Genomic DNA, 57,671 nt, shown 5'->3' with positions numbered 1-57,671 from the left:
CGGATTGGTCAGGCGTTCCTGGCCGATGCTGGAGCCGGCGCCATGGCCGCAGATGAAGCCGACATCGTCGCCGAGCGGCAGCAGCTTTTCCTTGATCGAGCTGATCAGCGTGGCATGGCTGCCGCCGGGCAGGTCGGTGCGCCCGACCGAGCCGTTGAACAGGACGTCGCCGACATGGGCGAAGCGCAGTTGCTTGTTGAAGAACACGACGCTGCCCGGTGAATGGCCGGGGCAATGCAGGATGTCGAAGGTGAGTTCACCGATCGAGACCTGATCACCTTCATCGAGCCAGCGGTCGGGCCCGAAATTGCGCACCCCGGTCATGCCGAAGCGCTCGCCGCTCGAGACGACGTTGTCGAGCAGGTATTTGTCGGCGATATGCGGGCCTTCGATCTTGACCTGCAGCGCATCGCGCAGGTCGGCGGCGCCGCCGACATGGTCGATATGGCCATGCGTCAGCCAGATCTTTTCGACTGACACGCCGGTCTGCTTGATCGCTTCCAGAATCTTGGGAACATCCCCGCCGGGGTCGATCACGACGGCCTTCTTGGAAGGCTCATGCCAGATGATGGTGCAGTTCTGCTCGAACAGCGTCACCGGCACGATCATCGCGCCGGCCTTCGCCTGGGTGTCGGTTTTGTCATCCATGGCAGGCACCATATTCTACCTTGAAAAGGGGTCAACACGGACGGGAACCGGTATGGGGTCCGTTTGAGCCTGTGGTAGGGTTTGCACGGAAGGAATATTTAGTGACCAAAGACGGAAATCGCATCGGCGCAGACCGTGATTTCGGCCGGGATGCGCAGGTCATGAACCAAGCCTCCAAATTGCCGCTCGGCGGGGCCCGAACGACGGCGCGGGCGTTTTTCGTCAGCGATCGCCTCAATACATCGGGCCTCGAGCGCGGCGACGTGCTGGCAACGACGCCGCTGGCATTCCGCGTCAATGAAAACGGTGTCGCGGTCCTGTTTCGCTATGGCGTGGTGGTCCTGATCGGGCTGAATGCGCTGGAAGAGGAGGAATTCCTTCGCGGCCTGGATCACCGCATGACCGGGAAGTTTGGGCGGCGCGACGAGGAAATCGCAATCATCGAGCTCTCCCCGGAAAAGGAGGACCAGATTCCACCCGGCGGGCCGATCTGCCTGCAAAGCCTGTCGCCTGACCGGTTGATCCTGATTTGCGAGGCGCTGGCGAAGAGCGTCGTCCTGGCCCGGCATGAACGCGAGGTTGCCAGTGTCTTTGATACGACCGAACCGGTCGCGCGGGAGCTGGCGCAGAGCGGGCGCATGCGCGGCAGCCGTCGCTCGATCCTGAAAAACATCGGCGGCGCGCTTCTGGTCCGGCACCGTGTGTCCGGGCCGGTCGAAGTGGAAGAGAAACCCGACGTGCTCTGGGACAAGCCGCATCTGGAGCGGCTGTATGCCCGGCTGGAGGACGAGTACGAACTCAAAGAGCGCGCGGAATCGCTGAACAGCAAGCTCGCCGTGATCGCCGAGAGCGCGCAGGTGTTGACCGATATCATCGACACGCGGCGCTCGCTGCGGCTCGAAGTGATTATCGTGCTCCTGATCCTGTTCGAGGTTCTGGTGACGATCTACCAGCTCGCCATGGGCCGGCACCCCTGATCTCTGTCGTCCCGGCCAAGCGAAGCGCGAGCCGGGACCCATACGCCGCGGCCCATCCATGAGGCGCAGGAGTTAGACGTCTTTCTAACCAACAAGCATTTGTGGCTATGGGTCCCCGCTTTCGCGGGGACGACTCGCGGAGAAAGCGCTTGCCTCACCGCTTGATCTGCGCCTTGACGGAGACGTCGAGCGCCTCGTTGACGCTTTCGGCGTCGCCTTGGCGCCGCGGGCTTTCACCTCCAGAAGGTGGGCGTAGAGATCCTGGATGTCGGTGGTGAGTTCGATCTTCCTGGTCACCTAGTCGTCGCCGATGTCGCGATAGGCGACGGGGCCCATGCGGATGTCGGCGTCGGGATCGGAATCGACGATCGCGGTTGCGATCGACCAGATCCTGCGCTTGGCGCCTTCGATGAGGCCGCCCATCGAGCCCGTGGTGTCGAGCACGAACGCGACTTCGACGGCGGGTTTTGCGATGGCGGATGAAAAGCCGGCAGAGAGGGGAAGGGTGGCGAGAGCGAAGGCAAAAGCAGGGGCAGCGATGCGGTGCATCGTGAATCTCCTCCAGTGTTCTGTCCCTCGGAACCAAGGTTCCCTTTGGCTTCGCGGTGCGCCGAAGTTCAAAACAAGGCGGGCCATTGACAAATTTGCCGCCGGCTCGGCGAGGGACGTCTGTTGGACGGTCCGAAATCGGCTATTGTTCGAGCGCCATGGAATCGCCCGCCCGCCAGATCAGCCTCGTACCCCCAGCGGACCGCCGCCAGTCGGAGACGGCGCTGGCGATCGCGCGCGGTACGGCGCGGCTGTTACGATCGCTGGGGTTTTCCTGCGTCAGCGAACTGCCGCTGCCGTCGGGCCGGCGTGCCGATCTGGTGGCGTTGAATGAGCGCGGCGAAATCTGGATCGTCGAGATCAAGTCATCCGTGGAGGATCTGCGTGCCGACCAGAAATGGCAGGATTACCGGATGCATTGCGACCGGCTGTTTTTTGCCTTCACGCAGGATCTTCCTTGCGAGATCTTCCCTCAGGATACTGGCCTGATCATCGCCGACGCCTATGGCGCCCATCTGCATTGCGAAGCGCCCGAGCATCGCCTGCCGGCGGCTACGCGCAAATCGATGACGGTGCGTTTTGCCATGGCCGCCGCCCTGCGCATCAACCGCCTGGTCGATCCGCAAGGGCACGGGGAGTTTTGAGAGACGGTGCCCGTAGGGTGGGCAAAGCGAAGCGTGCCCACCATTTGTCCGCGACCGTTGTCTTGAATGGTGGGCACGCGGAGCCTGTCATCGGGCGCGCATTCGCGCGACCCGGTGGCTTTGCCCACCCTACGATTTTGACTGCTCCGCACACGATCAGCGTGTGTCCAGCACGTCATCCCTAACGTTTGGCCCGGTCCTCCCAGTCCTCCCACTCGACATCATGGACTTCCAGGTAGCCGGAAACGGCTGCGCCGACGGTTGGGAAAAAGCAATTCTCGCCAAGCTGCGCCAACAGTCCGAATTTCTTCAGCCTGTCCTTTACGGGATCCTTGAGTTCGGCAAAACAAAGCTCGATACCTTGTGCGTGCAACGTCTCGTCCAATACGGCAAGCGTATCGCCGGCGGTGACGTCAACGCTGGTGACCGGCTCCGCCGCAACGACCAGCCAGCTTACAGGCGTCGGGGATTTCGCAACCGCGGCCAAAGCGCGCTCCTTGAAAAATTCAGCATTGGCGAAGAACAGAGGCGCATCCCATCGGAACAGAACCAGCCCGGGGATCTGGCGTGCATCCGTATATCTCGTGATGTCGTGATAGCCTTTGACGCCGTCGGCGCGCCCCAATACGGCGGAGTGCGGGCGCCAAGCGTCCCATAGAAATTCGGCAATGGCGATAGCGATTGCCAGACCTATTCCCGGAATCACTCCGAGCGCGACGACGCCGGCAAAGCAGACGATCGATAGCCAGAACTCCCACCGCTGAATGCGATAGATCCGTTTGAGGTCGGTAACCTCAATCAAGCTGATCGCCGCGGCGATGACGACAGCGGCGAGCGCAGCATTGGGCAAATACTGAAGGAGGTTTGGTGCCGCCAGCAGAAGAAAAGCGATGGCAAGCGCACCAACGATGCAGGTCAGTTGAGTATGGGCGCCGGCGGCTTCCGCAACAGGCGTACGCGAACTGCTGCTGCTGATCGGAAAACCTTGAAAAAGACCGGTTGCCAGATTGGCGGCGCCGAGCGCCACCATCTCCTGGTTGGGATCGACATGAACGCCCAGTCGTGCGGCATAGGCCCGCGAAAGCACGCTGGTATCTGCAAAAGATACCATGGCGATCGCGCATCCGCCGATCAGCACCGGGACTATATCGGCGGGGCCGATCCAGGGAACGGCGAAACCCGGCAGACCCTGCGCAAGGGGACCCAGAACGGCCACGCTGTAACGCGTCGTAAGGTCCAGCGCAGCGACAGCGGCGGTTGCCCCGACGACTGCAATCAGAATGCCCGGCAGCCGCTTGTATTTCTGGAGCAGCAGGATAACCGTCAACGTGCCGAGCCCGATCCCGAAGGCCACCCAGTTGGTTTTCCCTTCAAGGATTGCCCCGGTGATCGCCCACAAGCTCCGCAAAGATCCTTCGCTCTCGATCGAGAAGCCGAACAGCTTTGGTAGCTGGCTGATCAATGCGGTCAATGCAATTCCGTTCATGTAGCCGTAGCGTATCGGTTTGGAGAGCAGCTCGGTCACAAAGCCCAGGCGCGCGATGCCTGCCAGAATGAGTACCGCCCCGGAAACGATTGCCATCATGCCGGCCAAGGCTGCCGCGCGGACGGGATCGCCGCCCGACAACGGAACGACAACGCCAAGGATGATAGCTACAAGAGCTGAGTCCGGTCCCAGCACGAGGATGCGGCTCGGGCCGAACAATGCGTAGGCAAAGAGTGGAATGATGGTCGCGTACAGACCGTAGATGCCGGGCAAGCCCGACGCCTCCGCGTAGGCAATGCCAACCGGGACCAGCATGGCCGACAGCGCAAGCCCGGCGAGGATATCGTGCCTGAGCCACCCCGCTTCATATCGAAGGAAGGTACCCAGACCTGGCAGCCAGCGCATCCAATGCTTCATTGCCGGTCACTCCCAAGCCCGGCCGAGATTCAAACACTCGTCATGCCCGGACTTGATCCGGGCATCCATCGATCTTCGCAAGAAAGGTCGTTGGAGATGGATTGCCGGGTCAAGCCCGGCAATGACCGGGTGCTACCGCGGCGCGCGCTTGGCCAGAATGCGCTGCAGGGTGCGGCGGTGCATGTTCAGCCGCCGTGCGGTTTCGGAGACGTTGCGGTTGCACATTTCGTAGATGCGCTGGATGTGTTCCCAGCGCACGCGATCCGCCGACATCGGATTGGATGGCAGCTCGGATTTCTCGGTGCCGCTGGCGAGCAGCGCGGCGACCACATCGTCGGCGTCGGCAGGTTTCGAGAGATAGTCCACCGCGCCCATCTTCACCGCCGTGACGGCGGTGGCGATGTTGCCGTAGCCGGTCAGCACGATGGTGCGTGCCTCGGGGCGCTTGCGCTTCAGCGCCGACACCACGTCGAGCCCGTTACCGTCGCCGAGCCGCAGGTCCACCACGGCGAAGGCCGGCGCGGCCTTGTTGATCTGCGCCAACCCGTCGGACACGGTGTCGCACGACGTTACCGCGAAGCCGCGGGTTTCCATCGCGCGCGACAGGCGCTCCAGAAACGGCTTGTCGTCCTCGACGATCAGCAGCGAGCGGTCGGCGAGATCGTTCAGTTCGGCGATGGCGTTCAAGTCGACTATCCCCCGGTTGCGGATACACAAGGATATGGCGTGGCAATTTTGCGCTGCCAAGGCCCCCAAGGCTGATCGGTTCCCTTTCCCCAAGGCCCTGGGACGGTTCTAATCCGCTGGCCCGGCAGCACTTTCCTCGGTTTCGAAACGGACGCGGGGCCAGGCGATCTGCACCACGGCGCCGTGATCGGGAAAGGTCCGGTTGGAAAAGGAAACCCGGGCGCCGGTACGCTCCAGCAGCGTGCGGGCAATGAACACGCCTAGGCCGAGGCCGGCACGTTCGCGATGGGCCTCATCGGCGCTGCGGCGCCTTGATAAATAGGGCTCGCCGATCCGTTTCAGCATATCGGGCGCAATGCCTGGTCCATCATCCGAGATGATGATTTCGACCGTATCCGCGTTCCACCATGCGTTCACCTCGACGGTCGTCCGCGCGAAATCGACGGCATTCTCCAGGATGTTGCCGACGCCATAGAGAATTGCCGGGTTCCGAGCGCCGACCGGTTCCCGCGTAGCTGCGACAGCAAGCCGCACCCTGATCGCGACGCCAAAATCGCGATGCGGCGCGACCGCCTCCTCGATCAGCGTCGACAACGGCATGCGGTCGAACGGCGCACCGGACGAAGAAAGCTGGGTGATCTTGGCCAGAATGTCGCGGCAGCGCTGCGCCTGCTCGCGCAGGGTCTTCAGATCGGAGGCCAAGGGGTCGTTGTCGTCGATGGTCTTTTCCAGCTCCCGTGAAATCAGGAAGATTGTCGACAGCGGCGTGCCGAGTTCATGCGCAGCGGCCGCCGCAAGTCCGTCGAGCTGGGTCAGATGCTGCTCGCGCGTCAGCACCAGTTCCGTCGCGGCCAGCGCATCGGAAAGCTTCCGCGCCTCCTCGGTCGCCTGGAACGCATAGAGGCTGGTGACGCCGATCGCGAGCACGATCGAGAGCCAGACGCCGAACAGATAGATCGGCGGGAGCACCAGCGGGTCTTCGCTGTCCCAGGGCAGAGGCAGATGGAAGAACACCAGCGCCGAGGCGCAGGCGACCGCGAGCAGGCCGAGTCCGACCGTCATCCGGATCGGCAGCACCGTCGCCGAGATCAGGACCGGGCCGAGGAACAGAAATGAAAACGGATTCTGCAGGCCCCCGGTCAGGAACAGCAGCGCGGCCAGTTCGACGATGTTGAGCGCGAGTAGCGCCGCCGCATAGACCGGTTCCAGCCGCTGCATCGGATTGAAGGCAACCTGCAGCGCGAGATTCAGCAGTGCCGAAACGCCGACAATTGCGACGCAGGCAATGACGGGAAAGTCGAATTCCAGCCCATGCGCCACGATGAAGATCGCGGTGAGTTGGCCGAGCGCCGCCAGCCAGCGCAGCCGAAGGATCGTGTCGAGACGGACAAAGCGGTGTGGAAGGCGGAAATCGGAGGCTGCAACGTCTGACATATCCGGAGTTTAGCCGCGCGGGCGGATGATCACAAATTCGCGCGGTCATTCGGTCCAGTATGGGGGCCTGCATGGTTCGAGACGCCGCTTTCGCGGCTCCTCACCATGAGGGGATAGTTTCGTCCCTCATGGTGAGGAGCGCGGCAGAGCCGCGCGTCTCGAACCATGCAGGCCCGCCCGCCGCCAAGCCGTGCAAAGCCTTGCGCTGTCCGCCGTGATGGCCCAATGAACAGGTCGAAATGGTCAGTAGCGACGCCACGCCAGCGCAATCGCCTGCGGCCGGGCCGAAAAGCTCCGCCGCGATCGAGGTTGCGCATCTGATCAAGCTCTACAAGACCACCCGCGCGGTGGATGACATCTCGTTTCGGATCGCGCGCGGCAGCATTACCGGACTGCTCGGCGGCAATGGCGCCGGCAAAACCACGACCATCGCGATGATCATGGGGCTGGTGCTGCCGACGTCGGGGCGCATCCAGGTTCTCGGTCATGCCATGCCGGACGAGAGCGCCGAGGTGCTCGGCCGGATGAATTTCGAGAGCCCTTATGTCGACATGCCGATGCGGCTCACGGTCCGGCAGAACCTCACCATCTTCGGCCGGCTCTATGCGGTGGAGAATCTCGCCGACCGCATCGAGCAGCTCGCATCCGACCTCGATCTGAAGGATTTTCTCGATCGCGCCAATGGCAAGCTCTCGGCCGGGCAGAAGACCCGCGTCGCGCTGGCGAAGGCGCTGATCAACCAGCCGGAGCTGCTGTTGCTGGACGAGCCGACGGCTTCGCTCGATCCTGATACCGCCGACTGGGTGCGGCAGCATTTGCAGGACTACCGCAGGACCCATCACGCCACCATCCTGCTGGCGTCGCACAACATGCTGGAAGTGGAGCGGCTGTGCGACCGCGTCATCATCATGAAGCGCGGCCGCATCGAGGATGACGACAGCCCCGACCAGATCATGGCGCGCTACAACCGCACCACGCTGGAAGAGGTGTTCCTCGACGTCGCGCGCGGCCGGGTGGCGGAGGGGGCGTCATGAGCGAGATCGCCGCCCATCACGCTATTTCCTGGCATCGCATCCAGGCGATGGTGCTGCGCTACTGGTATCTGCTGATGTCGTCCTGGCCGCGCCTGTTGGAGCTGATCTACTGGCCGGCGCTGCAGATCATCACCTGGGGCTTTCTGCAGAACTACATTTCGCAGAACGACAATTTCTTTGCGCGCGCCGGCGGCACGCTGATCGGCGCGGTGATCCTGTGGGACATCCTGTTTCGCGGCCAGCTCGGCTTCTCGATCTCGTTTCTCGAGGAGATGTGGGCGCGCAACCTCGGCAACCTGATGATGAGCCCGCTGAAGCCGATCGAATTCCTGATCTCGCTGATGATCATGAGCCTGATCCGGCTGGCGATCGGCGTCATTCCAATGACGCTGCTGGCGCTGTTCTTCTTCGATTTCAATTTCTTCGCGATCGGGCTGCCGCTGATCGCGTTCTTCTGCAACCTGATCTTCACGAGCTGGTCGATCGGCATCTTTGTGTCGGGCCTGGTGCTGCGCAACGGGCTCGGTGCCGAGAGCATCGTCTGGACCTTGATGTTCGGCCTGATGCCGCTTGCCTGCGTCTATTATCCGGTCGCGGTGCTGCCGGACTGGCTGCAATGGCTCGCCTGGACGCTGCCGCCGACCTATGTGTTCGAAGGCATGCGCACGCTGTTGATCGATCACGTGTTCAGGGCCGACCTGATGGTCTGGTCGCTTGGCATCAACGCGGTGCTGTTCGTCGCCTCCTTTGCGATCTTCCTTGCCCTTTTGCGCAGCGCCAAACACCACGGATCTTTGCTCGGTGGTGGCGAATAAGTCACGGTTTCCCGTGGTTTTCCGGGGTCTTTAGACCTTTTGATGCGTGGACATAACTAATCGGTCCATTGACGCATTATTACGCATTCTGCACTATGCTGCGGCGCAAACAGAGGAAATAAAATGCCGATTGGTGAGTTTGGCGGCGCACCGCCGCTGGTGGCCGAAGGCAGTCCGGCACTCACAACGCCGATGTACTGGATGTACGAATTGGGCCACGCGTCGCTCAACCCGGCGCGCGCGGTGACCGATGCCGCCAAGATCCTGTTTCAAAATCCGCTTAATCCCTGGTCGCACACGCAGTTCGGCAAATCGATCGCCGCGGCCTGCGAATTGTTCGAACGCACCACCCGCCGTTACGGCAAGCCCGAATGGGGCCTCGACTTCACCGAGGTCAACGGCATCCGCACGCCGGTCGAGGTCCGCTCGATCTGGGAGAAGCCGTTCTGCCGCTTGCTGCATTTCGATCGCAAACTGACCCGGCCGCTGCGCGCACCCCACCCGCGCGTCTTGATCGTCGCGCCGATGTCCGGCCATTACGCGACGCTGTTGCGCGGCACGGTCGAGGCGTTCCTGCCGACGCATGAAGTCTACATCACCGACTGGTCCGACGCGCGCATGGTTCCTCTCACCGAGGGCCGCTTCGATCTCGATGACTATGTCGATTACGTCATCGAGATGCTGCACGTGCTCGGCGGCAACATGCATGTGATCGCGGTGTGCCAGCCTTCGGTGCCGGTGGTGGCGGCGGTTTCCGTGATGGAAGCCACGCGCGATCCGTTCGTGCCGCTGTCGATGACGCTGATGGGCGGCCCGGTCGATACGAGGCGCAACCCGACCTCGGTGAACAATCTTGCGGCCCAGCGCGGTATCGACTGGTTCCGCAACCACGTCATTACCAAGGTGCCGTTCCCGCATCCCGGCGTGATGCGCGACGTCTATCCGGGTTTTTTGCAGCTCTCGGGCTTCATCACCATGAATCTCGATCGCCACACCGACGCGCACAAGGCCCTGTTCAACAATCTGGTGAAGGGCGACGGCGACATGGTCGACAAGCACCGCGATTTCTACGACGAATATCTCGCGGTGATGGATCTGACGGCCGAGTATTACCTGCAGACCGTCGACGTCGTATTCGTCAAGCACGCGCTGCCCAAGGGCGAGATGACCCATCGCGGCAAGCTGGTCGATCCCTCGCAAATCCGCCGCGTGGCGCTGATGACGGTGGAAGGCGAGAACGACGACATCTCCGGCCTCGGGCAGACCGAAGCGACGCACGCGCTGTGCCCCGCAATTCCCGATCATCGCCGCGTGCATTACGTGCAAAAGGGCGTTGGGCATTACGGTGTGTTCAACGGTTCGCGATTCCGTTCCGAAATCGTGCCGCGCATCTCCGATTTCATGATGTCGGCGGCCAATACCATGATGTCAGAGGCTAATACGAAGATATCAGCGGCAAAGACCAAGCCAACATTGGTTCGTGCAGCCGAATAGTGCCCAGGCGGCACCGATTCCTAGCCGCCGATAAGTTGCTGAGAAGATTCAAACATTCCGGATTCTGGTCGAATCAAGGGGTGAGTTCAGACTCACTCCTTGGGGGTAGTTTTTGACCCTCGGTTCCACCCGAAATTCTGGGTTCCATCCCCATTCCCTAGAGGCTATTTGCCGCCAAGCCCCTGTATATTGGGCAAATGATTTGTTTTTGCGCCGAGCGATTTAGATGCGATTTCCCTGGCGGCGGATATGGCAGAATCCGGGCGAACTCCTGCTCCCCGGACTCCAAGACATGGCTACTCGCGCCCTCCTTTATCGGCGGCCCGCCGAACCCGCGACTCTTTTGGTCAAGCACGGCTCGCAAATCTTTGCGATCAGGTTGCGCCGGCACCGCCGCGCGAGGCGATACACCTTGCGCATTCATCCAACGGATCGCGAAGCCATCCTGACGATGCCGCCGCGCGGCACGATTATGGAAGCCAAGGATTTTGCGCAGCTTCACGGCGGCTGGATCGCCGCCCGTCTCGGCCGTCTGCCGAAGGCCGCGCCCTTTCAGGCCGGCACTGTCATACCGTTGCGCGGTGTGCCGCACCGGATCGTGCATCGCGCAGGCGAGCGCGGCACGGTGTGGACGGAAATCCGCGACAGCGGCGAAAGAATTCTCTGCGTGGCCGGCGACTACGAGCACATGGACCGGCGCGTCCACGACTTCCTCAAGCGCGAAGCGCGCAAGGACCTGCACAAGGCATCGCTCGCCTATGCGGCGTATCTCGGCGTCAGGGTCAGGCGGGTGTCGATCCGCGACCAGTCGAGCCGCTGGGGGTCGTGCACCTCGGCCGGCTCGCTGTCGTATTCCTGGCGATTGATCCTCGCGCCGCCCTATGTGCTGGACTATCTCGCCGCCCATGAGGTTGCCCATCTGGTCGAGATGAACCACTCGCCCAGGTTCTGGCGCGTCGTCGACCGCATCTGCGACCATGTCGAACGCGCCAAGCGCTGGCTCGATACCTATGGCAACGACCTGCATCGCTACGGGGTCGAGGATTAGTCGTTTCCGTCGTCCCTGCGAACGCAGGAACCCATACCGCGTGATCTGTCGAGAAAGCGTCGTTCGCAGACGCTCTGCGTAGCCAACTGTCACCGCAGCTTGCGGAAGCGAAGTTGTCTTCTGTCGCGCCCGTTACGCCGGCCGCGGCGTATGGGTCCCTGCGTTCGCAGGGACGACGACGAACATTTCGGACGAGACCTTACCTTCCAAACAGCCGGTCCACCAGCCAGCCATCCAGTCCCGCCGCCGCTTCCGGGCGAGCCGATGGATTCGGCGGCGGCGCGGACGTTCGCGCCGGCGGTGGCCGGTGCGAACTGCCTGATGGGGCCGGAGCCGGCGGGCTCGGCGCTGCGCTGACCTGCGATGCGGTCTGGAACAGGTTCGACAGAAAACCGCCGCGCTGCGAGTTCGGCAAACCCGCCACTGCCACGCCCTGATGCGCCGTGCGCATGAAGCGGGTCCACACTTCCACCGGCAGGCCGCCGCCGGTTGCCTTCTTGGTCGGTGAATTGTCGTCGTTGCCGAGCCAGACGCCGGTGACGAGGTTGGCCGTGTAGCCGATGAACCAGGCGTCGCGGAAATCCTGGCTGGTGCCGGTCTTGCCAGCGGCCATCCAGCCCGGGATTTCCGCCTTGCGCGCGGTGCCCGAGAGCAGCGTCTCCTGCATCATCGTGTTCATCATCGCGACATGGCGCGGCTCGATCACCTGGCCGAGCTGATCGGGTTGCCGCGCGTACAGCAGCTTGCCTTCATTGGTGCGGATCTTGGTCACGACATGCGGGGAGACGCCGAGCCCGCCATTGGCAAAGGGCGCATAGGCCCCGACCAGTTCGATGACCGACACCTCCGAGGTGCCGAGCGCGATCGAGGGATTGGCCTCCAGCTTCGATGAAATGCCGAGCCGGTGCGCGGTCCGCGCCACATTCTTCGGCCCGACTTCGAGCCCGACCCGCACCGCGACCGTGTTGAGCGACATCGCCAGCGCCTGCGTCAGTGTCACCGCGCCGAAATATTCATGGGTGTAGTTCTCGGGTCGCCATCCCTTGAGATCGAGCGGCGCATCCTGGCGGATCGTTTCCGGCGTCAGGCCGCCCTCGATCGCGGTCAGATAGATGAACGGCTTGAACGCCGAGCCGGGCTGGCGCTTGGCGGTGATCGCGCGGTTATACTGGCTCTCGGCGTAGTTCCGGCCGCCCACCATGGCGCGCACCGCACCGTCAGGCGCCATCGCCACCAGCGCGCCCTGTGTGACGTTGAACTTCACGCTCTTGGCGGCGAGCTCGTCGATGATCGCGGCTTCCGCGACGCTCTGCAGCTTCGGATCGATCGTGGTCTGGACCACGATGCTCTGGTCGATCTGGCCGACGAGGTCGTCGAGCACTTCGCCGATCCAGTCGGCGACGTAATTGACCGTGCCGGCGCCGGCCGGCTTCACATTGTACGAGGGATGTCCGATCGAGGCCTTGGCCTGCGCGTCGCTGATGAACTTGGCCTCCGCCATCGCCGCGAGCACGATCCGGGCGCGCTGCTCGGCGCCTTCCGGATTGCGGTTCGGCGCCAGCCGCGACGGCGACTTGACGAGGCCCGCCAGCATCGCGGCTTCCGCGACCGTGACGTTCCGGGCCGACTTGCCGAAATAGCGCTGGGCCGCGGCCTCGACGCCATAGGCGCCGGAGCCGAAATAGACGCGGTTGAGGTAGAGTTCGAGAATTTCGTTCTTGGAGTGCTTGCGCTCCAGCCACAGCGCGAGCTCCACCTCCTGCAGCTTGCGTGCCATCGTGCGTTCCTGGGTCAGGAACAGGTTTTTCGCGAGCTGCTGCGTCAGCGTCGAGCCGCCCTGCGAGACGCCGCGATGCAGGATGTTGGTGACCGCGGCGCGCGCGATGCCGACGGGGTCGATGCCGTAATGCGAATAGAAGCGGCGGTCTTCTATCGCGATGAACGCCTTCGGCAGATGAGGCGGCAGATCCTTCAGCGCGACATTGGTGCCTGCCATTTCGCCGCGTGTGGCGAGCACGCTGCCGTCGATGCCGACGATCTGGATGGTCGGCGGGCGCTTTGGAACTTCCAGCGACTGGATCGCCGGCAGATGCGCGCCGACCCAGACCACGACGCCGATGATCGCGATCGCCGCCCACAGGCCGAGCACCGCGCCCCAATAGATCAGCCGGCCGAACCTGATCCGGCCGCGCGATTTCGCACGCCGCTTCGCGCCGCCTCTCGCCGGACGCGGCTTGCGCTCGCGCGGCGGCGGCTCGTCGTCGTCCTCTTCGGGTTTGCGCTTCGGCACTGGCTTCTTCGGTTTGTCGTCGTCGCCGTCGGTGGCGGCCGGAATGCGATCTTCGGGAGAGAGGCGCAGGTCGGCGAGCGCGGCCTGAAGGCCGAATAGCGGCTCCTTGCGTGCGCCGCTCTTTTTCCGTCCCCACGCCATGACAAACGCCGTTCACACCCGTCCTGCTGCAGGCTAGCGACGGCTGTTTAAGGGTCGGTTACCGAAAGGTTAACGCGGGATTAGGAGGTGCGGCGGGGGCATATTAGGATGGGTGCAAACCACCGCGTTCCCGGGGGAAAATGACATGGGCCATATCGATCCGACCAAGGAAGTTTTCGCGCAGTTTCGGGCCAATGACCGGCCGGGTCCCATCCACATGCTCAACCTGGTCCGGCTGCGTGCGCAGGCGGCCTATCCCGACGGCCGCAAGGCGACAGGGGCGGAAGCCTACGCGGCCTATGGGCGCGAAAGCGGCCCGGTGTTCGAACGGCTGGGCGGCCGCATCGTCTGGCAGGGCAGGTTCGAACTGATGCTGATCGGACCGCAAGACGAATGCTGGGATCATTGCTTCATCGCCGAATATCCAAGCGTCGCCGCATTCGCCGAGATGATCCGCGATCCCGTCTACCGCGAAGCCGTGAAGCACCGCCAGGCCGCGGTCGAGGATTCCCGCCTGATCCGGCACGCGGTGTTGCCCATCGGCAAGACGTTTGGGGAGATACCGAAGTAAGTGGCGATTTCGTAGGATGGGTGGAGCGAAGCGATACCCATCAATGCCGTTGACGCAGGTTCTTGCGATGATGGGTTTCGCTGCGCTCTACCCATCCTACAAAAAATCGGCGGTCCCGAGGGACCGCCGATCGCTTCTTTCCGCCGATCGTTTCGATTGGGTCGCCGTGACTAGCCCGCCGCGCCCTTGTCCTCGAGGATCGGGCCGAACATCTCCCAACGCTCGCCGTTGAACTTCATCATCTGCAACTGCTTGTTGACGCGGTAATCGTCCGGCGTGGTGTTGACCGAGATACCCGGCAGCAGCAGGTCGAGCTGAACGTTCTTCAGGCTGGTGGCCTGTTTCAACACGTTCTCGCGGGTCAGGTTGTCGCCGCATGCCTTCAGCACATGGATCAGCAATTGCGTGGTCACGTAGCCATAGGCGTTGAAGTTCGAGTCCTTGTCGCCGTCAGGATAGTACTTCGCCATGAACTCGAAATACTTCTTCATGCCGGCGTCGTCCTTCCAGGTCGGATCGAGCGGATCCTTGGCGTAGTTGACGCTGATCACGCCCTTGGAAGCTTCGAGGCCCGCCGGCTTCATCACGGCGCCGACCGAGGTGGCGTTGATGTCAAGGATGTGCACCGGCTTCCAGTTGAGCTCGGCGATCTTCTTGATCGCCTGCGCCGCCGGCTTCGGCGTCGTCGCCGAGAAGAACAGGTCCGCGCCGGCGTCCTTGATCTTGAGGATTTGCGAATCGATGGTCGGGTCGGAGACTTCGTAGGAAGCTTCCGCCACCACCATCTTCGCTGCCTTGTCGCCGAGGCCGGCCTTGATGCCGTTCAGGTAATCCTTTCCGAGATCGTCGTTCTGATAGAGGATTCCGACCTTGGCGTTCGGATATTCCTTCAGGATGTACTGGCCGTAGATGCGCCCCTCGACGAAGTAGTTGGGGTTGAAGCCCATCGTCCACGGAAAATTCTTCGGGTCGGTGAACTTCGATGCGCCGGTCGCGGCGAAGAGCTGCGGCACCTTCTTGGCGTTGAGATATTTCTGCACCGCCGCGTTCGAGGGCGTGCCGAGGAGTTGGAAGGTGAGCAGCACCTCGTCGCTCTCGACCAGCTTGCGCACCTGCTCGACCGCCTTGGGCGGCGAATAGGCGTCGTCATACTGGACCAGATTGATCTTGCGGCCGTTCACGCCGCCCTGATCGTTGATCATCTTGATGTAGGCCGCCTGGGTCTTGCCGATCGTGGCATAGGAGGAGGCCGGTCCGCTGAATGGATTGGTCTGGCCGATCTTGATCTCGGTATCGGTCGCGCCGGTATCGTATTTCTTCTGCGCCGACGCCGTCGAGACCGACAGCGCAAGCGCGAGCGCCGTGCCGGTGACCAGATGGAAAATACCCTTCCGCATATTGATGCATTCCTCATGTGTTTATGATTGAGCCGATGATCTAGCCCTTGGCTGTAATCAACCCAGGCGGACGCCATCGCTGCGCCGATACTGGCGGAAGCCATGTTGCATTGCAAGGCGCGTCGCGTGGCGACGAAGACAGTGGGTTCCATCTGCACAAAGGACGTTCGCCAAACAATAGTGCACGCATGACGCACGACGGCAGGCTCGTAATCTCTTGTCCCGGACGCGGCGCAGCGTGGAACGCTGCGCCGCAGAGCAGGGACCGACACACGACGGCACCGGGTCCCGGCTCTGCGGAGCAGCGCTACGCGCCGCACCGCGTCGGGGACACGCAAGTGCCAAAAGCCTAACCCGCCGGTCCAGTATCCTCGATGATTGGGCCGAACAGTTCCCAGCGCTCGCCGTTGAACTTCATCATCTGCATCTGCTTGTTGATGCGGTAGTCGGTCGGCGAGGTGTTGGTGACCATGCCTGGCAGCGACAGGCTGCCGGTGACGTTCTTCAGATTGGCGGCCTGCTTCATGATGTTTTCGCGCGTGAGATCATCGCCGCATTGCTGCAGGATCTTCACCAGCAATTCCGCGGTCGCATAACCGTAGACGTTGACGGTGTTGAGCTTGTCGCCCTCCGGATAATATTTGTCCATGAAGGCGAAATAGGCCTTCATGCCGGGATCGTCCTTCCACGTCGGATCGAGCGGATCCTTGCCGTAGTTGGTGGAGATGATGTCCTTGGAGATATCGAGGCCTGCGGGCTTGAGCGTGGCGGAGATCGGGCTCGCATTGATGTCGAGGATGTGGACCGGCTTCCAGCCGAGGTCGGCGACCTTCTTGATCGCTTGCGCTGCGAATTTCGGCGTTGAGGCATCGTAGAGCAGGTCGGCGCCGGCGGCCTTCAGCTTGACGACCTGCGAGTCGATGGTCGGGTCGGTCAGCTCATAGGAGGTTTCGGCGACGATCATCGACGCGGCCTTGGAGCCGAGCCCTTCTTTTAGGCCCGTGACGTAGTCGCGGCCGAGATCGTCGTTCTGGTAGAGAATGCCGATCTTGGCGTTCGGATGATTTTTCAGAATGTATTTTGCGTAGATGCGTCCTTCCGACTGGTAGTTGGGATTGTATCCCATCGTCCAGGGGAAGTTCTTGGGATCGGTGAATTTCGACGCGCCGGTGGCGGCGAGGAGCTGCGGGACCTTCTTGGCGTTGAGGTACTTCTGGACGGCGGCGTTCGACGGCGTGCCGATGATCTGGAATGTGAACAGAACCTCGTCGCTCTCGACCAGCTTGCGCACCTGCTCGACGGCTTTCGGCGGCGAGTAGGCGTCGTCATACTGGATCAAATTGAGCTTGCGGCCGTTGATGCCACCCTGCTCGTTGATCATCCTGAAATAGGCGGCCTGCGTCTTGCCGATGCCGGCATAGGCCGACGCCGGTCCCGAGAACGGAACGGTCTGGCCGATCTTGATTTCGGTATCGGTGGCGCCGGTATCGTATTTCTTCTGCGCGTTCGCTGGCGACGTCAGCGCGACCGCAAGCGCCATTCCTGCGATCAGATGAAGAACGCTACTTCTCATATCGCTGCTCCCTCATATTGGCCGATGATCCTGTGCCGGCCATCGGTTGGGATGGCCGGCCGTCATCGTTGGAAGGGAGTGTGGCGGAACGGTTTTGCCAATGCAAGCTGCAGTGTTTTCGCGAAGCATGCCTTCGGTGAAGGTCCTCACGCCGGCCAGAGCAGGATCAAGGCGAGCGCCGCGGGCGCGGCCTGCACGTAGAGGATCCGGCGGCTGACGGTCGCCGCGCCATAGGCGCCTGCCACGATAACGCAGAGCAGAAAGAACACCTTGATCTGGAAGGCGAAGGCCGGATTGGGGTGGAACAGGCCCCAGACCAGGCCTGCAGCCAGGAAGCCGTTATACAGGCCCTGGTTGGCGGCCAGCACCGCCGAATCCCTTGCCTTCTCGATCGGGTTGCGGAAGATCTTCAGGCCCAGCGGCTTGTCCCAGAGAAACATCTCCAGCACGAGAAAAAACACGTGCAGCGCGGCAACCACCGCGACCAAAACGTTGGCGATGAAAATCATGTTGCGGTCCCCCAACCGGCAGCGGAATTCGGGTGGACGCTAGCACGCGGCGGGTGAAAAATACGGGACGCTCGCCGATATTTTTCAGGGAATGACGATGCCAGAGAGCTTCAACCTCGATCGCCTGCCAACGCCAATCGGGACGGCGCTGCTGGTCACCGATGCGGACGGCCTGCTCCGCGCGATGGACTGGGAGGATTATGAGTCGCGCATGCAACAATTGCTGCGATTGCATTATGGCGCGGTCAATCTGAAGAACGGGCGGGGGCCGCGAGAGTTGCGCGCTGCATTGACCGGCTATTTCAGGGGCGACCTCGATCGCCTCGCCGCGATCAGATGGCGCGTCGCCGGCACGCCGTTCCAGCAGAAGGTCTGGAATGCATTGCCGAAGATTCCGGCAGGGACCACGCTGAGCTACAGCGCGTTGGCGGCGAAGTTGAAGATGCCCAAAGCCGTCCGCGCCGTCGGTCATGCCAACGGCTCCAATCCCATCAGCGTGGTCGTGCCCTGTCATCGCCTGATCGGCGCCAGCGGTTCGCTGGTGAAGTACGGCGGCGGACTGGAGCGCAAGCGCTGGTTGCTGCAGCATGAGGGCGTGCAGATTGCGTAAGATGGGTGGAGCGACTTGTCTCGCGTAACTCAACGAGCGTGGTCGGAAGCGAAGCCCAAACCTCGGGCGTATTGCGTCGCGAGAATGCGCAAGCTCGTTCAGCCGTCATTGCGAGCGCGGCGAAGCAATCCATCTATCCCTGTGCTGAGCTATGGATTGCTTCGCCGCGCTCGCAATGACGTGGAGAGAGCGGGGCCCGCATCCTTCGAGACGGCGCTGCGCGCCTCCTCAGGATGAGGTCTGAGACCCTCACGGTGAGGAGCGCGGCAACGCCGCGCGTCTCCGGACGATGCTGCGCATCGCCGGGCGAACCATGAGGCCGCCAGGCCGCTACGCCGCCGGCTGCGCGACGTTGTCTTCAGTGGAAAGCAGATGAAGCAGCGCGCTCTTGATCGCGGCCTGGCGGGTCGGCGCGGTTATCTGGGCGCCGAGCAGGTCGGTAACGTAGAACACGTCGCGGGCGCGTTCGCCGAAGGTCGCGACATGGGCCGAGGCGATGTTGAGGTTGAGCTTCGAGATCGCGGTGGTGAGCTGGTACAAGAGGCCCGGGCGGTCGAGGCCGGAGACCTCGATCACGGTGTAGCGGTCCGACCACTGATTGTTGATGGTGACCTCCGGCTCGACCACGAAAGCGCGCACCTTGCCGCGGTTGGCCGCCTTGCGCGCCACAACTTCGGGCAGCCGCAATTTGCCTTCGAGCACGTGCTCGATCATCTCGCCGATCCTGGTCGCGCGCCGGCCCTCGTCCTCGTCGCGGTCATATTCCCTGGAGATAGAGATGGTGTCGAGCGCGCGGCCGTCGGTGGTGGTGTAGATCTGCGCGTCGACGATATTGGCGCCGGCGGACGCGCAGGCGCCTGCAATGATCGACAGCAGCCAGGGATGGTCGGTCGCAAGGATCGTCAGTTCGGTGACGCCGCGCGCCTCGTCGAAGCCGACATTGATCGCGAGCTGATGCCCGGCCTGTTCGCTGGCGCGGATGAACCGCGCCTGGCGGATTTTCCGCTGCAGATCGACCTTGAGCCAGTAGGCGGGATAATGCCGCCCGATATAGGCATTGAGCTCCTCCTCCGGCCATTCGGTGAAGGCGGCGCGGAATTCGGATTGTGCCACCGCAATGCGCTGCGCGCGGTTCACTTCCGAGAAGCCGCCGGTCAGCACCGGCTCGGTTTCGTAATACAGCGTGCGCAGCAACTGCGCCTTCCAGCCGTTCCACACGCCGGGGCCGACGCCCCGGATGTCGGCGGTGGTCAGGATGGTCAACAGCTTCATCTGCTCGACCGACTGCACCACGGCCGCGAAATTTTCAATCGTCTTGCGGTCCGACAGATCGCGCGACTGCGCCACCGTGGACATCGTCAGATGCTCTTCGATCAGCCATGCCACCAGCTCGGTGTCGGCGGCGTTGAAGCCGAGCCGCGGGCACAGCCGCCGCGCCACCTTGGCGCCGGCGATCGAATGATCCTCGAGCCTGCCCTTGGCGACGTCGTGCAGCAGGGTTGCGATGTAGAGCACCGCGCGATGCTCGGGCTGAATTTTGCGGAACAGGTCGCTCGCGACCGTGAACTCGTCATTGCCGCCGCGCTCGATCTCCTGCAGGTGGCCAATGCAGCGGATCAAATGCTCGTCCACCGTATAGTGGTGGTACATGTTGAACTGCATCATCGACACGATCTTGCCGAAGGCGCGGATGAAGTGACCGAGCACGCCGGCCTCGTTCATGCGCCGCAGCACGATCTCCGCGTTATCAGACGTCAGGATCTCCATGAACAGCCGGTTGGCCTCCGGATTCTCCCGAAGCTGGGTGTTGACCAACTTCAGCGAGCGCGTCACCGTGCGCATCGCATCGGGATGGAAGGCAAGGTTGTTCTTCTGCGCCAGATGGAAGATCCGGATCAGATTGACCGGGTCGTGCTTGAAGACGTCGGGCGCGGCGAGGTTGATGCGGTTGTTGTCAATGATGAAGTCGTCGCTGTCGGGTACCCGCCGCCGCTTCGCGCCCGGCCGCAGCCGCGCCACCATGCGGCTCAGCACCGGCGCGGGCTTGGCCTGCTCCTCTTCCAGCTTGGCGCACAGGATCGCGGTCAGGTCGCCGACGTCCTTGGCGATCAGGAAGTAGTGCTTCATGAAGCGTTCGACATCCTGCATGCCGGGGTGCGAGGTGTAGCCGAGCCTGACCGCGATTTCGCGCTGCATGTCGAACGACAACCGTTCCTCGGCGCGGCCGGAAACGAAATGCAAATTGCAGCGGACCGACCACAGGAAATCGGCGCAGCGGCGGAAGGTGCGATACTCCTGCGCGTCGAACACGCCGCGCTCGACCAGTTCGCCGGTCTCGCGTACGCGGTAGACGTATTTGGCGATCCAGAACAGCGTATGCAGGTCGCGCAGTCCGCCCTTACCATCCTTGACATTGGGCTCGACCAGATAGCGCGATTGCCCGGCGCGGCGGTGCCGCTCCTCACGCTCGGCGAGTTTGGCGGTAACGAAATCGGACGCTGTGCCCTGCACCACGTCCTTATCGAACCGCGCGACCAGTTCGTCATAGAGCGGCCGGTCGCCGGTCAAAAATCGCGTCTCGAGGATCGCGGTGCGGATCGTCATGTCGCCGCGCGCCTGGCGGATACATTCGTCGACCGAGCGCGTGGCGTGGCCGACTTTCAGTCCCATGTCCCACAGGCAATAGAGAATGGCTTCCGCGACCTGCTCGCCCCAGGCGGTCTGCTTGTAGGGCAGGATGAACAGCAGATCGATGTCGGATTCCGGTGCCATCAGGCCGCGGCCGTAACCGCCGGTGGCGACCACAGACATGCGCTCGGCGCCGGAGGGCACGTGCGAGCGATAGAGATGCCGCGTGGCGGCCGAATAGAGAATGCGGATGATTTCGTCCTGCATGAAGCAAAGCCGCTCCGCGCAGCGGCGGCCGTGGCGATCCTTCAGCAGTATGGCCTGCGCGGTCGCGCGCGCCGCGATCATCTCGGCCTTGAGCAGTTGCGCCAGCGCCGAGCGAAACACGTCCTCGCGGCCGGCATGCTTTTCGGCCAGCGCATCGACCGCCGCGGTGATCCGCGCGGTATCGAAACGATCATCTTCCCCCGAGGGGGCCTCAATCACGATGCTGTCCATGGCTACCCGATAACGGACGGCACAAAGGCTGTCACGGAGGATTGTACAGTCAGATCAAAGCTATGCTGCCCCCGACGCGAATGCCAGCCATAAGCTGTTGGAAAAACGTGGATTTCCCATGCGGCGTGTGGATGATCAGGGACCGTGATGACAGCGCGTCGATAGCGCTCTATATCCGGTGCACAAACAAAGTCGGGAGAACAAAATGGACGCCGCCGAACTTCGCGCGATGCAGGCCCCGATCAAGGAACGCTACAAGTCCGATCCCTCGGCCGCGGTCATTACGCTGAAAGCCAAAGGCTCGATCGACAATGAAGGCATCGCCTGCAAGGTCGAGACCGGTCGCGCGCTGGCAGTCGCGGGGCTCCATCCCGCCACCGGCGGCTCCGGTCTGGAGCTCTGCTCCGGCGACATGCTGCTGGAAGCCCTGGTCGCCTGCGCCGGCGTGACGCTGAAGTCGGTGGCCACCGCCGTCGATATTCCGCTCAGAAGCGGCAACGTCATCGCCGAAGGCGACCTGGATTTTCGCGGCACGCTCGGCGTCGACAAGGAAGTCCCGGTCGGGTTCGAGGAGATCCGCCTGCGCTTCGAGGTCGGAACGGACGCGCCGCAGGACAAGCTCGACCTGCTGCTCAAGCTCACCGAACGCTATTGCGTGGTTTATCAGACCATCAGGAACGGCCCGAAAGTTTCGGTGTCGATGAAACGGGTATGAGGCACATTGCCCGCCGTCGTCCCTGCGAACGCAGGGACCCATAACTACCGAAGTTCGTGGGTGCGGGAAGGGCCAATCACGAATCCCCGAAATCGAGAAGCCGCGGCGTATGGGTTCCTGCGTCCGCAGGAACGACGGATAGATGTCCCCCGAACTTGCCTTCATCCTGACGCTCGGCCTGCGCATGGCGATCACCGCCGCATTCGTGGTGACGGCTTCCATCGTCACCGAACGCTCGGGCCCCGTCATCGGTGCGCTGATCGCGACGCTGCCGATCTCGGCGGGGCCGTCCTACGTGTTCCTCGCGCTCGACCATGACGCGGCCTTCATCGCCGAGGGAGCGCTGGCGAGCCTGCCGATCAACGCCGCGACGATCTTCCTCGGGCTGACTTATGTCGTACTGGCGCAGCGCCATGGTGCACTGCTCAGTTGCTTCTCCGCGGTGGCCGTATGGCTCGCGCTCGCCGCCATCATCCGCTCGGTGCAATGGTCGCTAATCGGCGGCCTCATCGTAAACGTCATTGCGTTCGCCATCTGCGTGCCGCTGCTTGCCCGCTACCGCCACGCCAAGATGCCGCCGATCCGGCGCCGCTGGTACGACATTCCGCTGCGGGCATCGCTGGTCGCAACCTTGGTGGCGACGGTGGTCACGACATCTAGCTGGGTCGGCCCCAAGATCAGCGGCATGATCGCGCTGTTCCCGATCGTGTTCACCTCGATGATGCTGATCCTGCACCCGCGCATCGGCGGCCCGCCGACGGCCGCCGTGCTCGCCAACAGCGCCTGGGGCTTGATCGGACTCGGCATCGCGATTGCGGTGCTGCAGGTCGCCGCGCAGCAGTTCGGCTCGGCGATTGGGCTGAGCCTCGCGCTGGCGACATGTGTGGGGTGGAATCTCAGCCTGTGGTGGCTTGGGCGGAGGAAGGCGGCGCGCTGATCGTCATTCCGGGGCGATGCGCCAGCATCGAACCCGGAATCTCGAGATTCCGGGTCTGGTGCTTGCGCACCATCCCGGAATGACGGGATCAAACTTACCCCTTCGGCAGCTTCGCCTTCAGCGCATACAACGCTTCCAGCGCTTCGCGCGGCGACATCTCGTCGGGATGCAGCGCCTTCACGGCTTCCATCAATTGCTCGGCCTCACTCGGCGGTGCGGCTTCGGCGGCGGCGCGGGAGGGGACGGCGAACAGCGGCAGATCGTCGGCCAGCGCCCGCGCGGTCTGGCCGCGGTCCTGCGCCTCCAGCTTCGCCAGCACCGACTTGGCGCGCGTGATCACGGCCGGGGGGAGCCCTGCGAGTTTCGCGACCTGAATGCCGTAGGAGCGGTCGGCGGAGCCCGGCAGCACCTCGTGCAGGAACACGACGTCGCCCTGCCACTCCTTGACGCGCACGGTGGCGTTGAACATCCGTGGCAGTTTGGCCGAAAGCGCGGTCAGCTCGTGATAATGCGTGGCAAACAGCGCGCGGCAGCGATTGGCCTCGTGCAGATGCTCGATCGCGGCCCAGGCGATCGACAGGCCGTCGAAGGTCGCGGTGCCGCGGCCGATTTCATCGAGGATCACCAGCGAGCGCTCGCTGGCCTGGTTTAGGATGACGGCGGTCTCGACCATCTCGACCATGAAGGTGGAGCGGCCGCGCGCGAGATCATCGGCTGCGCCGACGCGCGAGAACAGGCGATCGACGACGCCGATCCGCGCGCGCGACGCCGGCACGTAGGAGCCGATCTGCGCCATCAGCGCGATCAGCGCGTTCTGGCGCAGGAACGTCGACTTACCGGCCATGTTCGGGCCGGTGATCAACCAGATCTGGCCGGCCCCCACCCTACCCTCCCCCGCTTGCGGGGGAGGGTAGGGTGGGGGTACAGGCGAGAGGTCGCAGGCATTGGCAATGAACGGCTGGCCGTCGCGCTTCAGCGCCTGCTCGACCACTGGATGCCGGCCGCCCTCAACGGCGAAGCCGAGCGAGCCGTCGACCTCTGGCCGCACGTAATTGTCGTCTATCGCAAGCTTCGCCAGCGCGGTCGCGACATCGAGCAGCGCGAACGCATGCGCCGCGGCGCGCAGATCGTCGCTGGCGGCGAGCGCCATCGCCGAGAGCCGCTCGAAGATTTCCAGTTCCAGATTGAGCGCGCGGTCGCCGGCATTGGCGATCTTGGCTTCGATCTCGCCGAGCTCGGACGTGGTGAAGCGGACCTGCCCCGCCAGCGTCTGGCGGTGGATGAAGGTTGCATTCAGCGGCGGCGCCATCAGTCTGTCGCCGTGCTGCGCCGTGACCTCGACGAAATAGCCGAGCACGTTGTTGTGCCGGATCTTGAGCGCCTTGATGCCGGTATCCTCCGCGTAGCGCGCCTGCATCGCGGCGACCACGAGGCGGGAGGCGTCGCGCAGGTTCCGGCTCTCGTCGAGCGCGGGCTCATAGCCCTCGCGGATGAAGCCGCCGTCGCGCTTGATCAGCGGCAGTTGCTCAGCGAGTGCGCGTTCGAATTCGCGGGCGAGATCGCGCGAGGGGCGGCGCAGCGCCTCCATCACGGCGATGATTTCAGCCGGTGCGGCTTCGAGCTGCGCGAGGCGCGCCAGCGCCTGGTCTGCCGCGAGAATGCCGTCGCGCAAAGCTGCAAGGTCGCGCGGGCCGCCGCGACCGACCGACAGCCGCGCCAATGCACGCGACATGTCGGGTGCAGCGCGCAGCGTGGTCCTGATATCGTCACGTGCGGCGCTATCGGTAACAAATGTCGCAATCGCATCCAGCCGCCGTGCAATCGCAGCGCTGTCGGTGAGCGGCGCCGCAAGCCGCTGCGCCAATAGCCGCGAGCCGGCGGCGGTCACCGTGCAATCGATCGCATCAAGCAGCGATCCGCGCCGCTCGCCCGCGAGCGTGCGGGTCAATTCGAGGTTGGCGCGGGTGGCGGGATCGATCGCCATCGTCGTGCCGGCGGCTTCGCGCGAGGGCGGCGACAGCGGCGGGCGCTTTCCGACCTGCGTGCGGTCGATATAGGTGACGGCGGCGGCCGCCGCGGTCGCCTCCAGCCGCGACATCGCCGAGAGACCGTCCATGGTCGCGACCGCGAAATAGTCGCAGAGCCGCCGTTCCGCAGTGGCACCGTCGAAGACATCGCGGGTGAGCGGCGTCACCGAGGGCAGTTCGCGCAGCACCGGACCGAGATCAGGATCGCCATAGAGCGCATCGGTAACGATCGCTTCATTCGGGTTGATCCGCGCCAGCGTCGCGGCGAGTTCCGCGGTCGAGCATTCCGTGACCATGAACTCGGACGTGGAGATGTCGATCCAGGCGAGCCCGATGCGATCGCCGCCGGAAGAGGCGCGGGCGCGCGCGATCGCCAGCAAATAATTGTTGGTGCGGGCATCCAGCAGCGTGTCTTCGGTCAGCGTGCCCGGCGTCACCAGGCGCACCACGCCGCGCGCCACCACGCTCTTATTGCCGCGGGCGCGTGCCGCGGCGGGATTCTCGGTCTGCTCGCACACCGCGACGCGATGGCCGGCGTTGATCAGGCGATGCAGATAGTCCTCGGAGCGCTCCACCGGCACGCCGCACATCGGGATATCCATGCCCTGATGCTTGCCGCGCTTGGTCAGCACGATGCCGAGCGTCCTGGAGGCAATTTCGGCGTCCTCGAAGAACAGCTCGTAGAAATCGCCCATCCGGTAAAACAGCAAGAGCCCGGGATGGGCGGCCTTGATCTCGAGATATTGTTCCATCATCGGCGTGACGCGCGAAGGTGCGTCAGTCGCCGGCGTGGCTTCGGGCGGTGCGGGGGCGGGGATGGATTGCTGGATCGTCATTACGGGCGGCAAACTACAAAATTTCGCCGCGCGGTCCTATTCCCATACCCGCGTTGTCAGAGTTTTCCACGCATCACGCCAGCGTTGAGGGCATGACGGACCCTCCGCGAAAGCGCCGCGGGGCGGGCATGCCTCAATTGACCTGCCGCGGGCACGCTCCTAAAACTCGCCATCAATTCTGGGTCAAACGCCTAAAGCACGGCATTCAGGGAGAGATTCTATGCGTGATGTATTCATTTGCGATGCCGTCCGGACCCCGATCGGCCGTTTCGGCGGCTCGCTCGCCAAGGTGCGCGCCGACGATCTGGCGGCGACCCCGATCAAGGCGCTGATGGCGAAACATCCCGATCTCGACTGGTGGCAGGTCGATGAGGTGTTTTTCGGCTGCGCCAACCAGGCCGGCGAGGACAACCGCAATGTCGCGCGGATGGCGCTGTTGCTCGCGGGCATGCCGGAGTCGGTTCCGGGTCAGACCCTCAATCGCCTCTGCGCGTCGGGCCTCGATGCGGTCGGCGCCGCGGGCCGGGCGATCCGCGCCGGCGAGATCGATTTCGCGATTGCCGGCGGCGTCGAATCGATGACCCGTGCGCCGTTCGTGATGGGCAAGGCGCCGGAAGCGTTCGCGCGCTCGGCCGAGATTTACGACACCACCATCGGCTGGCGCTTCATCAATCCCTTGATGAAGGCGCAGTATGGCGTCGACGCGATGCCGGAGACCGGCGAGAACGTCGCCGAGGAATTCCAGGTGTCGCGTGCCGACCAGGATGCGATGGCGATCCGCTCGCAGCAGCGCGCAGGTGCTGCGATCGCTTCCGGTTATTTCGCCGAGGAAATCACGCCGGTGTCGGTGCCGGGCGGCAAGGCCGGGCCTGTGATCGTCGACAAGGACGAGCATCCGCGCCCCGAGACGACGCTGGAGGGTCTTGCGAAACTGAAGCCGATCGTGCGCAATCCCGGCACGGTGACGGCCGGCAATGCGTCCGGCGTCAATGACGGCGCGGCGGCGATGATCCTCGCCTCCGAGCTAGCTGTGAAGAAGCACGGGCTGACGCCGCGGGCGCGCATCCTGGGGTTAGCCTCCGCCGCGGTGCCGCCGCGCATCATGGGCATCGGCCCGGTGCCGGCGACCAGGAAGCTGATGGAGCGGCTCGGCATCAAGATCTCTGACTTTGATTTGATCGAGCTCAATGAAGCCTTCGCCTCGCAGGGCATTGCCTGTTTGCGGCAACTGGGCGTCAAGGACGACGCCGACTTCGTCAACCCGCATGGCGGCGCGATCGCGCTCGGCCATCCGCTCGGCATGAGCGGCACGCGGCTCGCGCTAACGGCGGTGCACGGCATGGAGAAGCGGGGCGGCAAACTTGCTTTGGCAACCATGTGCGTCGGCGTCGGCCAGGGCGTTGCAGTCGCGATCGAAAAGATTAATTAAAACAGCGATTTGGGAGAGCGAAAAACAGTCCTTTCCCGAATTAGTTATGTCATATAATGATCTGCAGCGCGGCCCCGACGCGACGCGAGGGAGGAATTCATCATGACATTGGTCTATCCGGTGCAAAGTCTTGCGGCCCATCCGCCGCGGCTGTCTCCCGCCTACAAGAGCACGGTCAAGCGCTCGCCCTCCAAGCCCTTGATCCCGATGCGGCACACGCTGTCGGAATTGACCGGCCCGGTCTACGGCCACGAGACCGTGCGCGAGAACGATCACGATCTCACGGTTCAGGGCAAGGGCGAGCCGATCGGCGAGCGCATCATCGTGCACGGCCATGTGCTCGATGAAGATGGCCGCGGCGTCCCGAACGCGCTGGTCGAACTGTGGCAGGCCAATTCCTGCGGCCGCTACGTCCATGTCGTCGATCAGCATCCCGCGCCGCTCGATCCGAATTTCACCGGCGCCGGCCGCACGCAATCCGACGCGCAGGGCTATTACCGCTTCATCACCATCAAGCCCGGCGCCTACCCCTGGGGCAATCATCACAACGCCTGGCGGCCGGCCCACATCCACTTCTCGGTGTTCGGCCACTCGTTCGTCTCGCGTTTGGTGACGCAGATGTATTTCCCCGGCGATCCGCTGTTTCCGTTCGATCCGATCTTCAATTCGGTCACCGACGAGAAGGCGCGCAACCGGATGATCTCCGCGTTCGATCTGGAGAACACCAAGCCGGATTGGGCGCTGTGCTATCGCTTCAACATTGTGCTGCGCGGGCAGAGCGCCACGCCGATGGAGAACAGTTAAGTGCAACAGGCCAAACCGGACGGGATCACCCCGTCGCAAACCGTCGGTCCGTATTTCGCTTATGGCCTGACGCCGAACGGCAAGTATGACTGGAACGACGCGTTCAACAACAATTTGGTGACGCCTGACACGTCGGGTGAACGCATTCGCATCGAAGGACAGGTGTTCGACGGCGACGGCGCGGTCGTGCCGGACTGCATGCTGGAGATCTGGCAGGCGGACGCGCAGGGGCGCTTCTCCGACCCGCAGGACAAGCGGGCGCTGACGAATACGTCATTCAAGGGATTCGGCCGCATCGGCACCGATGCGAAGGGCGGTTACGCGTTCGACACCATCAAACCGGGGCAGGTCGCCGATCCCGACGGCAAGCCGCAGGCGCCGCACATCGTGCTTGCCGTGTTCGCGCGCGGCATGCTCCTGCATAACTATTCGCGGATCTATTTCGACGATGAGGCCGCCAACGCCACCGATCCCGTGCTGGCGCTGGTGCCGGCCGATCGTCGCTCGACGTTGATCGCGACGCGGCAGCCGGGCAGCGGCAACGCGGTCTATCGCTTTGATATCCATCTGCAGGGCGACAAAGAAACGGTGTTTTTCGACGTATAGCCGCAATTATTCAGACGAGGCGGCGCGACAGGCAAGACTTCGCACATGATGACGCTTCGCCAGGTCGAGGTGATCCGCGCCGTGATGGTGACCGGCACGATCGGCGGCGCTGCGAGGCTTCTGAACGTGTCGGCGCCCGGCATCAGCCGGCTGGTGAAATACACCGAGAAGTCACTGGGCGTTCGTTTCTTCCAACGGCAGAACGGGCGCTATTTTCCGACGGCGGAAGCCCGCAATATCTTCGAGCAGATCAACGGCGTCTACGAAAAGATGGATGATCTCACCGAGATCATCTCCAAGATCGGCCGCGGCGATCTGTCTGAGCTGCGCATCGGTTCGGTGCCGAGCATCTCGCAGGTCATGGTGCCGCGCGCGATCGAGCGGGTGCGGCGCCGCTATCCCGAACTGCGGATCGACATCAACATTCTCAAGATCGAGGAAGCCGTCGATTATCTGTTGCTCGGCCGGGGCGATTGCGTCGCCATGAGTTACCGGCTCGAGCATCCCGGCCTCGATTTCCTGCCGCTAGCGTCGGGCGAGTTGTTCTGCATCGTTCCGGCCGGGCACGAGCTTGCCGGATGCAAGCAGGTCTCGGCCGCGGAGATCATCCGCTATCCGCTGATCGGGATCGATCCCAACGATCCCTATGGGCGGATCATGGCGGAGATATTTGCCCGCAGCAAACTCGACTACGACATCACCATCCGCGCGCGCTTCGGCACGACCGTGTGTGCGCTGGTCAAGGCCGGTCTCGGCATTGCCGTGATCGACCAGTTCACTGTCGCCCATGGCGGTTATCCCGGCATCGAATTGCTGAAAATTGTCGAGCCGACCAGGTTCGACACCTACATTGCGGTGAAGCGCGGAGCGCCGTTGTCGCTTCACATCGAGCATTTCATCGACTGTCTGCGCTCGGAAATGCGGGCGGTGGGGCCAAGTAAGACAGCGTCGCGAAAGCCCGATTCCAGGCCTCGCAAGAAATAACATGATGTTATCTATCCGGCATAAATGGGTAATTGTGTTAGGTCGGCAAAGGGCTATCGTCGGGCCGGATCGGGACCTGTCCCGAGCACACCGCTGCCGCTAACGCGCATTGCACCTGATGATGAGAACATGAGTTCTGCCGCCCGACCTCCTGCTCCGGCCGACCGCCGCTTTCTCACCGGCCTGATCGGTGCGCCGATCGCGCATTCGGCGTCGCCGGCGATGCATGAGCGGGCCGCCGAAGCGCTCGGCGCGCATTGCCATTACCAGCTCATCGAAGTCGCAGGCGCTGGCCGCGAGGAATTGCGGCGGCTGCTCGACGGCGTGCGCCGACTGGGCTTTGCGGGCGTCAACGTCACCTTTCCGTATAAGGAAGCGGTGGTTTCCCTGCTCGATGAATTGTCGCCTGGGGCGCGTGCGATCGGCGCGGTCAACACCGTCGTGGTCAGGGATGGTCGGCTGATCGGATACAACACCGACACGACAGGGTTTGCCCGGGCGATCGCTGAGCTTATCCGAGATCCCGCGCAGAGCCGCGTCGCCGTGATCGGTGCAGGCGGCGTCGGCAAGGCGATCGCCTTCGCACTGGTGCAGACCGGCGTGGGCAAGATCAGGATCTTCGACACGGACCGTGCCAAGGCCGACCAACTCGCCGCACAGCTCAAGAGCCAGGGCGAAGCAAGGGCTGCCGACAGCGTCGAGGACGCGATGAGCGGCGCTACCGGGGTCGTCAACGGCTCGCCGGTCGGCATGTTGCCGAACCGTGGCACGCCGATCCCGGACACGCTGTTGCACAAGGACCTGTGGGTGGCAGACGCGGTCTACACGCCGCTCTGGACGCCGCTGCTGAACGCTGCAAAGGCTGAGGGCGCGGAGGTCATGACCGGGCGCGAACTCGCGATCTATCAGGCCGCCGACGCATTCGAACTGTTTACGGGATTGAAGCCATCGGCCATCGAGATGGGAAATGCATTCGACGCCGTGATGGCCAAACGCTACGCTGAAGTGAACGCAGCCTAAAACGCGGCCGGTCACAAGGTCGCTTGTTGTAACGAGAAGAGGGGATGGAAATGAGATCTGGAATTTTTGCTGGGCTCCTGCTTGCCACCGTGTCGGCCACGGCCGCATTCGCGCAGGGAGCGCCGATCAAGCTCGCCAATGTCGCCGAACTGTCAGGCGGCGGCGCCACTGTCGGCAACAACTGGAAGAACGGTATCGACCTTGCGATCGAGGAAGTGAACGCCAAGGGCGGGTTGCTCGGCCGCAAGCTGGAAGTCACGCATGCGGATTCGCAATCGAATCCGGGCGTCGCACGCGCGCAGGTGCAGAAGGCGCTCGACAACGAGCCCTACGTCCTGCTCGGGCCCGGCTATTCCGGCTCGGTCAAGGTCACTTCGCCGCTCGCCGCCGAAGCCGGCATCGCGCAGATCATGGGCGGCGAAGCCGCTGAACTGACGCAAGGCGGCAACAAGTTTCTGTTCCGCACCTCGTTCGGCCAGCAATCCTCGATGCCGAAGGTTGCCAAATATATCAACGACGAGCTGAAGGCGAAATCGGTCGCGATCGTCTGGGTCAACAACGACTTCGGCAAGGGTGGCCGCGACGTCATCACCAAGGAATTTGCCAAGTACAATATCAAGGTCGCGGCTGACATCTCGACCGAAGCCGGACAGGCCGATTTCGCCGCCGACGTCAGCAAGATCAAGGCCGCCGCGCCGGATGTGGTGTTCGTCTATGTCAACGAGGAAGAGAGCGCGCGGATGCTCAAGGAGCTGAAGCGCCAGGCGATCACGGTGCCGTTGGTCGGCGAGACGACGCTGGTCGGCCAGAAAGTTGTCGAACTCGCCGGCGATGCCGCGAACGGCGCGCGCGGCCATGTCGGCTTGACTACCGATGCGCCGGTCGATCTGGTCAAGGCCTTCCGGGAGAAGTTCGTCAAGAAGTACAACTACGTCCCTGATCATAACGGGCTGAAGGGCTATCTCGCGATCTACATGATCAAGGCCACCACCGAGAAGATGGGCAAGGTCGATTCCAAGGCGTTCGCTGACAATTTGCACGGTCTCACCATCAAGGCCGCGAGCGAGCCCGGCATCCTGATGGATGTGACCTTCGATGAGAAGGGCGACATCGATCGCCAGGGATTCCTGGTCGAGATCGTCGAGGGCAAGCAGGTCGTCAAGCAGGTGTTGCCGAAGCTGAACTGAGCTGTGGTGAGAACCGTGGTCAGATGAGTCGAGCCGCGACGACGCTGCGCTCCCTCTCCCGCTTGCGGGGGAGGGCTGGGGTGGGGGTGTCGCCGCGAGTCACACTGCTCGTGTGGAGAGAGTTTCCCCCACCCGCATCGCATCTGTCGATGCGATGCGACCTCCCCCGCAAGCGGGAGAGGTGGGGGACGACGGAGCGGCCGACTGATTCTATCTGACTGAGCCGATGTGTTGAGTAGCGGAGCTAACTTCCGCGTCGTGAGGGGAGAAGCATGTCCAATCTGCTCGATCTGCTCGTGGCAGGCCTTGCGACCGGCGCGATCTACGCGCTCGTTGCGGTCGGTTTCACGTTGCTGTGGCAGACATCGCAAACCATCAATTTCGCACAAGGCGAATTCGTGATGTTGCCGGCGTTCCTGATGCTGGCGGTGATGCATGCGGGCGCGCCGTTCTGGCTCGCGATCATTCTCGGCATCCTGCTGTCGCTGCTGCTGCTCGGGCTCGGCTTCAAGCTGTTGCTGGTCGACCCGATGCTGCGACACGGCGTACTGCCGCTGGCGATTGCGACCATGGCGCTGGCGATCGGCATGAAGGAGGCGGTGAAGCAGTTCTTCAGCGCCGAGGCGTCGCCGTTTCCCTCCATCGTGCCGGCGGGTGACGTCTCGATCCTCGGCCGGGTGGTCTCATTGCAGAGCCTCGGGGTGCTTGCGCTTGCGATCGCGGTGGTGATCGGCCTCACCGCGCTCCTGAATCGCACCTCGATCGGCCACCAGATGCAGGCGACCGCACAGAATCCGACGGTCGCCCGTATCATCGGCGTGCCGGTCGAACGCATGATCCTGCTGACCTTCCTGATCAACGCCTTTCTGGTGGCGCTGGCCTCGCTGCTGATCACGCCGATCTATCTTGCTAAATTTTCCAGCGGCGAGGTACTGGGGCAGGCGGCGTTCATCGCGGCGATCGTCGGCGGTTTCAACCAGGTTCGCGGCGCCATCGCCGGCGGGCTCTTGATCGGCGTGGTGGACAATCTGGCCGCCGCCTATGTGTCGACGCAGTACCGCGCCGCGGTGCCGCTGATCCTCCTGATCGTGATCATTCTTTTCCGCCCGCAGGGACTGCTCGGCCGGCCCGAGGAGCGCACGGTATGACCGCCACGGGGAAATATCTGCGTATCGCGCTCGGCGTCGCCGTCATCGCGGCCCTGATCATCGTGCCGATGAACTTCAACCGCTACGGGCTCTACATCCTCAGCCAGTGGGCGGTGATGACGATCGCCGCGATGGGGCTCAATTTGACGCTGGGATATGCCGGCCAGGTCTCGCTGGCGCAGGGCGCGTTCGTCGGCATCGGCGCCTATGCGGCGGCGATCATGACCACGCAGGGCATGCCGCTGGTGGCGGCGCTCGCCGTTGCCATCGTGCTGTGCTTCGCCATCGGCTGGATCCTCGGCTATCCCGCCCTGCGCGTGCAGCATCACTATCTGGCCTTCGTCACGCTGGCGTTCTCGACGCTGGCGTTCCTGATATTCCGCAATGAGGACTGGCTCACCAAGGGCATCTACGGCATATCCAACATTCCGCGGCCCAACGTTCTGGGCTTCGCCACCAACCGGCCGCTGCCGTTTTATTATTTCTGTCTCGGCTCGCTCGGTATCGTCTCGCTGGCGATGTGGTGGCTGATCCGCTCGCCCTGGGGACGCGCCTTCGTGGCGCTGCGCGAAAATCCGGTGCGGGCGCTGTCGCTCGGCATCGATACGCGGCGCTACACGCTAATGGCATTTGCGATCGGATCGGCACTCGGCGGTGTCGCCGGCACGCTCTATGCGCCGCTGACGCAGTATATCGATCCGGTTCCCTTCAACCTCTCGCTCTCGCTCGACCTGTTGATGATGGTGATCGTCGGCGGCTCAGGCTTCTTCTTCGGGCCGTTCCTCGGCGCCATGATTGCAGTGCTGCTGCCGGAGTGGCTGCGCTTCACGCAGGGCTATTATTTGATGCTCTATGCGGTCGCCGTGATACTGCTGCTGATCTACTCGCCAACCGGCATCCTCGGCATCCTCGACCGCTATCTGGCCGAGCGCCGCACCAAGGCGGCATCAGCACTGCGCGCGGTCGCCAAATCCAGGCTGGAGACGGCGCCATGACCGCAGTGCTCGAAGTCAGCAACATCAAGAAGAGCTTTGGGGGCATCAAGGCCGTCGACGGCGTCAGCTTCGACGTGCAGGAGGGCGAGATCCTCGGCCTGATCGGCCCGAACGGCTGCGGCAAGTCCACGCTCTTCAACTGCATCCTCGGCCAGCTCACGCCGACCGATGGCGAAGTGAAGGTCGACGGCAAGGTCGTCACCGGATTGCGGCCGTCGGAGCTTAATCGCCTCGGCGTCAGCCGCACCTTCCAGCTCCTGCAGGTGTTTCCGAAACTGTCGGTGCGGGAGAACTTGATCCTTGCCGGGCAGGAGCATCAGGGCAACATGATGTCGCGGCTGTTCGGCGCCTCCGATGCGGGTCTGACCGCGGTGGCCGACCAGATGATCGGCTTCTTCAAGCTCGATCATCTCGCCACCGAAGCCGCGGGCGGGCTGTCGTACGGCCAGCAGAAGCTGCTCGACGCCGCGATGGCGTTCATGGGCGGGCCGCGGCTGGTGCTGCTCGATGAGCCGGCCGGCGGCGTCAACCTCACCATGCTCGGGGACCTCAAGGAGCGGCTGGCGGCGATCAACCGCGAGAAGCGCGCCACCTTCGTGGTGATCGAGCACAACATGGAATTCGTGATGTCGCTGTGCACCCGCGTGATGGTGATGGCGGAAGGCAAGCTGCTGGCGATGGGCACGCCGGCCGAAGTCCGCGCCAATCCCGCCGTCATTGAAGCCTATCTCGGTCACTGAAGGGATCGATCCATGAGCGATAGCATCCTGGATGTTCAAGGCCTCGTCGGCGGCTACGGCAAGATGACGATCCTCAATGGCACCAGCTTCTCGGTGCCCGCGGGCTCCATCACCACCGTGATCGGCCCCAACGGTGCTGGAAAGTCCACCGTATTCAAGGCGATCTTCGGATTATTAAAGCTGCGCGAAGGCAGGATCGTATTCAAAGGGCGGGACATTACCGGGCTGAGCCAGCGCGAATTGCTGACGTCAGGCATCTGCTACGTGCCACAGGGGCGCAACATCTTCCCGGAATTGTCGGTGCGCGACAACATCCAGCTCGGCGCCGTCGTCGCCGGGCGTGACATCACCGATCTGCCTGATCGGATCGAGGCGGCGCTCGATAAATTCCCGGTGCTGCGCAAGAAGGCGACGCAGCAGGCGTCGACGCTGTCGGGCGGCGAGCAGAAGCAGCTAGAAATCGTCCGCGGCCTGCTGCTCAACCCGCAACTGGTGCTGATCGACGAGCCGTCGATCGGGCTTTCGCCATTGATGGTGCAGCAGACCTTCAACATTCTGAAAGATCTCCGCGACCGCGGCGTATCGATCCTGATGATCGAGCAGAACGCGCGCTCCGCGCTCGAAATATCCGACTACGGCATCGTGCTCGAGCTCGGCCAGACCCGTCTTGTCGACACCGCCGAGCGCGTGTTGAACGATCCCCGCATCGGGCAATTGTTCCTGGGCGGCGCCATGACGGGAACCGCGGCATGAACAAGCGCTCGATCGCCACGGTATCGCTGAGCGGCGCACTCGATGAAAAGCTGCGCGCGATCGCTGCGGCGGGCTTCGACGCCGTCGAGATCTTTGAGAACGACTTGCTGTCGTTCAGCGGCAGCCCGCGGGACGTCGGCCAGATGTGCCGGGATCTCGGGCTTTCGATCTGCGCCTTCCAGCCGTTCCGTGATTTCGAGGGCATGCCGGAGCCGCAGCGCACCCGCAATTTCGCGCGCGCCGAGCGCAAGTTCGACCTGATGCAGGAACTGCAGACCGATCTGATGCTGATCTGCAGCAACATCTCGCCGGCCTCGCTCGGCGGCATCGACCGTGCGGCCGCCGATTTTCGTGAGCTTGGTGAGCGGGCTGCCGCGCGGGGCTTGCGCGTTGGATATGAGGCGCTCGCCTGGGGGCTTCACGTCAACGATTACCGCGATGCCTGGGAGATCGTGCGGCGCGCCGACCACAATTCGATCGGCATCATTCTCGACAGTTTTCATGCGCTGGCGCCGTCGTTCCCGACGATGCCGATTCAATCGATCCCGGCCGACAGGATATTTCTGGTGCAACTGGCCGACGCGCCGAAACTCGGCCTCGACGTCTTGTCCTGGAGCCGGCACTTCCGCTGCTTCCCGGGTCAGGGCGACCTGCCGGTCGCGCGGTTCGTGGAAGCCGTGCTCGCCACCGGCTATACGGGCCCGCTGTCGCTGGAGATATTCAATGACCAATTTCGCGCCGGCTCCGCGGTCCGCACCGCGACCGACGGCCTGCGTTCACTGATCTTGCTCGAGGACGACGTCCGCGGCACGGCGCAGGGCGCGCCGGCCATGCCGCTGCAGCCGAAGGCGCGCAGCCGCGGCGTCGGCTTCATTGAATTTGCTCTCAGCGAAGAAAAGGCCCGCGACCTCGCGGCGCTGTTCGACCAGCTCGGCTTTCGCAAGACCGGCGCTCACCGCAGCAAAGATGTCGAACGCTGGTCGCAGGGCCACATTGACCTTGTGATCAACTGCGAACCGGATGGCTTTGCGCATTCGCATTTTGTTGCGCATGGCCCCGGCGTCTGCGCCATCGCGGTTGACGTCGACGATGCCGGCCGGACCATGGCGCGCGCGGAGGCGTTGCAGGCACGGACTTTCTACCAGCCGGTCGGGCCGGGCGAACTCGAGATTCCCGCGATCCGCGGCGTTGGCGGCAGCCTACTATATTTCCTGGAAGATGCCGGCAAGAATTGGGACCTCGATTTCGAGCCGCTGCGCAGCGACGCGGCCGACGACCAACTCGATGCTGTCGACCATATTTCGCAGTCGATGCCCTATGACGAGATGCTGTCGTGGCTGTTGTTCTACACCGGCATTCTCGATCTGGAGCGTCTGCCGCAGATGGAGATCGCAGATCCCGTGGGGCTGGTGCAGAGCCAGGCGCTCATCAATGGCAATCGGAGCCTGCGCGTGGTGCTCAATGGTTCATCGGCCACCCGCACGCTATCGGCCCGTTTCATCCACGAATTCTTTGGCTCCGGCGTGCAGCACGTCGCGTTCTCCTGCCGCGATATCTTCGCCGCGGTCGCGGACATGCGCTCGCGCGGTGCGGACTTCCTGAAGATTCCCGACAATTACTACGACGATATCGAAGCCAAATATGGCCTCGACGCCGCGACCATGGCCGCCCTTCGCCACAACCAGATTCTGTACGACCGTGAAGGTGAGGGCGAATTCTTCCAGGTCTACACCCACGCGTTCGACGAGCGGTTTTTCTTCGAGATCGTCGAGCGCCGCAACTATCACGGCTTCGGCGCCGCTAACGCTGCGATCAGGCTCGCGGCCCAAACCCGGGAATCGCGGCCGCTGACCGTTCCCAAGGCGTGACACTTCGGGCTGGAAAACAAGAAGACTGAAAGGGGAGCGAGACGATGTCGATCAAAGGGAAGGGAACTCGTGCGGCATTACTGCTTGCCGCCCTCGGTTATCTGACGCCGGCGCTGGCCGATTCGCTTTCCTGCGACGACGGCATCAAGGCCGCCTTTCGCCCGGACGCCGACACAAAGGTCGTCGCGGTTCGGCTGGTGAAGAAAGGGGAAGAGCTGAAGGCGCCCGACGCGCCGCAGCCGGTGACGGCGGCGGCCGACCTTTGCCTTGTAAAGTTGCTGGTCGGCCCCGGCGCTACGGCGGAAAAGGACAGCAACGCGCGCTCCTATTCCGAAGGCATCGGCATCGAGGTCTGGCTGCCGACGCACGCCAACTGGAACGAGCGCATCCGCAACTATGGCGGCGGCGGATGGGTCGGCGGCGGTCATCGCTATGCCGACAAGATCGGCAGCAAGGTGCCTGCGATCGTCAACGCCAATATCGGCTACGCGTCTGGCACGACGGATGCGGGCCAGCCCTGGTATCAGGATGGTTCGTTCGCGTTTCTGTCCGATGGCAAGGTCAACGTGGAAGCGCTTCGCGACTTCTCGGTGCGAGCGATGGTGGAGCAGGCCGTCAAGACCAAGGCGCTGGTCAATCTCTACTACGGCAAGGCGCCGAAATTTACCTACTATGACGGCCACTCGCAGGGCGGCCGGCAGGGCATGAAGCTCGTGCAGGAACACCCCGAGCTTTACGACGGCTACATGATCGCGCAGCCGGCGCTGAACATCGCCAAATTCGGAACGGCGGGACTGTATCCCCAGATCGTGATGAAGACCGAGCTCGGCTCTACGTCGGCGAACAAGATCGAGGCCGCAGCCTTTGCCGCCAAGGTCGCCGCCGCCAACAAGCGCGCGGTTGCCGTCTGCGACAAGGCCGGCCTCGGCTTCCTGCTCGATCCCTTTGCCTGCGACTACAATCCCGCGCGCGACGCCGAGCTGCTGTGCGCGCGCGAGGCCGGCGAGGGCGTCACTGGAACTAATGCCGACGCCGCGACCTGCATGAGCCTCAAAGAGGCGAATGCGCTGAACCGGATCTGGTACGGCGCCACCAGCGATGGAAGTTTCGATGTTGCCCAGAGCTCGGACGCGCGGTCCGGCAAATCGCTTGGCAAGAGCCAGCTCTGGTGGACGTTCACCAAGAGCACCGACATCGGGACCCTGATCACCAGCGCCTCCTCCTATGGCGTTGCGTTGGCGCTGCAGGATGTCAGCTACGCGCCCGATGCCAGTACGTCATCAGGCACGCCGATCACCAATGCCTCGACCAATGTGCGCAACAAATGGCTGGAGCTGGATTACGCCGGCCTCGCCGATGCCGTGAACAAGGCCGTCGCGTTGCAGCCGACGCTGTTCAGCGACCTCATCACGGACAAGGCGGACCTTGCAAAGCTGCGCGATCTCGGCCGCAAGGTGATCGTCTACACCGGCCTCGTCGACGACGCGATCCCGCCCGCCGGCAACATCAATTATCACGAGCGCGTGGTGGCGGCGATGGGCGGCCATGCCGAGGTACAGAAGTTCATGCGGATGTATCTCGTGCCGAGTTCGGCGCACAGCTCGCAAGGTCGGGCCTATACCGTCGGCGGCAAGAACGACAGCGTGCCGCTGCCGAAACTGCCCGGTAACGCCAACCAGACGCCGACGCGCGAGCAGGACCAGTTCTTCACGGCTCTGGTGGATTGGGTCGAGAAGGGCAGCGCGCCAGGTGAAATCATGCTGACATCGCGCGACAAGAGCCTCAGCTATCCCGTCTGCGTCTATCCGCTGCGGACAAATTGGAGCGGCAATGGGGATGTAAAGCAGGCGGCAAGCTATAGCTGCCGGTAGCTTCCTTGCGCCGCCGGGAATTATCCGAGGTCTCGCCCGCTTACGACGTCGTCGTGATCGGCGCCGGAGCCGCCGGCATGTCGGCTGCGCTTTTTTCCGCCATTCGAGGCGCGAAAACGCTGCTGGTCGAGAAGACCGGTTTGGTCGGCGGTACCTCCGCGCTGTCGGCGGGATCGATCTGGATACCCAATACGCGCCATGCATCGGCCGCCGGGGCGACCGATAGCGCGGCGAACGTCGAAAAATATCTGCAGCAGATCGTCGGGAACCATGCCGACGTCGCGCTGCGCGCAGCCTTCCTGAAGGCGGGTCCCGCGGCGGTCGAGGTTCTGGAAAATCGCTCCGAAGTGAAGTTGCGGGCCTATGCCCGTCATCCCGACTATCGCTCCGAACTCGAGGGCGCGGTGCTCGCCGGGCGCGCGCTGGAGCCGTTACCGTTCGACGGGCGGTTGCTTGGCGAGGCGTTCAAGCTGATTCGTCCGCCGCTGCCGGAGTTCACGCTGCTTGGCGGCATGATGGTTGACAGGACCGATATCGGTCATCTCTTGTCATCGACGAAGTCCGTCAAATCGTTGTGGCACTCCACCAAGCTCTTTGCGCGTTACGCGCGCGACAAAGCGAGCCATGGCAGGGGCACGCGGCTCGTGATGGGTAATGCGCTGGTCGGCCGGCTCCTGTATTCATTGATGCGTCAGGACGTGGATATCCTCACCGGTGCATCGCTCGCGAAGATCATCCGGGAACCCGACGCTCCCGTTACGGCCGCGAGTTTGACCTCGGAGGGAGTATCGCGCGAGATCGGCGTCAATGCCGCGCTGATTCTGGCGGGAGGTGGGTTCAACCGCCATGCGAGCCGGCGTCTCGCGGCGCTTGGAACTGAAGCCGGCTGGTCGTCCGTTGCGCCGGGCTCGAGCGGCGATGCGCAGGACAAGGCCATTGAGATCGGTGCGCGCCTCAGCGAGCGCGACGTCAGCCCCGCATTCTGGGCGCCGGCATCGATCCGTCGGCGGCGCGACGGATCACAAGCGGTCTTTCCGCACTTCGTGCTCGACCGTGCCAAACCGGGGACGCTGGTCGTCGACAGCAACGGGCGCCGGTTCGTCAACGAAGCGATCTCCTATCACCAGTTTGCGCTGGAGATGCTGGCGAAGGGAAAATCGGCCATCCCGGCGTTCCTGATCGCGGATGCGGTTTCAGTCCGGAAGTATGGTCTTGGCATGGTGCGGCCCGGCGGCTGGGGCGTGAGAGCTGCTGTCGCCGACGGCTATCTCAGCGCCGCCGACACCATCGAGCAGCTTGCGCTGCGATTGAGCATCGATCCCAGTCAATTGCGCGAGACGGTCGACAAGATGAACCTCTATGCGCAAACTGGTCGCGATCCTGAATTTGGCAGGGGAAGCACGGTGTATCAAAATCACAACGGTGATGCGTCTGCGGGCGCGGCCAATCCCAACCTTGGCCGCATCGCGATCGCTCCCTTCTACGCGGTCCGGCTTTATCCTTCCGATATCGGCACCTCGTCCGGACTTGTCACGGACGAGGCTGCCCGCGTTCTCGATGCCGGCAATCAGCCGATTGCCGGCCTCTACGCTTGCGGCAATGACATGCAGTCGATCATGGGAGGAACCTACCCCGGACCGGGGATCACGCTCGGACCGGCTATCGCGTTTGCTTATATCGCGGCGTCGGACGCGGCTCGGCGCGTGGGCATCGAATGATGCCGTCGTTTTCGCTTGCCGCGCTTACCGCGCTCGAACTTGCACCACCCGAATTGATCGACGTCGCCGCCGTCTGCGGCTACGACCACGTCGGACTCCGCCTTCTGCCTGCGATGCCCGGAGGCGTTGCCTATCCGCTGATGGAAGATGACGCGGCTTTGAGGGAAACCATCGCGCGGCTGGCTGCGACCGGTGTGACCGTTGCGGATCTGGAAGTGGTTGCCATCCGGCCGGAAACGGAAATCGCGGCGTTCTCGCCATTTTTTGAGGCCGGTGCGCGCCTCCGCGCCAGGCATGTTCTGGTCGCCGCATACGATCCCGACCTGGGCCGGTTTGCGGATCGCTTTGCCGGATTTTGCGAGGCTGCCGCGCCCTATGGATTGACCGCGGATCTCGAGTTCATGCCGTGGACGAGCGTGCCTGATCTTGAGACGGCCCGACGAATTGTCGAACAGGTTGCGCAAGCAAATGCCGGGGTTCTCGTGGATGCCCTGCATTTCGACCGGTCGCAAAGCTCGGTCGGCGACATCGCAGCGATCCCCGCCGGCAAGCTTCACTATTGGCAATTATGCGACGCCCCGGCCGAACGGCCGGCGACATCAGAGGAAATGATGCACGCCGCTCGAAATGAGCGAATGTTTCCCGGAGAGGGTGGCCTCGATCTGGTTTCGCTGGCGCGAGCCATGCCGCCGGATATCGCAGTTAGCATCGAGGTCCCGACCGCGACGCTCGCGCGGACGGTGGGTGCTGAGGCGCGGGCCCGGCGCGCGCTCGAAGGGGCAAGGAGCGTTGTCGCGGCGGCGAGGTAATTACCTTGGGTTCGGTTGACAACCCGCTTATGACGGAAGGTGACACCACATCGTTGTTACTAGGCACGACGTGGAATGGCGGGGATGCGAAGCAGGCTTCGAGCTATAGCTGCCGGTGAGCTGACGGGTTAGGATTGGGTCGCCCGCGGGGGCGGAGCACCCGATTACCCATGATCGAACCCAATAGAGCGCGCGAAGTGCTGGGCCTGCTCGGTTTTTTGCTGGTGGCAACCGCGCAGGTCTCCAACATGATCCTGGCGCGCGGCGTTGCGGGAAGCGTGCCGCCATTCTCGATCGCGTTCTTTCGCTGGAGCATCGTGGCGCTCGGGCTGTTGCCGGCCGTCGTGATGGCATTGCGGGAAAAGCCTGGCCTGTTGCAGGGGCAGACGCTCGGCATCGTGACGGCTGGTTTTCTCGGCATGTTCATCTGCGGCGGCCCGGTCTACGTCGCCGGCGTTACGACCTCGGCGATCAACCTGGCGTTGATCATGGCGCTCGCGCCGCTTGCGGTACTGCTGTTCTCTTTCATTTCGGGACAAGAATCGATCCATCGAAGCCAGGTCATCGGCATGCTGCTCTCGCTGGCGGGCGCGGCGCTAATCATTACCAAGGGACAAGCCGCCGTTGGAGCCGGCGTGGTGACCGGCGACCTGCTCGCACTGATGGCGATGCTGGGCTGGGCGGGATACACCTTGCTGCAGAACCGTGTCGGCAGCGGCGTGAGCTTTCTGGCTCGAATCGGCCTGTTCGCGGCAGCCGGCGCGCTGTTCTCGCTGCCATTTGCCATCCACGAAATGTGGTCTGTGCCTGCCGCTGCATTCAGCGGACGGGCGGCGCTGGTCTATCTCTTCGCAGGATTGGTCCCCGGGCTTTTTGCCTATTCCGCCTATGCCTATCTCGGCGCGAGGTTCGGCGCGGTGTCGACGTCGTTGAGTCTCTATCTCGGGCCGATCGTCAGCGCGGTACTGTCGATCCTGTTTCTCGGGGAGGCGCCGACCATGATCCATCTGATCGGCGGCGCGCTGTCGCTCGGCGGCATGTGGTTGAGCCTGCAGGCCAAGCAGGGCGGGTCATCACCCTAACGCGACATCGGTTCGATCAATATCAAGGCATTCTTCGCGCTCGATGCCCGCATTTGCCGAACTGAAACGTCGCCCGCTCCGTGACGGGCTGCCTTCGCGGCCACTTGACAATAAGCTATCGGTTATATAATAACGTTGTTATATAACTTACCTCAGATGAACCATGTCAAACCTCGACGCCGCCTTTTCCGCGCTGGCTGACCCGACACGCCGGGCGATTCTGGCGCGCCTCGCGTTGGGTGAGGCCACCGTCATGGAGCTGGCCGAGCCGTTCGAGATGACGCAACCCGCCATCTCCCGACACCTCAAGGTGCTCGAAGGCGCAGGTCTCATCCTCCGCCGGGTCGAAGGCACGAAGCGGCCGTGCCGGCTGGCGCCGGCAGCCGTTGCCGAGATCGACCAATGGCTCGGGATGCTGCGCAAGGCCCTGAGCGCGAACTACAACCGGTTGGACGACGTTCTGGCCGCCATGAAAACCGAAGAGTGAAAGGCAGTCCCATGAGCAAGTTGACGCTGAAGACCGAAGGCGACACCCACGTCGTTGTTACCAGGCACTTCGCCGCCGCGCCGGAAGCGGTGTATCGCGCGCACACGGAGCCGGCGCTGATCCAGAAGTGGTTGCTCGGTCCGGACGGCTGGACGATGCCGGTCTGCATCAACGAGGCGCGACCGGGCGGCAAGATCCGGTACGAGTGGAGCGACGGCAAGGGCGGTAGCTTCTACCTGACCGGAGAGTTTATCGAGACGGTGCCGTTCAGCCGGCTCGTTCACGTCGAGCGGATGCACATGCCCGATGCGACGCCGGACAACCACGTTGAAACGAATTTTGCACCCGACGGCACCGGTACATTGATGACCATGCGGATGACCTTGCCAGACGCAGCGACGCGGGCCGCCATGCTGTCGACCGGCATGGAGCATGGAATGGAAGCGAGCTACGTCCGGCTCGACAAGCTTTCCGCGGAGACCAGGCCGTAACGCGAAAGCCACGAGCCGAAGCCTTACTCTATCACCGCATGATCAGGCACGGCCGACTGGGCGCGCAGGGTGGCCTTGCTGGAGCCGATCATGATCGCGAGCGGGATAGCGCAGGCGGTAAAGATCATCACCATCTGGTAGTCGTACGAAAACGCGATGATCTGGGCCTGCGCCTTGACCATCATGTCAGCCATGGCGCGGCCCTTGTCGGTGGCGAGATCGATCATGCCGCTTACGTTGGGCATCTGCAGTGCGTGATTGAACGGATTGATGTGCTCCGACAGGACCGCGTAGGTGTAGCGCGTGCCTTGCGTCAACTGCGAGATCACGAGCGAGATCCCGATCGAGCTTGCGACATTGCGCATCAAGGTCAGCATCGAGGTGCCGTCGGTACGCAGATGATTGGGCAGCGTCAGGAACGCCACCGTGGAGAGCGGCACAAACACCAGGCCGAAGCCAAAGCCCTGGACCACGCTGATGATCATGATCTCGGTCGCCCCGGTCTGGTCGGTCCAGCGGGTCATGTAGAACAGCGACAGGCAGGTGATGCCGAGGCCCGAGACGATCAGCGTCCGCGCCTCGATATGGCGCATCATGCGGCCGACCAGCATCATGGCCACGAACGTGCCGCAGCCGCGGCTCGCCAATAGAAGCCCGGCCGTGATGATGGGATAGCCGATCACGTTCTGCAGGAACGGTGACGACAGCGCCATGGTCGAGAACAGCACCAGCCCCATCACGGCCATGAACACGCAGCCGCCGACGAAATTCTTGTCCTTGAACAGCGCGAACTGGATGAAAGGCCGTGGCGTGGTCAGGGAATGCGCCAGGAAATAATAAAAGCCGACGGCTGAAATGATGAATTCGGCGATGATCTCATTGGATTCCAGCCAGCCGAGTTGCTCGCCGCGGTCGAGCGCAAGCTGCAGCGCGCCGATCGCGATCGCCAGCGCGGTGAAGCCGAACCAGTCGAAGCGCAGCGCTAGGTCTTTTTTTGTCTCGTCCATGAAGATCACGAGGCCGAGCACGGTGATGATGCCGAACGGCAGGTTGACGAAGAACACCCAGTGCCAGGAATAGGTCTCGGTCAGCCAGGCGCCGAGCGAAGGGCCCATGATCGGCCCCATCATCACGCCCATGCCCCAGATCGCCATCGCTTTCGCCCGCTCATGCAGCGCGTAGGAATCGAGCATCACGGCCTGCGACAGCGGCACCAGCGCCGCGCCGAACACGCCTTGCAGCAGGCGGAACAGCACCATCTGGCCGATGTCCTGCGCCAGTCCGCACATCACCGAGGCGATGGTGAAGCCGGCCGAGCAGATGATGAAGATGCGCTTGCGGCCGAAGCGGTTGGCGATCCACCCCACAGGCGCGGTCATGATTGCGGCGGCCACGATATAGGAGGTGAGCACCCAGTTGATCTGGTCCTGCGACGCCGACAGCGTGCCCTGCATGTAGGGCAGCGCGACGTTGGCGATGGTGGTGTCGAGCGCCTGCATGATGGTCGCCGTCATGGCGCAGATCGTCACCATGTTCCGGCGCAGGCCGGGAACGGATGCCGACGGCTGGCCCGAGGTCGCCATGGCGCTATTCGTGATCCTGATTGGCCGCTGCCGGCGACAGGCCGAGCAGCGCCGATAGCGAACGACGGTGGTTGGTGTCGATGGTGGCGTACACGCTCATGCCGGCCTTAAGCTTGCGAACGAACTTGTCGTTCTTGTCGAAATAGATTCGCACCGGCACGCGCTGCACCACCTTGACGAAATTGCCCGAGGCGTTCTGCGGCGGCAGGATCGCGAACTGCGCGCCGGTGCCGGGCGAGAGCGAGCCGACCGTGCCCTTGAACGGGTGGTTGGGGAAGGCATCGACTTCGAGCGTGACGGACTGGCCGACCTCGACATAGGTGAAATCGGATTCCTTCGGATTGGCGTCGACCCAGGGGTTCGAGGTGTCGATGATGCTGAAGACGGGCGTGCCGGCGGCGACGAAGCGGCCGAGCTGAATCTGCTCGACCTGCGTGGCAATACCGGCCATCGGCGCGCGCATCACCGTGTGGTCGAGATTGCGCTGGGCCTGATCGAGCGCAGCGTTGGCCTGGGCGTAGGGCGGAAATTCGTCGAGCGGCAGCTCGGGATTGCCGAGCAGTTGCGCTTTTGCTGTGGCGATCTTCTGCTGCAGCAACTGGAACTGCGCACTGGAGGTGACGAGAGCGGTGGACGCATTGTCGAGGTCGAGCTGCGAGCCGAAATTGTTCTTCACCAGCGCAGACTTCCGTTCGACGTCGCGCCGCTTCAGGTCCATGCCCTGCTGCGAAAGTTCGCTCATCTGGCCGTAGATCTTGAGGTCGGCGATCAAATTGTCATAGGTGACCTTGGTCTGCGCGAGATTGGCCTTGGCCTGCGCCACGGCGAGGCGGAACGGGACGGGATCGATCTCGAACAGCACGTCGCCCGGACCAACCTGCTGGCCCTCTTTCACCACCACCTTCTCGATCTTGCCGGAGATGTCCGGCGTGATCAGAACCTTCTGCGCGCCGACATAGGCGTCGTCGGTGGTCACGTAGCGACCGCCGTTGAGATAGAACGTCACGCCGGCCACCAGCGCGGCCAGCGGCAACGCCACGAGCAGCAGGAAGCGGCGGTAGCGACGCATCCCGGCCATCAGCCGGCGGCGCGGCGCGGCCGCGAGCTTCGGCCGCGTCGGGGACGCGGGATTGCTCTTCTGCTCGGGCGGGAATTTGAGCACGGGATCAGCCATAGCGCTGCTCCTTTCGCGGAGGTTCGTTCGCCGGATTCTGGATCGCGTTGCGAACGTTTTCCTTGATCAGGTCGAGTTGGTCGAGCAGGCGGTGGGCGTCAGCGGGATTGATGCCGTCAAGCGCGGTTGCCGTCAGTTCGGAGCGAAGCCCGGCGAGCTTGCCGAGCAGCGGCCGCGCGGCCTTGCGCAGGTAAAGGCGGTTGACGCGGCGGTCGTTCTCGTCGCCGCGGCGTTCGATCCAGCCATTGTCGCAGAGCTTGTCGATCAGCCGCGTCAGCGTGATCGGCTGCATCTCCATCTGTTCGGCGAGCTCCGATTGCTTCAGGCCTTCGGTTCGCTCGACCTTGGCCAGAACCGCCCATTGCGCACGGGTGATGCCGTAGCGCGCCGCCTGCCTGTCGGCATAGGCGCGCACCATCCGTTGCACTTCGCCGAGCGTGAACAGGAAGTTCATATCCACGGAACCTCGCATGGCTCAGCCTCCATAAGCTTGCGATATAATAAGCTTGCTTATGAACTCTGCATGCGGAGTTAACAATGGCCTGATCCGCTTCCAGCACATGGCTGGGCACCAACGGATCCCCGGGGCTTTGGGATTGGCCGTCAAGCTGCTACAAAACACCGGCAATGACCCTGACGAAGCCGACATTTCCTGCTCCGGACCACGATCACGGCCGCTGCACTGCGGAAGCGATCGCACATGCCGAACAGGTCTGCGCGCGGCGGGCGCAGAAATTCACCCCGATCCGGCGCCAGGTGCTGCAGGCGCTGCTGTCGAGCCACCGCCCGCTTGGCGCCTATGAGGTGATCGACGAACTCGCCAAATCGATGCCGCGGCCGGCGCCGATCACGGTCTACCGCGCGCTCGATTTTCTGATGGAAAACGGTCTCGTCCACCGTATCGAGAGCCGCAACGCCTTCCTCGCCTGCGCGCATGACCATGACGAGACCTCGATGGTGGCATTCCTGATCTGCGACCATTGCGGCTCCGTCGGCGAAATTCCTGCAGCCCCCGTGGCGCAAAGCCTCAATGCGGCGGCGCGCGCGTCGGGTTTCGCGCCAAAGCTCTCCGTCGTCGAGATCGCCGGCACCTGCGCTCACTGTCAGAATAAATAGAGAACACGGCACATAAGCCGGCCACGAGGATAGATGTCGTCCAAGCCAGTACAACTGTCTGCCGGGCGTGCGCTCACCCCGGGCGCCATCGCCTTGATGCTGATGCTGTGCCTGAGCTGGGGGTTCAACCAGATCGCGGTGAAGTTGGTGTTGCCGGACGTGCCGCCGATGCTGCAGGCGTTGAGCCGCTCTGTCGGCGCGTTGCCGGTGTTGCTCGCGATCGGCTGGTTTCGTGGTGTGAAATTCTTCGAGCGCGACGGGACGCTGTGGCCCGGCGTGAGCGCGGGCGTGATCTTCGGTATCGAATTCGTGCTGATCTATCGCGGCTTGCTGCTGACATCGGCGTCGCGTGCAGTGGTGTTTCTGTATACGGCGCCGTTCTTCGTCGCGCTCGGCTCGTATGTCTTTCTCGGCGAACGGCTGCGGGCGCCGCAATGGGGTGGCCTGGCCCTGAGTTTCGCCGGGGTGGCGCTGGCGATCGGCGTCCCCCAGGCCAATGTCGACGCGAAGGTCTTGCTGGGCGACCTCCTGATCGTCGCCGGCGGCGCACTCTGGGCGGCCACGACGCTGATCGTCAAGACCACCGCGCTGATCAAGGCCCCCGCGGAAAAGGGGCTCGGCTATCAGGTGGCGCTATCGATCCCGATTCTCGCGTTTGCCGCGTGGATATCGGACGAAACCATCACCCACGTTCCCGGGCCGCTGTCGCTGTCGCTGCTGGCCTATCAGGCGTTCTGGGTGGTGGGTCTGACGTTCCTGTTGTGGTTCGCGCTGGTGAAAACCTACTCAGCCAGCAAACTGTCAGCCTTCACCTTCGTCACGCCGCTGTTCGGCGTCGTCGCCAGCTACTTCATCATGCACGATACGCTGACCATCGCCTTCGGCGTCGCCGCGCTGCTTGTCATCGCGGGACTCTATCTCGTGAACAAGCCGGATCCGAAGGTCACGCCGGACCCGAACGTGCCGGCGTGATGGCGGATGCCAACCGCGTCATTGCGAGGAGCGTAAGCGACGAAGCAATCCATCTCTCCTCATTCGCGGATGGGTGGATTGCTTCGCTTCGCTCGCAATGACGGGGAATCGCTACCCCGTCTCGATCGGCAGCGAAGCGTCCTTCGCCCATTCGCCCATCGACCCGTCATAAAGGGTGAGCTTGTCGTAGCCGAGCTGGTAGAGCAGGAACAGATCGACGGTCGCCGAGATGCCGCCGCCGCAATAGGCGACCACGCGCTTGTCCTTCGTGATGCCTTGTGCGTTGAATTTGGCCTCTGCCTCGCCAAGCGGGACGAAGGCCTTGGTCCGAGGATCGAGCAGCGTGGCTGCGGATACGTTGCAACTGCCGGGCACGCGGCCGGGGCGGCCGTAGCGGCTCGGCTCGAGGCCCTTGTGGAATTGCGGACCGAGTGCGTTGACGACGACGGTGCCTCGCTCGGACGTGGCGGCGAGCGTTTGGTGCTTGTCGACGAAAAATCCGTCCTTCGGTTTTGCCGTGAATGTTGCCCGCGGATAGCCCTTCGCCGGTCCGGTTTCGAGCGGGCGTCCCTCGAGCTTCCATTTGTCGAGACCACCGTCGAGGACCGCGACATTCTCGAAGCCGAGCGATTTGAGCATCCACCAGAACCGCGTCGCCCACATCGGCGTGCCGATGCTGTACAGCACCACGTGGCTCGCGTTGGATATGCCGTGACGGCCGAACGCGGTCTCGAGTGGCGCAACATCCGGCATCATGAAGCGGAGTTCAGTGTTCGGGTCTGAGAACTCGGCCTGCAGATCGAGAAAATCCGCCTCCGGAATATGCCCGGCTTCAAAAGTGTGGCGTCCGGGCACCGCTAGATAGGGCAGGCTGGAGCCTTCGGGCGCGGGTTCGAGGTAGGTGGTGCAGTCGAACAGGCGCAGATCGGGCCGGCCCAGAATATCAGCAAGTTCCGCCGTAGAGATGAGCCCGTTACGCCCTGACATTGTTGGCCTCCCGTTATTTTCGGCCGATGCTAGGGCCTGCATCGGGCTATGAAAAGGCGGCCGGGAGTTGCGCTCGCCCTTTCAATTCGGCGATTCCTGTCCAATATAGCTGACAACGGAAGCCGAGCTGTTTCTGCTTGCTTCCGGCCGCCGTGACCGGCTTAAGCTATTGAATATACAATACAAAAATCCGAAGCGTGACGGGGCGCACAGACCCTTCGCCACCCCCTTGGTGAATGTCACCAAAACCTGATATTCGAGGCCCCATGAACAAGCCCGAAATAATCCCGCAAGACGACGTCGCCGGTCCGAAGGCCCGGCATAAAACCACCCAGGTCATGGTCGGCAATGTTGCCGTCGGCGGGGGTGCGCCCATCGTCGTGCAGTCGATGACCAATACTGACACCGCCGACGTCGAAGGCACAATCGCGCAGGTCGCGGCGCTGTCGCGCGCCGGATCGGAAATGGTGCGCATCACTGTCGATCGCGAGGAGGCGGCTGCCGCCGTTCCGCATATCCGCGACGGCCTGCGCAAGCGCGGCATCACCACGCCGCTGATCGGTGACTTCCACTATATCGGCCACAAGCTCTTGGCTGAATATCCGGCCTGCGCCGAAGCGCTCGACAAGTATCGCATCAATCCCGGCAATGTCGGCTTCAAGAACAAGCGCGACACGCAGTTCGCCGACATCATCGAGATCGCCAACAAGAACAACAAGCCGGTCCGCATTGGCGCCAACTGGGGCTCGCTCGATCAGGAGCTTCTGACCAAGCTGATGGACGAGAATACGGCCTCAGCGAACCCGCGCGACGCACGCGCGGTGACCCGCGAGGCCATGGTGCAGTCGGCCTTGCTGTCGGCGGCCCGCGCCCAGGAACTCGGCATGGCCAAAAATCGCATGATCCTGTCAGCCAAGGTTTCCGCTGTGCAGGACCTGATCGCGGTCTATCAGGAGCTGGCGCGCCGCTCGGATTACGCCATCCACCTCGGCCTTACCGAAGCCGGTATGGGATCAAAGGGCATCGTTGCTTCCTCAGCCGCGCTCGGCATTCTGCTGCAGGACGGCGTCGGCGACACCATCCGCATTTCGCTGACGCCCGAACCCGGCGGCGACCGCACGCTGGAAGTCCAGGTCGCGCAGGAATTGCTGCAGACCATGGGCTTTCGCACCTTCGTGCCGCTGGTTGCGGCATGCCCGGGCTGCGGCCGTACCACCTCGACCACGTTCCAGGAGCTGGCGCGTTCGATCCAGGATTTCATCCGTGAGGAAATGCCGGGCTGGAAGACGCAATATCCCGGCGTTGAAACGCTCAACGTCGCGGTCATGGGCTGCATCGTCAACGGCCCCGGCGAATCCAAGCACGCCAATATTGGTATCTCCCTGCCCGGCACCGGTGAAGCACCGGCTGCGCCTGTGTTCGTCGACGGCAAGAAGTTCCGCACCCTGCGCGGGCCCACGATTGCCGCCGACTTCAAGGCGCTGGTGATCGACTATATCGACCAGCGCTACGGCAAGGGCAGCAAGGCGCCGGAGAGCGCGGTAACCGCGGCGGAGTAAACCGTAGCCCGGGTGGAGCGAAGCGAAACCCGGGACTTTCGCGCAAGTTGATCGACCGATCCCGGATTGCGCTTCGCTCCATCCGGGCTACGATGATCCCAATCAAGAATGATTGGGAGAACGCCCATGTCTTCGCTGTCCGGCAAGCAGGGACCGCGCTATCGCCACCTCGCCGATGAAGCCCAGCCCTACGAGACCATCGCCGTCGAAAAGCTGACGCCAATTATCGGCGCGGAGATTTCTGGCGTCGATATCGGCAAGCTCGTTTCCGACGATACCCGTTCCAACCGCCAGATGGACGAAATCCACCGCGCGCTCGCCGAAAATCTCGTGATCTTCTTCCGCGACCAGCACATCACCCCGCAGCAGCACCTCGCCTTCGGCCGCAAGTTCGGCGAATTGCATGTGCATCCGGCGGCGCCCAACGAGGGCGATCCGGCGCTGATGAAGATCTACGCCGACAAGGATTCACCGCGCGCCAATGGCGAAGGCTGGCACAGCGACGTGTCCTGCGATGTCGAGCCGCCGATGGGATCGATCCTCTACATCAAGCAATGCCCGCCACGCGGCGGCGACACGCTGTTCGCCAACATGTACGCAGCCTACGAGGCGCTGTCGGACCGCATGAAAATCTATCTCGACGGGCTGACCGCGCTGCATGACGGCGAGCAGACCTATCGCGGGCTCTACGCCAATTACGGCGTGGCCGACCGGCCGGAATACCCGCGCGCCGAGCATCCCGTGGTGCGAACCCATCCGGTCACCGGCAAGAAGGCGCTGTACGTCAATCGTGGCTTCACCCGATACATCGTCGGCATTCCCCGCGACGAGAGCGACGCCATGCTGGCGTATCTCTACCAGCACGCGGAAAATCCGCTGTTCCAGTGCCGCTTCCGCTGGACGGAAAACGCCATCGCATTTTGGGACAATCGCTGCGCCCAGCACCGCGCGATGTGGGACTACTGGCCGCACACCCGCTCCGGCACGCGGGTGACGGTGAAAGGTGAAAGGCCGGTATGATCAGGGACGCGTTGACGCCTTCTCCGGCGTGCGCCAAGCTTGGGCAAAAGCAATAAACATCCGGAGGACGTCCCATGCTCCGCGCCGAAGACAACAAATTCCTGACTGAGAGCGGACCGGGAACGGGCATGGGCGAATTGCTGCGCCGGTTCTGGATTCCCGTGCTGCTGTCGAAGGAATTGCCGGAAGCCGACGGTCCGCCGAAGAAGATCGTCGTCATGGGCGAGGAACTGCTCGCGTTCCGCGACACGCGCGGCGTGGTCGGCGTCATCGATCAATACTGCCCGCATCGCGGCGCCAATCTCTGGCTCGGGCGCAACGAGGAATGCGGTATCCGCTGCGTCTATCACGGCTGGAAGTTCGACACCGACGGTCGCTGCATCGACATGCCGACCTCCTATCCCGATCTCAACGCAAAGGATCTGATCCGCATCAAGTCCTATCCGGTGCGGGAATGGGGCGACATGATCTGGGCCTATATGGGCCCGGCCGATCAGGTGCCCGAATTGCCCGATCTGGAAATGGCGCTGCTGCCGGCTTCGCACCGCTACGTCTCGAAGAAATGGCAGGACTGCAACTGGGTGCAGGCGCTGGAAGGATCGATCGACACCGCGCATTTCACCTTCGCGCATCTGTCGTTCGAGAAAGAGGAGAACGAAATCCTCGATATCAAGAAGCACTTTGTGAACCCGTTGACGCGGGTCGCGACCGATCACATGCGATGGATCGCCGAAGACCCGCGGCCCGTGATCAAGATCAATCCGCACGAGGCCGGCCTGACGGTCGCGGGCGGACGGTTGACTGGCTCGGACAATATCTACTGGCGTATCGCCCAGTTCCTGATGCCGGTGCATTCCTATGCGCCGAGTTCGATGCCCGGCGAGAATATTTTCGGCCAGAGCTTTGTTCCAGTGACGGATACAAATTGCTGGATCTTCACCTATGCATGGAATCCGGAGCGCCCGCTGACGCAGGCCGAGCGCGACGGCTACGACCGGGGCAACGGCGTGATGGCCGTGGTCGACGAGAATTATGTTCCGCTGCGCAACAAGTCGAACGACTATCTGATCGATCGCAAGCTGCAGAAGACCAGCAGCTACACCGGCATCAAGGGCGTGTCCGAGCAGGACGCTGCCGTGCAGGACAGCCAGGGCCCGATCGCCGATCGCAGCCGCGAACATCTCGGCCCGACCGATTTCGGCATCATGCATTTCCGCAAACTGGTGATGGATGCCGCCCGCGCGCTGCAGCAGGGCGAGGCGCCGCCGCACCTGAAGCATCAGGACCGCTACGCCGTGCGCTCCGGCGCCTGCGTCACGAGCAAGGCAAAGGACCTCACCGCTGTCATGATCGAGCGGTTCGGCGATGCGGCCGGCTATGTCGGCGGGCCCGGCAGGAATGCGGCGGCGGAGTAGCCTCAGTTCTCCCGCCGAGTCGTCGCCGCGAACGCGGGGACCCATAACCACAGGCTTGCGTTGTGGAAGAAAGCCGTCGACCAACGTGCCTGATAATTACCGCCGCGGTGTATGGGTCCCGGCTCGCGCTTCGCTTGGCACAGCTACAGCGCAATCTTTCGATACTCCCGGTTGCTCAGGCTCGCTTCCTCCAGGTCGAGGTCGCGTTCGATCCGCCGCCTAGTCTCGTCGGTGATCTTGCCATTGCGAAGCAGCACATGGATGAATTTCCGTTCCGACGCGATCAATTCCCGCGTTAGCGCGGTGCCGGCCACCGTGATGTCGTGCGCGCCGGGGTCAAGTGAGTTGGGTAGTTGGTTGGCGCGGATTTCATGCCGTGCCCTGAGCAGCTTCACGACTTCATCGGAGAGTTCGCGGTCGTCGGTGATGGCATCGAGCGACTTGAGCGCGGCATCAAGCGCCTCGCGCCGGGCCGCGATCTCGGCCTCATGTTCCGCGACATGCTCGCTGCGGCCGTCTTTGGCGACCCCGAGCCATCGCACCACCACCGGCAATCCAAGCCCCAATCCCACCAGGGTGATGAATATGACGCCGAAGGCGACGAACAGGATCATGTCGCGGTGGGGAAAGCCCTCACCGCTGGGCAGTGCCAATGGCAACGCCAGGGCCGCTGCGAGCGACACCGCGCCGCGCACGCCGGTGAAGGCCACCACGAACACGGTCTGCCAGGATGGCAGCGGGTCACGTTCGCGGATTCGCCTGCTGATCAGACGCGGCAGATAGGTTGCGGGATAGACCCAGGCAAAGCGCGCGACGATGACGATGATGGAGACCAGCACCGTGGCGAACAGGATTTCCTGCAGCGGAAACGCCTTCGATTTCTCGAACAGCAACCGCATCTGGAATCCCGTCAGCAGGAACAGAAGGCCCTCGACCAGATAGATCACAAGGTCCCAGAAGAAGATGCCCTGCAGTCGCGTCGCCGATGAAATCAAGAGCGGTCCGTTCCAGCTTATGTAGAGCCCGCAGGCAACCGTTGCGATTACGCCGGAGCCACCGAGATGTTCGGGGATCCAGAAGGCGAGGTAAGGGGTGATCAGCGACAGCGTAATCTCGACCTGCGGGTCCCGCGCGCGATGGCGTGCGCGCAAGGAGAGCCATCCGATTGCCACGCCGAACAGGATTTCGCCGACCACGATGACGGAAAAGGTGCCGGTGGCCTTCGGTAGCGAGAACAGCCCGGTCGAGATTGTCGCCACGGCGAAGCGATAGAGGATCAATGCGGTGGCGTCGTTGGCGAGCCCCTCGCCCTCGAGCACGACGAGGATGCGGCGAGGCATGCCGAGCTTGCGGGCGATCGCCAGCGGCGCCACCACGTCCGGCGGCGCGACGATCGCGCCCAGCAGGAAGCCGACGCCCCAGGGCAGCCCGATCAGATAGTGCGTCGCGGTCGCGACAGCGAAGGCGGTGAAGATCACGCAGCCGACCGACAGCAGGATGATCGGACGGAGATTGGACTTGAATTCGCGCCAGCTCATGGCGACGCTGGCCGAATAGATCAGCGGCGGCAGGAATACGAGCAGCACCAGCTCGGGCGGCAATTCCACCGTCGGCATGCCCGGCACGAAGGCGAGCGCGATGCCGGCGAGCATCAGCAGGATGGCCGGTGCGACATTGATTCGCCGCGCCAGCAGCGCGGTCCCTGCCAGCACGGCGAGCAGGATCAAAAAGATCTGAAACTTGGCTTCCATGATCGCCCCCAATCGCAAGGAAAAACCGCGAGGTCAATGCAATGCGCGCGGCAGCTCGCTAAGGTGGAGCGATCCGGTTTCCGCAGTCGAATATTCCGCGCAAGCGCGCGTCGCAGGGACGCCATGCGCATGGACTGCTGGCGCGAGGCGGAATGTGATTGAGGGCTTCTTTCGGGGCTGGACTGATGAGGTCGCCAGCGGGGATATTACTCCCGCAGATCGTAGCGGTAGGATTTCGAGACGATCTTCCAGCCGTCGCGCAGCTTCATCGCCACCAGATAATCGGTGAAATAGCGCGGCGGCAATTGGCAACGCACCTTGATGAAGGCGGTCTGATCATCGGAGCGGTCGATGGTGACGATGAAATCCTCGCGCGGCTTGCCCTCCGCCTTGGCGGACGGCCGCTTGCGCACGCGATCGAGCCAGTCCGGTACGGTGAGCACCTGCAGTTCGCCCTTTTCCAGCCAGCGCAAATCGGCAGTGGTGTCGAAGATCGCGCCGAGCTTGTCGGCATCGCCTTCATACAGGCCATCGAAATAGTTCTGGACCACGGCTTCGACGGTCGATCGGTCAGGGCTCACGGCAATTCCTCCCGGCGAAAAGAAATTTGTTCGAGTTGAATTAAGCCACGAACCCGTTCATTGCGCTATGGGTGACTTCATCACAGGTGCGAGGAGTTAGACGTGACGGGTTCAGCAAAATCGAATGCTCGTATTCTTGCCGGAGAGTGCTTCTGTCGCGCGGTGGGTTATGCCGTCGCTGACGAATTCGCATACGCCATGAACTGCCATTGCTCGAATTGCCGGCGCACTACCGGTGCGGCGTTCGAGCCGTTCGCCGGCATCGCGCGCGACAAGCTTGGCGTGATCAGGGGTATGGACAACCTCACGGTTTATGGCGACGAGGCGAACCACGACGCGCATTGCGGGCGGTGCGGCTCGTTGCTCTATTCGGTGGTGCGTGACGGCGCCTTCGTCCATGTTGCCATGGGCACGCTGGTCGACGATCCCTCAATCCGTCCGATGGCCCACATCTTCGTTGGCTCCAAGGCGTCCTGGTTTGCGATCACAGACGACCTGCCGCAATATCCGGAACATCTCATGCCAAGCTGAGCGCCCGCTCCGGGAATACATGCTCGCCGCCGGGGGTCTATATCTGGCCGGGGGAACCCGGCAGAAAACATGATCGGCCAGGGGCCGAACCGCCGTGGGCGTTGGCCCGACTAACGATGAGGTAAGGGTGCGGTTCACGTTGCCGTGGATCGTGACTTAACTCACAAAGCCGGGCTGCGGCTTCTGGTAGGCAGGCCTGCGTGGTAGAAGGTGCGAGGCTCCGGAAGTGTCATGATGAAATCTGGATCGCTGAAATTGCTTCGATGGGCCGCTGCAGCGGCGGCCTTCCTGTTCGTGAGCGAGCCGGCCCTTGCCGAGAAGCGCGTGGCGCTGGTGCTGGGCAATTCCGCCTACAAGAATGTCGCACCGCTGGCCAATCCGATAAACGACAGCGCCAAGATCGCGTCGACGCTGAAAGAGGCAGGCTTTGATGTCGTCGATTCCCGCCGTGACATGGCCGCAGCCGAGACCCGTCGCGCGCTGCGCGACTTCGCCGATCGCGCGCGCGATGCCGATATCGCGGTGGTCTATTACGCCGGCCACGGTATCGAGGTGGACGGCGCGAACTATCTGATTCCCGTCGATGCGCGGCTGGAACGCGATACCGACATCTATGACGAAGGCCTCTCGCTCGACCGCATCCTGATCGCGATCGAACCGGCCAAGAAGCTGCGGCTTGTGATTCTCGACGCCTGCCGTGACAATCCGTTTGCCCGGACCATGAAGCGCACCGTCGCTTCGCGCGCGATCGGGCAGGGCCTGGCCAAGGTCGAGCCGACCAGCCCGAACGTCCTGATCGCCTATTCGGCCAAGGCCGGTTCCACCGCGGCCGACGGCGACGGCCAGAACAGCCCGTTCACGACGGCCCTGTCGCACCATTTGACGAAGCCCGGGCTCGACGTGCGCCGCGCCTTCGGTTTTGTCCGCGACGAGGTGCTCAAGACCACCAACAACCGGCAGGAACCCTTTGTGTATGGTTCGCTCGGCGGTGAAGACGTGCCGCTGGTGCCGGCGCCCCGCCCGGC

The 57,671-nt window shown here is 63.2% G+C and carries 49 protein-coding genes and 2 pseudogenes (1 of these 51 running past the window's edge); 34 read left to right on the top strand and 17 right to left on the bottom strand.

The features are described 5' to 3' along the window. A protein-coding gene (locus GWE18_RS26310) for an MBL fold metallo-hydrolase (protein WP_275188599.1) crosses the window boundary here: on the bottom strand, positions 1-648 show its 5' portion. The gene continues 27 nt to the left of window position 1, outside the view; the window shows 648 of its 675 coding nt (coding positions 1-648); it begins with the start codon at positions 646-648; its stop codon lies off the left edge, out of view. A 161-nt stretch (positions 649-809) separates the two neighbouring features. Here GWE18_RS26310 and GWE18_RS26305 point away from each other — a divergent pair, with 161 nt between their 5' ends. Then, positions 810-1,625, top strand: a complete 816-nt coding sequence (locus GWE18_RS26305; protein ID WP_275188662.1) for an RMD1 family protein — start codon at positions 810-812, stop codon at positions 1,623-1,625. A gap of 175 nt (positions 1,626-1,800) precedes the next feature. Here the strand turns inward: GWE18_RS26305 and GWE18_RS26300 are convergent. Continuing rightward, positions 1,801-2,174, bottom strand: a pseudogene (locus tag GWE18_RS26300) (VWA domain-containing protein); the annotation flags it as partial. Between the two features lie 158 nt (positions 2,175-2,332). On the opposite strand from GWE18_RS26300, the gene GWE18_RS26295 reads away from it, so the two are divergent. Further along, positions 2,333-2,818, top strand: a complete 486-nt coding sequence (locus tag GWE18_RS26295) for an MmcB family DNA repair protein (protein ID WP_275188598.1) — start codon at positions 2,333-2,335, stop codon at positions 2,816-2,818. 181 nt (positions 2,819-2,999) lie between these two features. Here GWE18_RS26295 and sulP read toward each other — a convergent pair whose 3' ends face one another. From sulP to GWE18_RS26280, 3 genes are all read right to left on the bottom strand, one after another. Beyond that, positions 3,000-4,721 carry a sulfate permease gene (sulP, locus tag GWE18_RS26290; protein WP_275188597.1) on the bottom strand — a complete coding sequence of 574 codons (1,722 nt, stop codon included), beginning with the start codon at positions 4,719-4,721 and terminating at the stop codon, positions 3,000-3,002. 132 nt (positions 4,722-4,853) lie between these two features. Continuing rightward, positions 4,854-5,408 (bottom strand): ActR/PrrA/RegA family redox response regulator transcription factor, encoded by a 555-nt coding sequence (locus GWE18_RS26285; protein WP_275188596.1) that lies wholly within the window; start codon positions 5,406-5,408, stop codon positions 4,854-4,856. 108 nt (positions 5,409-5,516) lie between these two features. Further along, complete coding sequence (locus GWE18_RS26280; RefSeq protein WP_275188595.1) at positions 5,517-6,842, bottom strand: ActS/PrrB/RegB family redox-sensitive histidine kinase; 1,326 nt, start codon at positions 6,840-6,842, stop codon at positions 5,517-5,519. A 239-nt stretch (positions 6,843-7,081) separates the two neighbouring features. On the opposite strand from GWE18_RS26280, the gene GWE18_RS26275 reads away from it, so the two are divergent. From GWE18_RS26275 to GWE18_RS26260, 4 genes and pseudogenes are all read left to right on the top strand, one after another. Beyond that, complete coding sequence (locus GWE18_RS26275) at positions 7,082-7,876, top strand: ABC transporter ATP-binding protein (RefSeq protein ID WP_275188594.1); 795 nt, start codon at positions 7,082-7,084, stop codon at positions 7,874-7,876. Further along, a complete protein-coding gene (locus GWE18_RS26270) occupies positions 7,873-8,691 on the top strand; it encodes an ABC transporter permease (protein ID WP_275188593.1) in 819 nt (272 codons plus the stop codon). Before GWE18_RS26275 ends, GWE18_RS26270 begins: the two co-directional genes overlap by 4 nt. A 123-nt stretch (positions 8,692-8,814) precedes the next feature. Continuing rightward, positions 8,815-10,185, top strand: a complete 1,371-nt coding sequence (phaZ, locus tag GWE18_RS26265; RefSeq protein WP_275188592.1) for a polyhydroxyalkanoate depolymerase — start codon at positions 8,815-8,817, stop codon at positions 10,183-10,185. A 197-nt stretch (positions 10,186-10,382) separates the two neighbouring features. After that, positions 10,383-11,233 (top strand): annotated as a pseudogene (locus tag GWE18_RS26260) (SprT family zinc-dependent metalloprotease). Positions 11,234-11,432: 199 nt separating this feature from the next. Here the strand turns inward: GWE18_RS26260 and GWE18_RS26255 are convergent. Then, positions 11,433-13,664 carry a penicillin-binding protein 1A gene (locus tag GWE18_RS26255; RefSeq protein WP_275188591.1) on the bottom strand — a complete coding sequence of 744 codons (2,232 nt, stop codon included), beginning with the start codon at positions 13,662-13,664 and terminating at the stop codon, positions 11,433-11,435. 145 nt (positions 13,665-13,809) lie between these two features. Between GWE18_RS26255 and GWE18_RS26250 the strand changes: the two genes are divergently transcribed. Then, positions 13,810-14,235, top strand: a complete 426-nt coding sequence (locus tag GWE18_RS26250) for a DUF1330 domain-containing protein (protein ID WP_275188590.1) — start codon at positions 13,810-13,812, stop codon at positions 14,233-14,235. Positions 14,236-14,405: 170 nt separating this feature from the next. On the opposite strand, the gene GWE18_RS26245 is transcribed toward GWE18_RS26250, so the two are convergent. From GWE18_RS26245 to GWE18_RS26235, 3 genes are all read right to left on the bottom strand, one after another. Continuing rightward, positions 14,406-15,632 (bottom strand): ABC transporter substrate-binding protein, encoded by a 1,227-nt coding sequence (locus tag GWE18_RS26245; protein WP_275188589.1) that lies wholly within the window; start codon positions 15,630-15,632, stop codon positions 14,406-14,408. Positions 15,633-15,981: 349 nt separating this feature from the next. After that, a complete protein-coding gene (locus tag GWE18_RS26240; RefSeq protein ID WP_275188588.1) occupies positions 15,982-17,205 on the bottom strand; it encodes an ABC transporter substrate-binding protein in 1,224 nt (407 codons plus the stop codon). A 146-nt stretch (positions 17,206-17,351) separates the two neighbouring features. Next, complete coding sequence (locus GWE18_RS26235; protein ID WP_275188587.1) at positions 17,352-17,714, bottom strand: DUF1304 domain-containing protein; 363 nt, start codon at positions 17,712-17,714, stop codon at positions 17,352-17,354. A 91-nt stretch (positions 17,715-17,805) separates the two neighbouring features. Here GWE18_RS26235 and GWE18_RS26230 point away from each other — a divergent pair, with 91 nt between their 5' ends. Then, positions 17,806-18,324 carry a methylated-DNA--[protein]-cysteine S-methyltransferase gene (locus GWE18_RS26230; protein WP_275188586.1) on the top strand — a complete coding sequence of 173 codons (519 nt, stop codon included), beginning with the start codon at positions 17,806-17,808 and terminating at the stop codon, positions 18,322-18,324. A gap of 330 nt (positions 18,325-18,654) precedes the next feature. Here the strand turns inward: GWE18_RS26230 and GWE18_RS26225 are convergent, their stop codons facing one another. Next, positions 18,655-21,450, bottom strand: a complete 2,796-nt coding sequence (locus tag GWE18_RS26225; protein ID WP_275188585.1) for a [protein-PII] uridylyltransferase — start codon at positions 21,448-21,450, stop codon at positions 18,655-18,657. 205 nt (positions 21,451-21,655) lie between these two features. Here GWE18_RS26225 and GWE18_RS26220 point away from each other — a divergent pair, with 205 nt between their 5' ends. After that, a complete protein-coding gene (locus GWE18_RS26220) occupies positions 21,656-22,165 on the top strand; it encodes an OsmC family protein (protein ID WP_275188584.1) in 510 nt (169 codons plus the stop codon). A 142-nt stretch (positions 22,166-22,307) separates the two neighbouring features. Beyond that, a complete protein-coding gene (locus GWE18_RS26215; RefSeq protein WP_275188583.1) occupies positions 22,308-23,102 on the top strand; it encodes a hypothetical protein in 795 nt (264 codons plus the stop codon). Between the two features lie 94 nt (positions 23,103-23,196). Here GWE18_RS26215 and mutS read toward each other — a convergent pair whose 3' ends face one another. After that, a complete protein-coding gene (gene mutS, locus GWE18_RS26210) occupies positions 23,197-25,965 on the bottom strand; it encodes a DNA mismatch repair protein MutS (protein ID WP_275188582.1) in 2,769 nt (922 codons plus the stop codon). Positions 25,966-26,185: 220 nt separating this feature from the next. On the opposite strand from mutS, the gene pcaF reads away from it, so the two are divergent. The 17 genes from pcaF (at position 26,186) to GWE18_RS26125 (ending at position 43,957) form a co-directional block, all read left to right on the top strand. After that, a complete protein-coding gene (gene pcaF, locus GWE18_RS26205; protein ID WP_275188581.1) occupies positions 26,186-27,394 on the top strand; it encodes a 3-oxoadipyl-CoA thiolase in 1,209 nt (402 codons plus the stop codon). Between the two features lie 102 nt (positions 27,395-27,496). Next, a complete protein-coding gene (pcaH, locus tag GWE18_RS26200; RefSeq protein ID WP_275188580.1) occupies positions 27,497-28,198 on the top strand; it encodes a protocatechuate 3,4-dioxygenase subunit beta in 702 nt (233 codons plus the stop codon). Continuing rightward, positions 28,199-28,804 carry a protocatechuate 3,4-dioxygenase subunit alpha gene (pcaG, locus tag GWE18_RS26195; RefSeq protein WP_275188579.1) on the top strand — a complete coding sequence of 202 codons (606 nt, stop codon included), beginning with the start codon at positions 28,199-28,201 and terminating at the stop codon, positions 28,802-28,804. A gap of 45 nt (positions 28,805-28,849) precedes the next feature. After that, positions 28,850-29,788: a LysR family transcriptional regulator gene (locus GWE18_RS26190; protein ID WP_275188578.1), complete on the top strand. Its 939-nt coding sequence runs from the start codon at positions 28,850-28,852 to the stop codon at positions 29,786-29,788. 129 nt (positions 29,789-29,917) lie between these two features. Beyond that, positions 29,918-30,808, top strand: coding sequence for a shikimate dehydrogenase (locus GWE18_RS26185; RefSeq protein WP_275188577.1), 891 nt, complete (start codon positions 29,918-29,920; stop codon positions 30,806-30,808). A 50-nt stretch (positions 30,809-30,858) separates the two neighbouring features. Next, positions 30,859-31,995, top strand: coding sequence for an ABC transporter substrate-binding protein (locus tag GWE18_RS26180; protein WP_275188576.1), 1,137 nt, complete (start codon positions 30,859-30,861; stop codon positions 31,993-31,995). A 272-nt stretch (positions 31,996-32,267) separates the two neighbouring features. Next, positions 32,268-33,143 (top strand): branched-chain amino acid ABC transporter permease, encoded by an 876-nt coding sequence (locus GWE18_RS26175; protein WP_057853701.1) that lies wholly within the window; start codon positions 32,268-32,270, stop codon positions 33,141-33,143. After that, on the top strand, positions 33,140-34,138 hold the full coding sequence (locus tag GWE18_RS26170) for a branched-chain amino acid ABC transporter permease (protein WP_275188575.1): 999 nt from the start codon (positions 33,140-33,142) through the stop codon (positions 34,136-34,138). The genes GWE18_RS26175 and GWE18_RS26170 overlap by 4 nt, the downstream gene beginning before the upstream one ends. After that, positions 34,135-34,878 (top strand): ABC transporter ATP-binding protein, encoded by a 744-nt coding sequence (locus GWE18_RS26165; RefSeq protein WP_275188574.1) that lies wholly within the window; start codon positions 34,135-34,137, stop codon positions 34,876-34,878. Before GWE18_RS26170 ends, GWE18_RS26165 begins: the two co-directional genes overlap by 4 nt. A gap of 12 nt (positions 34,879-34,890) precedes the next feature. After that, positions 34,891-35,631 (top strand): ABC transporter ATP-binding protein, encoded by a 741-nt coding sequence (locus GWE18_RS26160; RefSeq protein WP_275188573.1) that lies wholly within the window; start codon positions 34,891-34,893, stop codon positions 35,629-35,631. Then, positions 35,628-37,499, top strand: coding sequence for a sugar phosphate isomerase/epimerase and 4-hydroxyphenylpyruvate domain-containing protein (locus tag GWE18_RS26155; RefSeq protein ID WP_275188572.1), 1,872 nt, complete (start codon positions 35,628-35,630; stop codon positions 37,497-37,499). The genes GWE18_RS26160 and GWE18_RS26155 overlap by 4 nt, the downstream gene beginning before the upstream one ends. Before the next feature lie 44 nt (positions 37,500-37,543). Continuing rightward, entirely contained in the window at positions 37,544-39,370 is a 1,827-nt protein-coding gene (locus GWE18_RS26150; protein WP_275188571.1) for a tannase/feruloyl esterase family alpha/beta hydrolase, read from the top strand. 5 nt (positions 39,371-39,375) lie between these two features. Further along, positions 39,376-41,088 (top strand): FAD-dependent oxidoreductase, encoded by a 1,713-nt coding sequence (locus GWE18_RS26145; RefSeq protein WP_275188570.1) that lies wholly within the window; start codon positions 39,376-39,378, stop codon positions 41,086-41,088. Further along, positions 41,088-41,897 carry a TIM barrel protein gene (locus tag GWE18_RS26140; protein ID WP_275188569.1) on the top strand — a complete coding sequence of 270 codons (810 nt, stop codon included), beginning with the start codon at positions 41,088-41,090 and terminating at the stop codon, positions 41,895-41,897. The genes GWE18_RS26145 and GWE18_RS26140 overlap by 1 nt, the downstream gene beginning before the upstream one ends. 170 nt (positions 41,898-42,067) lie before the next feature. Then, positions 42,068-42,979 carry a DMT family transporter gene (locus GWE18_RS26135; protein WP_275188568.1) on the top strand — a complete coding sequence of 304 codons (912 nt, stop codon included), beginning with the start codon at positions 42,068-42,070 and terminating at the stop codon, positions 42,977-42,979. A gap of 163 nt (positions 42,980-43,142) precedes the next feature. After that, a complete protein-coding gene (locus GWE18_RS26130; RefSeq protein ID WP_275188567.1) occupies positions 43,143-43,466 on the top strand; it encodes a metalloregulator ArsR/SmtB family transcription factor in 324 nt (107 codons plus the stop codon). A gap of 11 nt (positions 43,467-43,477) precedes the next feature. Beyond that, the gene (locus GWE18_RS26125) at positions 43,478-43,957 is read left to right on the top strand and encodes an SRPBCC domain-containing protein (protein ID WP_275188566.1); all 480 of its coding nucleotides are present in this window, start codon (positions 43,478-43,480) and stop codon (positions 43,955-43,957) included. A gap of 23 nt (positions 43,958-43,980) precedes the next feature. On the opposite strand, the gene GWE18_RS26120 is transcribed toward GWE18_RS26125, so the two are convergent. Genes GWE18_RS26120 through GWE18_RS26110 form a run of 3 tightly spaced genes read right to left on the bottom strand, consistent with a single transcriptional unit; the run spans position 43,981 to position 47,186 of the window. Beyond that, positions 43,981-45,540: an MDR family MFS transporter gene (locus GWE18_RS26120; RefSeq protein WP_275188565.1), complete on the bottom strand. Its 1,560-nt coding sequence runs from the start codon at positions 45,538-45,540 to the stop codon at positions 43,981-43,983. 4 nt (positions 45,541-45,544) lie between these two features. Beyond that, positions 45,545-46,714, bottom strand: a complete 1,170-nt coding sequence (locus GWE18_RS26115; protein ID WP_275188564.1) for an HlyD family secretion protein — start codon at positions 46,712-46,714, stop codon at positions 45,545-45,547. Beyond that, positions 46,707-47,186, bottom strand: a complete 480-nt coding sequence (locus GWE18_RS26110) for a MarR family transcriptional regulator (protein ID WP_275188563.1) — start codon at positions 47,184-47,186, stop codon at positions 46,707-46,709. The genes GWE18_RS26115 and GWE18_RS26110 overlap by 8 nt, the downstream gene beginning before the upstream one ends. A 155-nt stretch (positions 47,187-47,341) precedes the next feature. Between GWE18_RS26110 and GWE18_RS26105 the strand changes: the two genes are divergently transcribed. Both GWE18_RS26105 and GWE18_RS26100 read left to right on the top strand, forming a co-directional pair. Then, on the top strand, positions 47,342-47,830 hold the full coding sequence (locus GWE18_RS26105) for a transcriptional repressor (protein WP_057853714.1): 489 nt from the start codon (positions 47,342-47,344) through the stop codon (positions 47,828-47,830). A 33-nt stretch (positions 47,831-47,863) separates the two neighbouring features. Continuing rightward, positions 47,864-48,802, top strand: coding sequence for a DMT family transporter (locus tag GWE18_RS26100; RefSeq protein ID WP_275188562.1), 939 nt, complete (start codon positions 47,864-47,866; stop codon positions 48,800-48,802). Between the two features lie 111 nt (positions 48,803-48,913). On the opposite strand, the gene GWE18_RS26095 is transcribed toward GWE18_RS26100, so the two are convergent. Continuing rightward, complete coding sequence (locus GWE18_RS26095; RefSeq protein ID WP_275188561.1) at positions 48,914-49,789, bottom strand: sulfurtransferase; 876 nt, start codon at positions 49,787-49,789, stop codon at positions 48,914-48,916. A gap of 266 nt (positions 49,790-50,055) precedes the next feature. Between GWE18_RS26095 and ispG the strand changes: the two genes are divergently transcribed. From ispG to GWE18_RS26080, 3 genes are all read left to right on the top strand, one after another. Next, on the top strand, positions 50,056-51,348 hold the full coding sequence (ispG, locus tag GWE18_RS26090; protein ID WP_275188560.1) for a flavodoxin-dependent (E)-4-hydroxy-3-methylbut-2-enyl-diphosphate synthase: 1,293 nt from the start codon (positions 50,056-50,058) through the stop codon (positions 51,346-51,348). A 126-nt stretch (positions 51,349-51,474) separates the two neighbouring features. Then, positions 51,475-52,368 (top strand): TauD/TfdA family dioxygenase, encoded by an 894-nt coding sequence (locus GWE18_RS26085; RefSeq protein WP_275188559.1) that lies wholly within the window; start codon positions 51,475-51,477, stop codon positions 52,366-52,368. Positions 52,369-52,442: 74 nt separating this feature from the next. Next, positions 52,443-53,783, top strand: a complete 1,341-nt coding sequence (locus GWE18_RS26080; protein ID WP_275188558.1) for a Rieske 2Fe-2S domain-containing protein — start codon at positions 52,443-52,445, stop codon at positions 53,781-53,783. 143 nt (positions 53,784-53,926) lie between these two features. Here GWE18_RS26080 and GWE18_RS26075 read toward each other — a convergent pair whose 3' ends face one another. Together GWE18_RS26075 and GWE18_RS26070 are read right to left on the bottom strand one after the other, a co-directional pair. Further along, positions 53,927-55,534: a Na+/H+ antiporter gene (locus GWE18_RS26075; RefSeq protein ID WP_275188557.1), complete on the bottom strand. Its 1,608-nt coding sequence runs from the start codon at positions 55,532-55,534 to the stop codon at positions 53,927-53,929. Between the two features lie 206 nt (positions 55,535-55,740). Further along, positions 55,741-56,115 (bottom strand): nuclear transport factor 2 family protein, encoded by a 375-nt coding sequence (locus tag GWE18_RS26070; protein WP_275188556.1) that lies wholly within the window; start codon positions 56,113-56,115, stop codon positions 55,741-55,743. A gap of 102 nt (positions 56,116-56,217) precedes the next feature. On the opposite strand from GWE18_RS26070, the gene GWE18_RS26065 reads away from it, so the two are divergent. Together GWE18_RS26065 and GWE18_RS26060 are read left to right on the top strand one after the other, a co-directional pair. Continuing rightward, a complete protein-coding gene (locus GWE18_RS26065; protein ID WP_275188555.1) occupies positions 56,218-56,646 on the top strand; it encodes a GFA family protein in 429 nt (142 codons plus the stop codon). Positions 56,647-56,877: 231 nt separating this feature from the next. Further along, on the top strand, positions 56,878-57,671 hold a 794-nt coding region (locus GWE18_RS26060), incomplete at its 3' end, for a caspase family protein (protein ID WP_275188554.1).

The organism is Bradyrhizobium sp. CSA112 (assembly GCF_029051645.1).
GTDB lineage: Bacteria > Pseudomonadota > Alphaproteobacteria > Rhizobiales > Xanthobacteraceae > Bradyrhizobium.
Note: the sequence above shows the minus strand (reverse complement) of the source record. Positions and strands in the feature narration are given on the sequence as shown.

Bases quoted from the DNA above. Each gene is read 5' to 3' on its own strand.
- GWE18_RS26305 (WP_275188662.1), top strand. From the start codon at position 810: ATGAACCAAGCCTCCAAATTGCCGCTCGGCGGGGCCCGAACGACGGCG.
- GWE18_RS26295 (WP_275188598.1), top strand. From the start codon at position 2,333: ATGGAATCGCCCGCCCGCCAGATCAGCCTCGTACCCCCAGCGGACCGC.
- sulP (WP_275188597.1), bottom strand. From the start codon at position 4,721: ATGAAGCATTGGATGCGCTGGCTGCCAGGTCTGGGTACCTTCCTTCGA.
- GWE18_RS26280 (WP_275188595.1), bottom strand. From the start codon at position 6,842: ATGTCAGACGTTGCAGCCTCCGATTTCCGCCTTCCACACCGCTTTGTC.
- GWE18_RS26275 (WP_275188594.1), top strand. From the start codon at position 7,082: ATGGTCAGTAGCGACGCCACGCCAGCGCAATCGCCTGCGGCCGGGCCG.
- GWE18_RS26270 (WP_275188593.1), top strand. From the start codon at position 7,873: ATGAGCGAGATCGCCGCCCATCACGCTATTTCCTGGCATCGCATCCAG.
- phaZ (WP_275188592.1), top strand. From the start codon at position 8,815: ATGCCGATTGGTGAGTTTGGCGGCGCACCGCCGCTGGTGGCCGAAGGC.
- GWE18_RS26255 (WP_275188591.1), bottom strand. From the start codon at position 13,664: ATGGCGTGGGGACGGAAAAAGAGCGGCGCACGCAAGGAGCCGCTATTC.
- GWE18_RS26250 (WP_275188590.1), top strand. From the start codon at position 13,810: ATGGGCCATATCGATCCGACCAAGGAAGTTTTCGCGCAGTTTCGGGCC.
- GWE18_RS26245 (WP_275188589.1), bottom strand. From the start codon at position 15,632: ATGCGGAAGGGTATTTTCCATCTGGTCACCGGCACGGCGCTCGCGCTT.
- GWE18_RS26240 (WP_275188588.1), bottom strand. From the start codon at position 17,205: ATGAGAAGTAGCGTTCTTCATCTGATCGCAGGAATGGCGCTTGCGGTC.
- GWE18_RS26235 (WP_275188587.1), bottom strand. From the start codon at position 17,714: ATGATTTTCATCGCCAACGTTTTGGTCGCGGTGGTTGCCGCGCTGCAC.
- GWE18_RS26230 (WP_275188586.1), top strand. From the start codon at position 17,806: ATGACGATGCCAGAGAGCTTCAACCTCGATCGCCTGCCAACGCCAATC.
- GWE18_RS26225 (WP_275188585.1), bottom strand. From the start codon at position 21,450: ATGGACAGCATCGTGATTGAGGCCCCCTCGGGGGAAGATGATCGTTTC.
- GWE18_RS26220 (WP_275188584.1), top strand. From the start codon at position 21,656: ATGGACGCCGCCGAACTTCGCGCGATGCAGGCCCCGATCAAGGAACGC.
- GWE18_RS26215 (WP_275188583.1), top strand. From the start codon at position 22,308: ATGTCCCCCGAACTTGCCTTCATCCTGACGCTCGGCCTGCGCATGGCG.
- mutS (WP_275188582.1), bottom strand. From the start codon at position 25,965: ATGACGATCCAGCAATCCATCCCCGCCCCCGCACCGCCCGAAGCCACG.
- pcaF (WP_275188581.1), top strand. From the start codon at position 26,186: ATGCGTGATGTATTCATTTGCGATGCCGTCCGGACCCCGATCGGCCGT.
- pcaH (WP_275188580.1), top strand. From the start codon at position 27,497: ATGACATTGGTCTATCCGGTGCAAAGTCTTGCGGCCCATCCGCCGCGG.
- GWE18_RS26190 (WP_275188578.1), top strand. From the start codon at position 28,850: ATGATGACGCTTCGCCAGGTCGAGGTGATCCGCGCCGTGATGGTGACC.
- GWE18_RS26185 (WP_275188577.1), top strand. From the start codon at position 29,918: ATGAGTTCTGCCGCCCGACCTCCTGCTCCGGCCGACCGCCGCTTTCTC.
- GWE18_RS26180 (WP_275188576.1), top strand. From the start codon at position 30,859: ATGAGATCTGGAATTTTTGCTGGGCTCCTGCTTGCCACCGTGTCGGCC.
- GWE18_RS26175 (WP_057853701.1), top strand. From the start codon at position 32,268: ATGTCCAATCTGCTCGATCTGCTCGTGGCAGGCCTTGCGACCGGCGCG.
- GWE18_RS26170 (WP_275188575.1), top strand. From the start codon at position 33,140: ATGACCGCCACGGGGAAATATCTGCGTATCGCGCTCGGCGTCGCCGTC.
- GWE18_RS26165 (WP_275188574.1), top strand. From the start codon at position 34,135: ATGACCGCAGTGCTCGAAGTCAGCAACATCAAGAAGAGCTTTGGGGGC.
- GWE18_RS26160 (WP_275188573.1), top strand. From the start codon at position 34,891: ATGAGCGATAGCATCCTGGATGTTCAAGGCCTCGTCGGCGGCTACGGC.
- GWE18_RS26155 (WP_275188572.1), top strand. From the start codon at position 35,628: ATGAACAAGCGCTCGATCGCCACGGTATCGCTGAGCGGCGCACTCGAT.
- GWE18_RS26150 (WP_275188571.1), top strand. From the start codon at position 37,544: ATGTCGATCAAAGGGAAGGGAACTCGTGCGGCATTACTGCTTGCCGCC.
- GWE18_RS26140 (WP_275188569.1), top strand. From the start codon at position 41,088: ATGCCGTCGTTTTCGCTTGCCGCGCTTACCGCGCTCGAACTTGCACCA.
- GWE18_RS26135 (WP_275188568.1), top strand. From the start codon at position 42,068: ATGATCGAACCCAATAGAGCGCGCGAAGTGCTGGGCCTGCTCGGTTTT.
- GWE18_RS26130 (WP_275188567.1), top strand. From the start codon at position 43,143: ATGTCAAACCTCGACGCCGCCTTTTCCGCGCTGGCTGACCCGACACGC.
- GWE18_RS26125 (WP_275188566.1), top strand. From the start codon at position 43,478: ATGAGCAAGTTGACGCTGAAGACCGAAGGCGACACCCACGTCGTTGTT.
- GWE18_RS26120 (WP_275188565.1), bottom strand. From the start codon at position 45,540: ATGGCGACCTCGGGCCAGCCGTCGGCATCCGTTCCCGGCCTGCGCCGG.
- GWE18_RS26115 (WP_275188564.1), bottom strand. From the start codon at position 46,714: ATGGCTGATCCCGTGCTCAAATTCCCGCCCGAGCAGAAGAGCAATCCC.
- GWE18_RS26110 (WP_275188563.1), bottom strand. From the start codon at position 47,186: ATGCGAGGTTCCGTGGATATGAACTTCCTGTTCACGCTCGGCGAAGTG.
- GWE18_RS26105 (WP_057853714.1), top strand. From the start codon at position 47,342: ATGACCCTGACGAAGCCGACATTTCCTGCTCCGGACCACGATCACGGC.
- GWE18_RS26100 (WP_275188562.1), top strand. From the start codon at position 47,864: ATGTCGTCCAAGCCAGTACAACTGTCTGCCGGGCGTGCGCTCACCCCG.
- GWE18_RS26095 (WP_275188561.1), bottom strand. From the start codon at position 49,789: ATGTCAGGGCGTAACGGGCTCATCTCTACGGCGGAACTTGCTGATATT.
- ispG (WP_275188560.1), top strand. From the start codon at position 50,056: ATGAACAAGCCCGAAATAATCCCGCAAGACGACGTCGCCGGTCCGAAG.
- GWE18_RS26085 (WP_275188559.1), top strand. From the start codon at position 51,475: ATGTCTTCGCTGTCCGGCAAGCAGGGACCGCGCTATCGCCACCTCGCC.
- GWE18_RS26080 (WP_275188558.1), top strand. From the start codon at position 52,443: ATGCTCCGCGCCGAAGACAACAAATTCCTGACTGAGAGCGGACCGGGA.
- GWE18_RS26075 (WP_275188557.1), bottom strand. From the start codon at position 55,534: ATGGAAGCCAAGTTTCAGATCTTTTTGATCCTGCTCGCCGTGCTGGCA.